Here is a 56,222-nt window from a genome sequence, read left to right as displayed (position 1 = left end):
CTGGGCTACATGACGGTGGCGCTGGGCGCATCGGCTTACTCGGTCGCGGTGTTCCACCTGATGACGCACGCCTTCTTCAAGGCCTTGCTGTTCCTTGGCGCCGGCTCGGTGATCATGGGCATGCACCACAACCAGGACATCCGCTGGATGGGCGGCGTGCGCAAGTACATGCCCATCACCTGGATCACCTCGCTGCTGGGCTCGCTGGCGCTGATCGGCACGCCGCTGTTCTCGGGCTTTTACTCCAAGGACAGCATCATCATCGCCACGCACGCCAGCCACCTGCCCGCGGCGGGCTTCGCGCAGTTCGCCGTCATGGCCGGCGTGTTCGTCACGGCGTTCTACTCGTTCCGCATGTACTTCCTGGTCTTCCACGGCAAGGAGCGCTACGACCAGAACCCCGACGCGCACCACCACGACGACCACCATGGCCACGACGACCACGGCCATGGCCACGATCCGCACGAGTCGCCCTGGGTCGTGACCGCGCCGTTGATCCTGCTGGCCATCCCCTCGGTCATCATCGGCTACCTGACCATCGGCCCGATGCTGTTCGGTGACTTCTTCAAGGACGCCATCTTCGTCAACGGCCAGATCCACCATGCCATGGCCGAGCTGGCCGAGGAGTACCACGGCCCCGTGGCGATGGCCCTGCACGGCCTGCAGACCGCACCGTTCTGGCTGGCGTTGGCCGGTGTGGCCCTGTCCTACTACATGTACATGGTCAACCCGGCGCTGCCGGCGGCCATCAAGCGTGCCTGCGGCCCGATCTACCGCCTGCTCGAGAACAAGTACTACATGGACTGGATCAACGAGAACATCCTGGCGCGCGGCGCCCGTGCCCTGGGCTACGGCCTGTGGAAGGGTGGCGACCAGGCCGTCATCGACGGCGCCGTGGTGAACGGTTCGTGGAAGCTCGTGGGCTGGGTGGCCGGCGTCGTGCGCCGCGTGCAGACCGGCTTCATCTACCACTACGCGCTGGTCATGATCCTCGGCATCTTCGTGCTGATGACGTACTTCGTCTGGTTCAACAAATAAGGCTGAGGGAGAAGAACAAAAATGGGTTTGTTGAGCCTTGCGATCTGGACGCCGATCTTCTTCGGCGCCGTGCTGCTGGCCCTCGGGAGGGATGAGTACGCGCGCGCCGTGCGCTGGGTGGCGCTGATCGGCGCCATCGTCAGCCTGCTGGTGACCTTGCCGCTGTACAGCGGCTTCGACAACACGACGGCTGCCATGCAGTTCGTCGAGAAGGCCCCCTGGATCGAACGCTTCAATGTGTTCTACCACCTGGGCGTGGACGGCATCTCGTTCTGGTTCGTGCTGCTGACGGCCTTCATCACGGTCATCGTCGTGATCGCCGGCTGGGAAGCCATCACCTCGCGCGTGAACCAGTACATGGGCGCCTTCCTGATCCTGTCGGGCCTGATGATCGGCGTGTTCTCCGCGTTGGACGGCCTGCTGTTCTACGTGTTCTTCGAAGCCACGCTGATCCCGATGTACCTGATCATCGGCATCTGGGGCGGGCCCAACAAGATCTACGCGGCGTTCAAGTTCTTCCTGTACACGCTGCTCGGTTCGCTGCTGCTGCTGATCGCGCTGATCTACCTGTACGTGCACTCGGGTGGCAGCTTCGACATCCAGACCTGGCACGACCTGCCGCTGCCGCGCACCGCGCAGACGCTGCTGTTCTTCGGTTTCTTCGCGGCGTTTGCCGTCAAGGTGCCGATGTGGCCGGTGCACACCTGGCTGCCCGACGTGCACGTGGAAGCGCCCACCGGCGGTTCCGCCGTGCTGGCGGCCATCATGCTGAAGCTCGGTGCCTACGGTTTCCTGCGCTTCTCGATGCCGATCGCACCAGACGCCGCGCACGAATGGGCTTGGCTGATGGTCGCGCTGTCGCTGATCGCCGTGGTCTACGTGGGCCTGGTTGCCATGGTCCAGCAGGACATGAAGAAGCTGGTGGCCTACTCCTCGGTCGCCCACATGGGCTTCGTCACGCTGGGCTTCTTCATCTTCAACGACCTGGGCGTCTCCGGCGGCCTGGTGCAGATGATCGCGCACGGCTTCGTCTCGGGTGCCATGTTCCTGTGCATCGGCGTGCTGTACGACCGCGTGCATTCGCGCGAGATCGCGGCCTACGGCGGCGTGGTCAACACCATGCCCAAGTTCGCGGCCTTCGCGCTGCTGTTCGCCATGGCCAACTGCGGCCTGCCGGGCACGGCCGGATTCGTCGGCGAGTGGATGGTGATCCTGGGCGCCGTGAAGGCCAACTTCTGGATCGGCCTGCTGGCCGCCACGGCGCTGATCTTCGGCGCGGCCTACACGCTGTGGATGTTCAAGCGCGTCTACCTGGGCCCCGTGGCCAACGACCACGTCAAGGAACTCGAAGACATCAACGCCCGCGAATTCCTGATGCTGGCGCTGCTGGCGATCGCGGTGCTGGCGATGGGCATCTATCCCAAGCCCTTCACCGATGTGATGGACGTGTCGGTGGCCGAGCTGCTCAAGCACGTCGCGGTGTCCAAGCTGAACTGAGCGGGCGAGAGAAGAAAAGATATGGACAAAATCAGCTGGATCACCGTTTATCCGGAAATCGTGCTGCTCGTCATGGCCTGCGTGATCGCGCTGGTCGACCTCGCGGTCAAGAGCCCGCGCCGCACCGCCACCTACGTGCTCACGCTGCTGAGCCTGGCCATCGTGGCCGTGCTGCACGGCACCTATGCCTCGGGCAACACCACCCTGTACGGCTTCGGCGGCATGGTCGTCAGCGACCCCATGGGCAACTGGCTCAAGTGCTTCGCCACCATCGCCGTGATGGTCACGCTGGTCTACAGCCGGCCATACTCGGCCGACCGCGGCATGCTGCGCGGCGGTGAGCTGTTCACGCTGTCGATGTTCGCGCTGCTGGGCATGTCGGTCATGATCTCGGGCGGCAACTTCCTGGTCATCTACATGGGCCTGGAACTGCTCACGCTGTCGAGCTACGCGCTCGTGGCGCTGCGCCGCGACAACGCGGTCGCCAGCGAAGCCGCGATGAAGTACTTCGTGCTGGGCGCGCTGGCGTCGGGCTTCCTGCTCTATGGCCTGTCGATGATGTATGGCGCCACCGGGTCGCTGGACCTCAACGAGGTCTTCAAGGCCGTGGCTTCGGGCCAGGTGCAGCACCAGGTGCTGGTGTTCGGTCTGGTGTTCATCGTCGCGGGCCTGGCCTTCAAGCTCGGCGTGGTGCCGTTCCACATGTGGGTGCCCGACGTCTACCACGGCGCGCCCACGGCCATCACGCTGATGATCGCCGGCGCGCCCAAGCTGGCCGCCTTCGCCATCGTGATCCGCCTGCTCGTGGAAGGCCTCTTGCCGCTGGCCATCGACTGGCAGCAGATGCTGGTCGTGCTGGCCGTGGCCTCGCTGCTGATCGGCAACCTGGCGGCGGTGATGCAGAGCAACCTGAAGCGCATGCTGGCCTACTCGACGATCTCGCAGATGGGCTTCGTGCTGCTGGGCCTGCTGGCCGGCGTCGTCAATGGCAACACCTTGTCGGCCGCCAACGCCTACAGCTCGGCCATGTTCTATGTCGTCACCTATGTGCTGACCACGCTGGCGAGCTTTGGCGTGCTGCTGTTGCTGGCACGTGAAGGCTTCGAGAGCGACGAGGTCGCCGACCTCGCCGGCCTGAACCAGCGCAGCCCGCTGTACGCGGCCGTCATGGCGATCTGCATGTTCTCGCTGGCCGGCATCCCGCCCATGGTGGGTTTCTATGCCAAGCTGTCGGTGCTGCAGACCCTGGTGGCTTCGGGCGAGGGCTCCCTGATCGGCCTGGCGATCTTCGCGGTCATCATGTCGCTGATCGGCGCCTTCTACTACCTGCGCGTGGTGAAGGTCATGTACTTCGATGCGCCGATCACGGCCACCACGGTCGCCGCACCGCTGGACGTGCGTGCCGTGCTGTCGGTCAACGGCGCGCTCGTGCTGCTGCTGGGCGTGGTCCCGGGCGGGCTGATGGCGCTGTGCGTGCAGGCCATCACCCTGACGCTGGGCACCTGAGTTGGCGCCCGATGCGGCGGTCTGGCTCGTGATCCTGGCGGCCGTGGTGGCCGCCAATCTGCCGTTCCTCACGCAGCGCCTGTTCCTGGCGCTGCGGCTCGCACAGGGCAAGGGCCTGGCCTGGCGGCTGTTGGAGCTGCTGGTCTACTACCTGCTGGTAGGCATTCTGGGCCTGCTGCTCGAACGCAACGTGGGCCGCATCGCGCCCCAGGGCTGGGAGTTCTACGCCGTGACCGCCGCGCTGTTCGTGACGCTGGCCTTTCCGGGCTTCGTCTGGCGCTACCTTCTGAAGCACCGGCACTGAGAACGTGTGAACGAACCGCTCACATCCACGCGAGGCCCCCAATGAGCTCCTGTTTCCATCATGATCGTCGCGCCCGGGGCCTCGCCCTTCGGGCCGGGGGCGCGCCAGGCCGCATGCGGGCGTTGCAGTCCTTGCCCGGGCACGAGCCCGGGCTGCGGCCTGCGCCTACGCCTGCGGCCCGCCGCACCCCGTCGTGGGCGCGATCGGTTCATTCACACGTTCTGAGATGACCACCGGCGACGACCACCTCATCGAGGAGACCGTGCAGCGCGAGGAACTGCTGCGCGGCCGTTTCCTGCAGGTTCTGCGCGACACCGTGCGCCTGCCTGATGGCGGCAGCGACACGCGCGAGTTCATCGTGCACCCGGGCGCCGTGATGGTCGTTCCGCTGCTCGACGATGGCCGCATCGTGCTGGAGCGCCAGTACCGCCACCCCATGGGGCGCGTGATGGTGGAGTTCCCGGCCGGCAAGCTCGATGCCGGCGAGGACACCTGGACCTGCGGTCGCCGCGAACTGCTGGAAGAGACCGGCTACACGGCGCGCGAGTGGGCCAAGGCCGGCGTGCTGCATCCGGTCATTTCCTATTCCACGGAGTTCATCGAGATCTGGTTCGCGCGCGGCCTCGCGCTGCAGGAGCGCCACCTCGACGCGGGCGAGTTCCTCGAGGTCTTCAGCGCCAGCGTGGACGAACTGCTGGCCTGGTGCCGCGACGGCACGGTCACCGACGCCAAGACCCTGAGCGCCGCGCTGTGGCTGCAGAATTGGCGTGCGGGCGCCTGGGACTTGCAGTGGCAGGCCAACCCGGACCTGGGCGCGGCCGGATAATCTTGCCCATGAAAGTCCTGGATCTCCAGTGTCCCCATGGCCACGGGTTCGAAGGCTGGTTCGGCTCGGAAGACGATTTCCAGTCGCAGCTGGCGCGTGGCCTCGTGGAATGCCCGGTCTGCGGCGACACGTCGGTCACCAAGAAACTGTCCGCGCCGCGCCTGAACCTGGGCGCGAGCGTGCCTGCGGAAAGCAAGCCGCGCGAAGTGGCGGCCGTCGATCCGCAACTGCAGGCCGCCTGGATGAAGATGGTGCGCCACGTGCTGGCCAACACCGAGGATGTGGGCGGGCGCTTTGCCGAAGAGGCGCGCCGCATCCACTACGGCGAGGCCGCGGAGCGCAACATCCGCGGCCAGGCCTCGCGCGAGGAAACCGAGTCCTTGCTGGAGGAGGGCATCCCGGTGATGCCCCTGCCGATCCCCAAGGCCCTCAAAGAGCCTTTGCAGTAGGCCAGGGCTGGGAACCTGTGCCCGTGGGGCACAGGGTGTGACCGCCTTCGGGCGGCCGGGCGGCGGTCAGGGATACAGCCCGCGCAGCTCGCGCGACTGCAGGATGCGCTGGCAGGCCACGATGAAGGTGGCCGTGCGCAGGCTGACCTTGTGTTGCTGCGCCACTTGCCAGACGCCCGCGAAGGCGTGCTGCATCACGCGCACGAGGCGCTTGTTGATCTCGTCCTCGTCCCAGAAGAAGCTCGAGAAGTCCTGCACCCATTCGAAGTAGCTGACCGTCACGCCGCCGGCGTTGGCGATCACGTCGGGCACCACGAGCACATTGCGGTCGTGCAGGATGTCGTCGGCGTCCGGCGTGGTCGGGCCGTTCGCGCCCTCGATGACCATGCGGGCCTGGATGCGGTGCGCGTTGTCCTTGGTGATCTGCTGCTCGAGCGCGGCCGGGATCAGGATGTCGCAGGGCACGTCCCAGAACTTCTCGACCGCGAGCTTCTCGGCCGCCTCGAAGCCGGCCACCGTGCCCTTGTCGGCCACGTGCTTGAGCAGCGCGGGCACGTCCAGGCCGGCCTCGCGGTAGATGGCGCCGCCATGGTCCTGCACCGCCACGATGCGCGAGCCCGCCTCGGCGAACAGCTTGGCCGCGATGCCGCCCACGTTGCCGAAGCCCTGCACGGCGATGCGCGCGGTGCTGACGTCCAGGCCGATGTTCTTGGCGGCCTCCGCGCCCACCGTGAACACGCCGCGGCCCGTGGCCTCGCGCCGGCCCAGCGAGCCGCCCAGGTCCACGGGCTTGCCGGTCACCACGCCCGTCGCCGTGGCACCCTGGTTCATGGAGTAGGTGTCCATCATCCAGGCCATGATCTGCTCGTTGGTGTTGACGTCCGGAGCCGGGATGTCCTTGGAGGGGCCGATGATGATGCCGATCTCGCTGGTGTAGCGGCGCGTCATGCGCTCGAGCTCGCCGCGCGAGAGGGTCTTGGGATCCACGCGGATGCCGCCCTTGGCACCGCCGTAGGGCACGTTGACGGCGGCGTTCTTGATCGACATCCAGGCCGACAGCGCCATGACCTCGGACAGCGTCACGTCCTGGTGGAAGCGCACGCCGCCCTTGCCCGGGCCGCGCGAGGTGTTGTGCTGCACGCGGTAGCCCTCGAAGTGGGCCACGCGGCCGTCGTCCATGTGGATGGGCACGTCCACCACCAGGATGCGCTTGGGCCGCTTGAGCGTCTCCACCCAGCGTGCCAGGTTGCCGAGGTAGGGTTCGACGCGGTCGACCTGCTGCAGGAAGATGCCCCAGGGGCCGAGGTGGTCGGCTTGCAAGTAGGAGGGCAGGGCGTGCGCGCCGGGCGCCGGCTTAGAGGAAGAGGTTGCCATGGACTGGCTCCTGTTGTTGTCGAGGAGCGCAAGCTTAGGCTTGGGCTGCCGGGCTTGTCCAAGCCCGGCAGCGGCTGCTTCGTGCCTTATGCATATCATGCATAGGCTGCCGGCGAAGGCGGGTGGCTACTGCGTGAACTGCAGCGCTGCCAGGCGCGCGTAGGTGCCGCCGGCCGCCACGAGCGCCGCGTGCGTGCCCTGTTCGACGATGCGGCCCTGCTCGAGCACGACGATGCGGTCGGCCTGCTGCACGGTGGCCAGCCGGTGCGCGATGACCAGCGTGGTGCGGCCCTGCATGGCCGACTCCAGCGCGGCCTGCACCATGCGCTCGCTCTCGGCATCGAGCGCGCTGGTGGCCTCGTCGAGCAGCAGCAGCGGGGCGTTCTTGAGCATGGCGCGGGCGATCGCGATGCGCTGGCGCTGGCCGCCCGACAGACGCACGCCGCGTTCGCCCAGGAAGCTGTCGTAGCCCTGCGGCAAGGCGGCGATGAAATCGTGCGCGAAGGCCGCGCGCGCCGCCGCCTCGACCTCGGCGTCGCTGGCGTCGGGCCGGCCGTAGCGGATGTTCTCGCGCGCGCTGGTGGAGAACAGCACCGGATCCTGCGGCACGATGCCGATGCGCCCGCGCAATTCGTCCAGCGCCATCTCGCGCGTGGGCACGCCGTCCAGCGCGATCGTGCCGCGCTCCTGGTCGTAAAAGCGCAGCAGCAGCTGGAACACCGTGCTCTTGCCGGCGCCGCTGGCGCCCACCAGGGCCACGGTTTCACCGGGTGCCACGGCCAGGCTGAAGTCGCTCAGCGCGGCCTGGGCCGGGCGCGACGGGTAGTGGAACGTCACGTCGGACAGTTCCACGCGGCTGCCGCCGTTGCGGGGGGGCGCCGCGGCCGGTTTGTCCGGCGAGGCGATCGGCGAGCGCATGTGCAGCAGCTCCATGAGCCGCTCGGTCGCACCGGCCGCCCGCAGCAGGTCGCCGTAGACCTCGCTCAGCGCGCCGAAGGCGCCGGCCAGGATGATGACGTAGACCACCGTCTGGCCCAGGTGGCCGGCCGAGATGTCGCCGCGCATGACGGCCTGCGTGCCCTGGTACAGGCCCCACAGCAGCGCGGCCGAGGTGGCCGTGATGATGAAGGCCACGAGCACGGCGCGCGCGCGCGTGCGCCGCACCGCGGTCTGGAAGGCGTTCTGTGTGGACTGCGTGAAGCGCGCGGCCTCGCGCGCCTCGGCCGTGTAGCTCTGCACCACGGGAATCGCGTTCAAGACCTCGGCCGCGATCGCGCTGGAATCGGCCACGCGGTCCTGGCTCGCGCGCGAGAGCTTGCGCACGCGCCGGCCGAACCACATGGTCGGCACCACCACGAGCACGAGGATGGCCAGCACCTGGGTCATCACATAGGGGTTGGACCAGACCAGCATCGCCAGCGCGCCCACGCCCATCACGGCATTGCGCAGGCCCACCGACAGCGAGGAGCCGACCACCGTCTGCACGAGCGTGGTGTCACCGGTCAGGCGCGACAGGACCTCGCCGGTCTGCGTGGTCTCGAAGAACTCGGGGCTCTGGCGCACCACGTGGCCATAGACCGCGTTGCGCAAGTCCGACGTCACGCGCTCGCCGAGCCAGCTGACCACGTAGTAGCGGCCGGCCGAGAACAGGCCCAGCGCGGCCGCCACGGCGAACAGCTCGAAGAAGTGCGTGCGCAGCGCGAGCAGGCGCGCGCCCGTGTCCGCCAGCGTGCTGCCGCCGCTGACCAGGCCGTTGTCGATCAGGCTGCGCAGCGCGAGCGGGAACACCAGCGTGGCGCCGGCAGCCAGCACCAGGAACAGCGCGGCCAGTGCGATCTGGCCCCGGTAGGGGGTCAGGAAGGGCAGCAGGCCACGCAGCGACCGCGGCGAGCCCTTGGCCGGCTCGGCCGCCGAATGTGCAGAAGAAGGCATGGGGCGTGAGTGTATCCAGCCGGGACTGCGGAAATTGTCATGACAAAAACAGCCTTGACAATAATTGCCTAGGCAATTAAATTCGCGCCCATGGACGAACGACCCTCGCACAAGCCCGTGCCCACCGCCGCTGGCCGCCCGCCGCCGGCCGATTTCTACGCGCCCACGACCTACAACCCGAGCGACAGCGTGGGCTACCTGATGCGCCGCATCATGTCCCTGGTGGCGCTGGCGGTGGAACGCGAACTGGAATCCACCGGCCTCACGCATGCACAGTGGATTCCGCTGTTCAAGCTGGCCGTGCATCCGGGTGGTGCCACCGTGGCCGAGCTCGCGCGGCTGTGCGAACTCGACGCGGGCGCCATGACGCGCCTGCTCGACCGGCTCGAGGCCAAGGGCCTGTGCCAGCGCGAGCGCTCCTCGGAAGACCGCCGTGTGGTGCGCCTGGCGCTGACCGAGCAGGGCAAGGCCGTGGCCGAACAAATCCCCGTGGCACTAAGCCGCGTGCAGAACGCCTACCTCGCCGGCTTCTCGCGCGAGGAATGGCTGCTGCTCAAGAGCTTCCTCTCCCGCATCCTGGACAACGCGCAGCAGGGCTGCGCCGGAAAGAAGAACCCATGACATCCGCTCCAAGCCTGCGCCTGACGCTGGCGGCCGCTCTGGCGCTGGCCCTGGCGGCCTGCGCCAACCCCTCGGGCATCGCGCCACGGGCGCAGCTGCGCGACGCCTCCACGGTCGGCGTGCCCGCGCCCACCGCGGCCACCGCGCCTGCCGTCGAGGCCGCATGGTGGCGCGCCTATGGCGATCCCGCGCTCGACCGGCTCGTCGACCAGGCCCTGGCCGGCAGTCCCAGCCTGGGGCTGGCGCAGGCACGGCTGGCCCGCGCCCTGGCCGTGGCCGAGGTGGCCGATGCTGCCTTGTTGCCGCAAGTCGGCCTGGGTGCGGACATCACGCGCCAGCGCTATACCGAAAACGGCGCCGTGCCCGCGCCGCTGGCCGGCTCCGTGCGCAACAACGGCCTGCTGCAACTGTCCAGCAGCTGGGAGCTCGATTTCTTCGGCAAGAACCGCGCCGCGCTCGACGCGGCCCTGGGTGGGGCCCGCGCGGCCGCAGCCGACGCCCAGGCCGCGCGTGCGCTGCTGGCCCAGCAGGTCGTGCGCGGCTGGCTGCAGCTGGCCCGTGCGCAGGACCAGTTGGCCGTGGCGGAGCGCACGCTGGCCCAGCGCGGCGAGCAATTGGCCCTGGTGAAGGACCGGCTCGACGCCGGCCTGGACACGCGGCTGGAACTGCGCCAGGCCGAGGGTGGCCTGCCCGAGGCGCGCCAGCAGATCGAAGCGCTGCGCGAGCAGATCCAGCTCGCGCGCCACGCATTGGCCGCGCTCGCGGCGCTGCCGCCGGCCGCTTTGCAGGACGCCGCGCCCTCGCTGGCGCGCCTGCAGGTGCCCAGCCTGCCGACGGCCCTTCCGGCCGACCTGCTGGGCCGCCGCGCTGACGTGCAGGCCGCGCGCTGGCGCGTCGAGGCCGCCACGCGCGACGTGGATTCCGCGCGCGCCCAGTTCTATCCCAACATCAGCCTGACCGGCTTCGCGGGCCTGTCCAGCATCGGCCTGTCCAACCTGCTCGAGGCCGGCAGCCTGCAATGGGGCATCGGCCCGGCGCTGCGCCTGCCGCTCTTCGACGCGGGCCGGCTGCGCGCCAACCTGCGCGGCAAGGCTGCCGATGTCGACGCCGCCGTGGAAAGCTACAACGGCGCCATCGTCGGCGCCGTGCGCGAGGTGGCCGACCAGCTCGTCTCGGCGCGCTCGGTGGCCGTGCAGCAGCAGGAGCAGCGCGCCGCGCAGGAGGCCGCCGAGGGCGCCTACGCCATCGCCAAACAGCGCTACGGCGCGGGCCTGGGCAACTACCTGCAGGTGCTGACCGCCGAATCCAACGTGCTGGCCCAGCGCCGCCAGCAGGTCGAACTGGCCGCCCGCGCGCTCGACGTGCAGGCCCAGCTGGCCCACGCATTGGGCGGCGGCGTCACGGTCGATGCCGCACCCGCCACGCCACTGGCCCAGAACACGCGCTGAGCCGCCTTTTCCTTCCGGACCCGATCACCATGAACACCACCACAACACCCGCCGCTGCTTCCGAACCCGCTGCCCCGAACAAGCGCAAGAAGGCCTTGACCGCCATCGCCGCGGTCGTCGTCGTCGCCGGCCTGGGCCTGGCCGCCTACGAATGGCTGGTCGCCAGCCACTACGAGGAGACCGACAACGCCTACGTGCAGGGCAACCTCGTGCAGATCACGCCGCAGATCGGCGGCACCGTGATGGCCATCCTGGCCGACGACACCGACCGCGTGCAGGCCGGCCAGCCGCTGGTGCAGCTGGACCCGGCCGACGGCCGCGTCGCGCTGGAGCAGGCCGAGGCCCAGCTCGCCCAGACCGTGCGCCAGGTGCGCACGCTGTACGCCAACAACGGCGCGCTCGGCGCCCAGGTTTCGCTGCGCGATGCCGACGTGGTGCGGGCACGCACCGAGATCGGCCGCGCCCAGAGCGAGGTGGCGCGCGCCAACGACGACCTGAACCGGCGCCAGGCGCTGTCCGGCAACGGCGCGGTCTCGCGCGAAGAACTGCACCATGCCCAGACCACGCTGGCCAGCGCCAAGAGCGCGCTGGCGGCGGCCGAGGCCGGCGTGCAGTCGGCCCAGGCCGCGGCCGCGGCCGCGCGCGAACAGCTGGCCAGCAACCAGTCCATGACCGAAGGCACGAGCGTGGAGCAGCACCCCAGCGTGCTGGCCGCCGCGGCCAAGGTGCGCGAAGCCTGGCTGGCCACGCAGCGCGCGGCGCTGCCGGCGCCGGTCTCGGGTTATGTCGCCAAGCGCAGCGTGCAGCTGGGCCAGCGCGTGGCCGCGGGCACGCCGCTGATGTCGGTGGTGCCGCTGGACCAGCTCTGGGTGGACGCCAATTTCAAGGAAGTGCAGTTGCGCAACATCCGCCTCGGCCAGCCCGTCAAGCTGACGGCGGACGTGTACGGCAAGAAGGTCGAGTACAAGGGCACCGTCCAGGGCCTGGGCGTGGGCACGGGGGCCGCCTTCGCACTGCTGCCGGCGCAGAACGCCACCGGCAACTGGATCAAGGTGGTGCAGCGCGTGCCCGTGCGCATTGCGCTCGACCCGCAGCAACTGGCGGCCAACCCGCTGCGCGTGGGCCTGTCCATGGACGTGACCGTGGACATCACGCACAAGGACGGCCCCACGCTGGCCGAAGCCCCGCGCAGCGCGCCGCTGGCCGCCACGGCCGTGTACGCGGCCGACGCACGCGGCGCCGACGAGCAGGTGCGCCGCGTGATTGCGGCCAACGTCGGGCCCGCCGCGCGCGCCCAGGCGCCGGTGGCGCGCGCGCCCGCCCGTGCCACGTCCCTGCAGACGGCCCAGGCCGCCCACTGAGGACGGCAGGCCCGCTGCGCCATGAGCACCGCTTCCTTCGTCCGCCCGCCACCACTGCAGGGCAGCGCCCGCATGTGGGGCACGGTCGCGCTGTCGGCCGCGACCTTCATGAACGTGCTGGACACGTCCATCGCCAACGTCTCGCTGCCGGCCATCGCCGGCGACCTGGGCGTGAGTCCCAACCAGGGCACCTGGGTCATCACCAGCTTCGCCGTCGCCAACGCGATCGCCGTGCCGCTCACGGGCTGGCTGTCGCAGCGCTTCGGCCAGGTGCGCCTGTTCGTGGCCAGCGTGTTGCTGTTCGTGCTGGCCTCCTGGGCCTGCGGCCTGGCGCCCACCATGCCCATGCTGATCGCGCTGCGGGCGGTGCAGGGCTTCGTCGCCGGGCCCATGATCCCGCTGTCGCAGTCGTTGCTGCTGGCGAGCTACCCACCCGCGCTCGCCGGAACCGCGATGGCCATGTGGGCCATGACCACACTGGTCGCGCCCGTGATGGGGCCGTTGCTGGGCGGCTGGATCACGGACAACATGTCCTGGCCCTGGATCTTCTACATCAACGTGCCGGTGGGCCTGCTCGCGGCGTTCGGGGCCTGGCGCATCTACACCAGCCGCGAAAGCCAGACGCGCAAGCTGCCGATCGATGCCACCGGCCTGGCGCTGCTCGTGGTCTGGATCGCTTCGCTGCAGATGATGCTGGACCTGGGCAAGGAGTACGACTGGTTCCACTCCGACCTCATCGTGGGCCTGGGCGTGGTGTTCCTGATCGCCTTCGCGGTGTTCCTGGTCTGGGAGCTCACGGCCGACCATCCCGTGGTGGACCTGCGGCTGTTCGCGCGGCGCAACTTCTGGGGCGGTACGCTGGCCACCTCGGTCGCCTACGGGCTGTTCTTCGGCAACGTGGTGCTGCTGCCGCTGTGGCTGCAGCAGTACATGGGCTACACCGCCACCGATGCCGGTCTGGTTACCGCGCCCGTGGGCCTGATGGCCATCATCCTCTCGCCCATCGTCGGCAGGACGGTGGCCAAGGTCGACCCGCGCCGCTACGTGACCTTCGCCTTCCTGACCTTCGGCCTCGTGCTGTGGATGCGTTCGCGCTTCTCCACGCAGGCCGACATGTTCACCATCCTCGTGCCCACCGTGATCCAGGGCGTCGCGATGGCCTTCTTCTTCATTCCGCTGACCACGATCACGCTGTCGGGCATCACGCCGGACCGCATTCCCGCGGCATCCGGTTTGTCGAACTTCGCGCGCATCACGGCGGGCGCCATCGGCACCTCGGTCGCCACCACGGTCTGGGAGAACCGCGCGGCCCTGCACCATGCGCAACTGGTCGAGTACGTGCAGCGCGGCAGCGAGGCCACGCAGCAGGCGCTGCAGGTCTACCGCAACGCGGGCATGAACGCCGACCAGGCGCTCGCGCAGCTCAACCGCGTGGTCGACCAGCAGGCCTTCATGCTCGCGGCCAACGACGTGTTCTATGCCTCGGCGGCCTTGTTCATGCTGCTGATTCCGCTGGTCTGGCTCACCCGTCCGCAACGCGGTGGCGCCGGCGGCGCGGAGGCCGCTGCAGGCGCGCACTGAGCGCGTTCTGTCAGCTTCGCGTCAAGCTTGCCGGCCGGGCGACAAAGCCCGGCCGCTTTGCCTAATCTCTGGGCAATATCGCAGTGCAGCATTGGCGTTTGTCCTAGTGCTTTGCACAGATGTCGCCGCATACAGTGCGCCGCAGTGCAAGGCCGGCAACGGCCGTGCGAACGAACCAACGCGGCAACGGCGGAAGGCTAGGCGAAATTGGCGGACATCATTCTGCAAACCAGGGACCTCACGAAAGAGTTCAAGGGCTTCACTGCCGTCAGCAAGGTCAACCTCGCGGTCCAACGCGGCAGCATCCATGCGCTGATCGGTCCCAACGGTGCCGGCAAGACCACCTGCTTCAACCTGCTCACCAAGTTCCTCGAACCGACCACGGGGACCATCACCTTCAACGGCCACGACATCACGCGTGAGCAGCCGGCGCAGATCGCGCGGCGCGGCGTGATCCGCTCGTTCCAGATCTCGGCCGTGTTCCCGCACCTCACACTGCTGGAGAACGTGCGCCTGGGCCTGCAGCGCAAGCTGGGCTGGTCGTTCCACTTCTGGAAGAGCGAGAAGCAGCTGGACCGTCTCAACGGCCAGGCCGTGGCCCTGCTCGACCAGGTCGGCCTGGCCGACATGGCGAACGAGGTCACCGTGAACCTGCCCTACGGCCGCAAGCGCGCGCTGGAGATCGCCACGACGCTGGCGATGGAGCCCGAACTCATGCTGCTGGACGAACCCACGCAGGGCATGGGCCACGAGGACGTGGACCGCGTCGCGCAGCTCATCAAGAAAGTCAGCCAGGGCCGCACCATCCTCATGGTCGAACACAACATGGGCGTGGTCTCCACCATCGCCGACACCATCACGGTGCTGCAGCGCGGTGCCGTGCTGGCCGAGGGGCCCTACGCCGAGGTCTCGCGCAACCGCCAGGTCATGGAGGCCTACATGGGCACCGTCGACGGCGAACTGCAAGGGGCGCATTGATGTCCGTACCGGCACTGGAAATCAAGGGACTGCAGGCCTGGTACGGCGAATCGCATGTGCTGCATGGCGTGGACATGGTGGTGCACCCCGGCGAGGTCGTCACGCTGCTGGGCCGCAACGGTGCGGGCCGCACCTCCACCATGCGTGCCGTGCTGGGCCTGACGGGCCGGCGCGAGGGCTCGGTGCGCATCCACGGCACCGAAACCATCGGCTTGGCCACGCACCGCATCGCGCACCTCGGCGTGGGCTACTGCCCCGAAGAGCGCGGCATCTTCGCCAGCCTCTCGTGTGAGGAGAACCTGCTGCTGCCGCCCGCGCTCAAGGGCATGGGCGCCGGCATGTCGCTGGACGAGATCTACACCATGTTCCCCAACCTGGCCGAGCGCCGCAACAGCCAGGGAACCCGGCTGTCGGGCGGCGAGCAGCAGATGCTGGCCGTGGCGCGCATCCTGCGCACGGGCGCCAAGCTGCTGCTGCTCGACGAGATTTCCGAGGGCCTGGCGCCCGTGATCGTGCAGGCGCTTGCGCGCATGATCACCACGCTGCGCACCAAGGGCTACACGGTGGTCATGGTCGAGCAGAACTTCCGCTTCGCCGCGCCCCTGGCCGACCGTTTCTACGTGATGGAGCACGGCCGCATGGTGGAGCATTTCGCCGCGGCCGAGCTCGAACAGAAGATGCCCGTGCTGCACGAGTTGCTGGGCGTTTGACGCCGGCACCGATCACCATTTCCAAGGAGACTGCCATGAACCGTACCCTGACCACGCTGTGCCTGGCGCTTGCTGCCGCGGGCTTTGCCACCGGTGCCGCCGCCCAGGTCAAGATCGGCCTGATCACCGACATGTCCAGCCTGTACTCCGACGTGGAGGGCAAGAACGGCGCGACGGCGATCCAGATGGCCATCGACGACTTCGGCGGCAAGGTGCTGGGCCAGCCCATCGAGCTCATGACGGCCGACCACCAGAACAAGGCCGACATCGCCGCCAGCAAGGCGCGCGAGTGGATCGACACGGCCGGCCTGACCATGGTCTTCGGCGGCACCAACTCGGGCACGGCGCTGGCCATGGCCAAGGTGGCGCAGGAGAAGAAGCGCGTCTACTTCAACAACGGCGCGGCCACCTCGGCGCTGACCAACGAGCAGTGCAGCCCCTACACCGTGCACTACGCCTACGACACCGTGGCGCTGGCCAAGGGCACGGGTGCGGCGGTGGTCGATGCCGGCGGCAAGAGCTGGTTCTTCCTGACGGCCGACTACGCCTTCGGCCACGCGCTGGAGGCCGACACCACGCGCGTCGTCAAGGAGAAGGGCGGCACCGTGGTGGGCGCCGTGCGCACGCCGCTGAACGCGTCCGACTTTTCGTCCTTCCTGCTGCAGGCGCAGAACTCCAAGGCGCAGATCCTGGGCCTGGCCAATGCGGGCGGCGACACGATCAACTCGATCAAGGCGGCACGCGAATTCGGCATCAACAAGACCATGAAGACCGCCGGCCTGCTGGTGTTCCTGTCGGACATCCACAGCCTGGGCCTGCGCAACACCGAGGGCCTGCTGCACACCACCAGCTGGTACTGGGACCTCAACGACCAGACGCGCGCCTTCGCCAAGAAGTTCTTCGACAAGACCAAGCGCATGCCCACCGACATCCAGGCCGCCGACTACTCCGCCACCACGACCTACCTCAAGGCCGTGCAGGCGGCCGGCAGCGTGGATGCCGACAAGGTCATGGAGCAGCTCAAGAAGACCCCCGTCAACGACTTCTTCGGCAAGGGCCAGATCCGCGCCGACGGCCGCTTCGTGCACGACATGTACCTGGTCGAGGTCAAGTCGACCAAGGAATCCAGCAAGCCCTGGGACTACCTCAAGGTCATCAAGACCCTGCCGGGCGAGCAGGTGTTCACGACCAAGGCCGAGACCAAGTGCGCGCTCTGGAAGTGAGCGCCGTTCCCTGTTCCATTCTTCGATTCCGAGATTGCATATGACTGCCAAGTTCCCGCTCTCCGCCCTGGTGTTGGCGACCTTGTTCGCCACCGGCGCGGCACAGGCCCAGGACAAGGTCCGCATCGGCTTCGTCACCGACATGTCCAGCCTGTACGCCGACGTGGACGGCAAGGGCGGCGCCACGGCGATCCAGATGGCGATCGACGACTTCGGCGGCAAGGTCAACGGCCTGCCCATCGAGCTGCTGACCGCCGACCACCAGAACAAGGCCGACATCGCCGCCAGCAAGGCGCGCGAGTGGATGGACACGCAGAACCTGTCCATGCTGGTCGGCGGCACGACCTCGTCGGCCGGCCTGGCCATGGCCAAGGTCGCGCAGGAGAAAAAGCGCGTCTACATCGTCAACGGTGCGGGCAGCTCGGCGCTGACCAACGAGCAGTGCAGCCCCTACACCGTGCACTACGCCTACGACACCGTGGCGCTGGCCAAGGGCACGGGCAGCGCGGTCATCGCGCGCGGCGACAAGAACTGGTTCTTCCTGACCGCGGACTACGCCTTCGGCGCTGCGCTGGAAGCCGACGCATCCCGGGTCGTCAAGGAAAAGGGCGGCACGGTGCTGGGCAGCGTCAAGCACCCGCTGAACGCGTCGGACTTCTCCTCCTTCCTGCTGCAGGCGCAGAACTCCAAGGCCCAGGTGCTGGCGCTGGCCAATGCCGGCGGCGACACGCAGAACGCGCTCAAGGCGGCCAAGGAGTTCGGCATCGACAAGACCATGAAGATGGTCGGCCTGCTGGTCTTCGTGACCGACGTGCACAGCCTGGGCCTGAAGAGCACCTCCGGCCTGCTGCTGACCACCAGCTGGGACTGGAACCTGGACGACAAGACGCGCGCCTTCGGCAAGAAGTTCTTCGAGAAGACCAAGCGCATGCCGACCGACATCCAGGCCGCCAACTACTCGGCCACGACGACCTACCTGAAGGCCGTGCAGGCGACCAAGACGCTGGATGCCGACAAGATCATGGAGTACATCAAGAAGACGCCGATCGACGACTTCTACGCCAAGGGCGTGGTGCGCCCGGATGGACGCTTCGTGCACGACATGTACCTCATGCAGGTCAAGACGCCGGCCGAGTCCACCCAGCCTTGGGACTACTACAAGGTCGTCACCAAGCTCAAGGGCGACGAGGTCTTCACGACCAAGGCCGAGTCCAAGTGCGCGCTCTGGAAGTGATCTGACCGTTTCATGACGATTTCTCTGCCCGCCCTGCTGAGCCAGCTGCTGCTGGGCCTGGTCAACGGCTCGTTCTACGCGATCCTGAGCCTGGGCCTGGCGGTGATCTTCGGCCTGCTCAACGTCATCAACTTCGCGCACGGCGCGCTGTTCATGATGGGCGCCATCGTGACCTGGATGGCGATGAACTACTTCGAGATCAGCTACTGGGTCATGCTCGTCGCCGCGCCGCTCATCGTGGGCGTGTTCGGCGTGCTGATCGAGCGGCTGCTGCTGCGCTGGATCTACAAGCTCGACCATCTCTACGGCCTCTTGCTCACGCTGGGCCTCACGCTGCTGATCGAGGGCGCGTTCCGCTCGGTCTACGGCGTCTCGGGCCTGTCCTACGACACGCCGGACGCGCTGACCGGCGCGACCGACCTGGGCTTCATGATGCTGCCCAACTACCGCGCCTGGGTGGTCGTGGCTTCGCTCGTGGTGTGCCTGGCAACCTGGTTCCTGATCGAGAAGACGCGCATCGGCGCCTACCTGCGCGCCGGCACCGAGAACCCGCGCCTGGTCGAAGCCTTCGGCGTCAACGTGCCGCTCATGATCACGCTGACCTACGGCTTCGGCGTCGCGCTCGCGGCGCTGGCCGGCGTGCTGGCCGCGCCCGTGATCCAGGTCTCGCCGCTGATGGGGCAGAACCTCATCATCGTGGTCTTCGCCGTGGTCGTGATCGGCGGCATGGGCTCCATCATGGGCTCCATCCTCACGGGGCTGGGCCTGGGCGTCATCGAAGGGCTGACCAAGGTGTTCTATCCGGAGGCTTCGTCGACGGTGGTCTTCATCATCATGGCCATCGTGCTGCTGATCCGTCCCGCGGGTCTGTTCGGGAAAGAGAAATGAGCAAGAGCTCCATCGGCTACGGCCTGTTGCTGCTGGCGCTGGTCGCCGCCCCCTTCGTGGGCGCCTACCCGGTCTTCATGATGAAGCTGCTGTGCTTCGCGCTGTTCGCCTCGGCCTTCAACCTGCTGCTGGGTTACACAGGCCTGCTGTCGTTCGGCCACGCCGCCTTCCTGGGCGGCTCGGCCTACATCGCCGGCCACGCCATGAAGGTCTGGGGCCTGACACCCGAGATCGGCCTGGTGCTGGGCACGGCCACGGGCGCACTGCTGGGCTTGCTGTTCGGCCTTCTGGCGATCCGGCGCCAGGGCATCTACTTCTCGATGATCACGCTGGCGCTCGCGCAGATGGTGTTCTTCGTCGCGCTGCAGGCCAAGTTCACGGGCGGCGAGGACGGCCTGCAGGGCGTGCCGCGCGGCAAGCTGTTCGGCGTGCTGTCCTTGCAGAGCGACCTGGCCATGTACTTCGTGACGCTGGTGATCGTGGTGGCGGCCTTCGCGCTGATCGTGCGCACCATCCACTCGCCGTTCGGCCAGGTCTTGAAAGGCATCAAGGAGAACGAGCCGCGGGCGGTTTCGCTGGGCTACGACACGCACCGCTTCAAGCTGCTGGCCTTCGTGCTGTCGGCCGCGCTGGCCGGGCTGGCCGGCTCGCTGAAGACGCTGGTGCTGGGCTTCGCCACACTGACCGACGTGCACTGGACGGCCTCGGGCGGCGTGATCCTGATGACGCTGGTGGGTGGCCTGGGCACGCTGTCGGGCCCGCTGGTCGGCGCAGCCGTCGTGATCCTGCTGGAGAACAAGATCGGCGAGATGGGCCATGGCCTGGCTTCGCTGACCGGCATCGAGTGGTTCACCACGCTGGGCGAGTCCGTGACCATGGTCACGGGCCTGATCTTCGTCGTCTGCGTGCTGGCCTTCCGCCGCGGCATCATGGGCGAGATCATCGCGCTGCTGCAGCGCGCCAAGAAGACCTGAGGGCGGGGGCTACAGCCGCAGCCGCTGCGCGTAGCCCGTCATCTCGAGGTAGCCGCGGCCGACCAGGCGGCCCTGCGCGTCGAGCAGATCCGACAGACCCTCCCAGTAGATCGCGCCGGTGGAGCCGCGGCTGTCGAGCTCCTGCGCATCGAGCAGCGCGCGCACGGTGAAGACACCGGCCGGCGTGTCCACCTGCCACTCGACCGGATAGCGCGCCTGGCTGCTCGCGCTGCTCCACCACCGCCGCGGCGTGAAGCGCACCTCGGCCTGGCCGAAGATGCGCGCGGGCTGGCCCGCTGCGCGGAACGAGCCGCCGTCCCACAGGCCCGAGCCATCGGCACGGCGCAGGTGGAAGGCCGTCAGCGCCCCGCCGTCGAACAGGTTCATGCCGATCCAGTCCCAGCCCACGGCCTCGGGATGCATGAGCGCCTCGCTCCATTCATGGTCCAGCCAGGCGCGGCTGCGCAGGCTGGGTTCGGCCGGCTGCGCATCGATGGCGAAGCGCCGGCCCTGCAGCACCAGCGTGCCATCGACGGCCAGCTGCGGCACGCTGTAGTAGTAGCTGGCCTGTGCAGGGTCGGGCCCCTTGCGCGACAGGCCGGCCCGGCCCTGCAGCAGCAAGGGCTGGGTTTCGGAGAAGCGCAGGTGCAGGCCGAAGTCCTGCGCCGGCAGTTCGGTCGTGAGCGTGCCGTCGGGTGCGCGCAGCAGCTGCCAGTCCTGCAGCTTCACGCCGGTATCGGTTTCGCTGGCCTCTGCGATGCCGAAGCCGGCGCGCGCGATGCGCTGGTCGTGCCAGAGCTTCTTGCCTTCCAGGTCGGTGATGGCGGCATGCGCGAACAGCAACTGCCGGGCCGCGAAACGCGAACGCAGCGCTTGCGCGGCGTCCACGCGCGAGCGGAAGAAGGTCAGCTGGAAACCGAACAGGCGGCCGGCGCTGCTGGCCTGGCCCGTGATGTACCACCACTCGGTGCGCAGGTCGGGGTGGCTGCCCAGGTCGCGCGGGAACTGCAGCGTCAGCGGCGGCAGGGCGTGGGCACGGTGGGCTGCGGCCAGGGCGGCAAGCAGGAGGGTGCGGCGGTGCATCACCGCACGATACACAAGTGGGCTATCCGCCCCACAGCAGCCGGCCGGCGACCCAGCCGCGTTGCCCGCCTTCGCGCTGCACCTGCACCCAGTCGCCGCGGCGCGCGAGGCGCTGCACGATCTCGCCACGCTCGATCTTTCCAAGCAGCTTGCCACCCGTGCGCGGCTGCGCGCGCAGGTTGGCGACGGAGGCGCGCACGACCTTGTGCGTGGCTTTGCCCGTGAGGCTGCGGTGCACCCAGCCCGTGTCGCGCTCGAAGTCGCGCACCTGCAGCCATTCGCCGCGGCGGGCCACCACCTGCAGGGGGTAGCCGCGGCTCAGCGACCATTGCACGGCGTGCTGGGTGCCGGGGCCCGAGCGCATGTTGGCCTCGCGCGCCGTGATGCTCACGTACTGCTGCGCCCAGGCGCCGAAGGATTGCAGCGCGAGGACTGCGACGAAGATGCGGAGAACAATGGGGAATGCAAAGGACATGGCACAGGGGGAGGACCTGTGCACACCAAAGTTCCCGGTTGTTACATCTTCGCCGGGCCGCCGGAGCGCCGCTGCCGCACCGCCTCCGCCAGCTGCCGCAGCACCGGCTCGGTCTGCGCCCAGCCGATGCAGGCGTCCGTGACCGACACGCCGTAGCGCAGCGGCTCGCCGGGCTTCAAGTCCTGCCGGCCTTCCTCCAGGTGGCTCTCGATCATGAGGCCCGTGATGCGGCGCTCGCCGGCCGCGATGCGGCGCGCCACGTCCTCGGCCACGACGATCTGGCGTGCGTGCTGTTTGGACGAGTTGGCGTGCGAGCAGTCCACCATGAGCTGCTCGCGCAGGCCGGCCTTCTTGAGCACGGCGCAGGCCGCATCCACATGCTCGGCCTCGTAGTTGGGCCCCTTGTTGCCGCCGCGCAGGATCACGTGGCAGTCCGGGTTGCCGCGCGTCTCGAAGATGGCGGCCTGGCCCATCTTGGTCATGCCCATGAAGGCATGCGGCGCGCGCGCCGCGACCATGGCGTCGGCGGCGATCTGCACGCCGCCGTCGGTGCCGTTCTTGAAGCCGATCGGGCAGCTCGAGCCCGAGGCCAGCTGGCGGTGGCTCTGGCTCTCGGTGGTGCGCGCGCCGATGGCACCCCAGGCGATCAGGTCGGCGATGTACTGCGGGCTCAGCAGGTCCAGGAACTCGTTGCCGGTGGGCAGGCCCAGGGCACCGATCTCCAGCAGCAGCTCGCGCGCCTTGCGCAGGCCCTCGTTGATGCGGAAGCTGCCATCGAGCCGCGGGTCGTTGATGTAACCCTTCCAGCCCACCGTGGTGCGCGGCTTCTCGAAGTACACGCGCATGACCAGCAGCAGCTCCTTCTCGACCTTGGGCTGCAGCGCTTTCAGATGCTGGGCGTAGGCCATGGCCTGGCCATGGTCGTGGATGGAGCAGGGGCCGGTGACCACCACCAGCCGGTCGTCGCGGCCGTGCAGGATGTCGGCGATCGCCAGCCGGCTCTGCTCGACCAGGGTCTGCACGGCCGGTGGCACGGGCAGCTCGTCGAGCAGCAGTGCTGGCGAGATCAGCGGGCGCACGGCCGAGATGCGCACGTCGTCGATGCGCGTGGTGTCCTGCGTGCTGTCGCGCGCGCCGGCTTCCTGGTCGTGGGTGGGGTCGTCGATACGGGTCATGGGGCGGGCCTGTCGTGTTGCGGTGGCGGGAGGGCAGCGCCGCTCAGAGCCGGAAATTGGCAACCTGCTGAACCAGGCGGCCGGCCTGGTCGCGCAGGCTTTCGGCCGCGGCGGTGCTTTGCTCCACAAGGGCCGCATTTTGCTGTGTGCTCTGGTCCAGCTGCGCCACGGCCTGGTTGATCTGTTGCACGCCCTGCGCCTGCTGGCGCGCGGCCGCGGCGATCTCGGTGATCAGGCCGGACACGCGGCCCACGCTGTCCAGGATCTCGCCCATGGCGCGTCCCGCTTCCTCGGCGCGGGCCGCGCCATCCTGCACCTGTTGCCCGCTGGAGGTGATCAAGGCCTTGATCTGCTTGGCGGCCTCGGCACTGCGCTGCGCCAGCTGCCGCACTTCGCTGGCCACCACGGCGAAGCCCCGACCCTGCTCGCCGGCGCGTGCGGCCTCGACCGCGGCGTTCAGCGCGAGGATGTTGGTCTGGAAGGCGATGGAGTCGATGGTGTTGGTGATTTCGCCGATGGCGCCGCTGGCCTCGCGGATCTGCGCCATCGTGCCCACGACCTGCTGCACCGTGCGGTGCCCTTGCTGCACGGACTGGTTGGACGCCTGCACCAGCTGGCTGCCCTGGGCCGCGGCGTCTGCCGTCTGGTTCATCGACGACGTGAGCTGCTCCAGCGCGCTGGCGGTTTCCTCCAGCTGGCTGGCCGACTGCTCGGTGCGCTGTGCCAGGTCGCGGCTGCCTGCGCTGACCTCGGCGCTGGCCGTGTCCACGCCCTCGCTGACGGCGCGCACTTCGGTGATGGTGTGCGCCAGCTGCTGGCGCATGCTGTCCACGCCCTCGGCCAGCAGGCCCAGGTCGTCGCGCCGGGTGCTGGACGCGGCCCGCGACAGGTCACCGCCCGCGATGGCGGCCAGCTGCGCATTGAGCTGCAGCAAGGGCTGGCCGACCATGCGGCGCAGCAGCAGCGTGACGCCCAGGCCCGTCAGCACCACGGCCGCCAGCATCAGCCCCCAGAGCCAGGCCAGCGTGGCGTTGTGGGCGGCCAGGGCCTGCGCCCGCGAAGCCTCGGCCACCACCCACCAGCCGGTGGCCTGGCTGCGCGCCGCGACGGCGATGGGGTCGGTGCGGGCCGGGTCCTGCACCGCCGGCTGCCCCTGCAGTACACCCTGGGGTGCCGCAGGCAGGGCGGTCAGCAGTGCCTCGGCCCGGGCCGGGGGCAGCAGTTCGGCCAGCTTGCGGCCCTTGGCGCTGGGATGTGCCAGCAGCAGCGCATCGGCCGGCGTGCGGCCGGGGTCGAGCAGGTACATGCCACCGTCCCCCAGAAAGCGCTTTTCTTCGCTGAGCGCGACCAGTTCCTGGCGCAGGCCCTGCATGTTGAAGCCGATGAACAGGATGCCCACCACCTGGCCCGCGGCGTCGCGCACGGGCTGGTAGCGCGACATGTAGGGCACGCCGAACAACTGGGCCATGCCCACGTAGCTCTCGCCGGCCAGCATGCGCGCGTAGGCCGGATGCTGCAGGCCCAGCAGCGTGTCGACAGCGCGCGTGCCGTCCTGTTTGGTCAGCGAGGTGGCCACGCGCAGGAAATCGTCGCCTTTGCGCGCGAAGATCGTCGCCACGCCGCCGGTGGTGCGCGCGAAGCGGTCGACCCGCTCGAAGTCGCCCGCCAGCGGCTTGCCGTCCAGCATCAACTGGCCCGGCCCGGGCAACGTGAACGCGCCGCGGTACTCCGTGCCGAACACCTCGTACAGCTTCTGGGCCGAATCGCGCGCGGTGCGGTCCAGCGCGTCGGCGATGCGGGCGACCGCACCGGCCTCGCTGGCCATGTAGTCCAGCGTGCGCTGGTAGGCCTGCTGGGTCAGCACCCAGGACAGCACGCCGCAGATGGCGACCAGCATGGCCGCGACGGCACTGCTGGCCAGCAGGGAGACGCGGCGCGCAATCGTGGTGCGGGAAGATGTCGTCGACATGGCTGCCCCTTGGTTGTAGCCCGCGCGGGACCGGGCCCGGATCGGAGCCGCGAGTGTAGGAGCCTTGCCTGGCCGCGGCCGCGGCGCAAACCCGTACGGCGGCCAGGTACTCGGCTCGGCGCCCTCAGGTGCTGGCGCGCACCACCAGTTCGAAGCCCAGGTCCACGGTGTGGCTGGGCGGGCGGCCGCCCTGCATCAGCGTCAGCAGCATGTCGGCGCCGGCGCTACCGATCTCCGCGCGCGGCGTGCGCACGGAAGTCAGCGGCGGCAGCATCTGATCGTTGCCGGTCAGGTCATTGAACCCGGCAATGGCCACCTTGCGCGGCACCGCGATGCGCAGCCGCATGGCGGCCAGCAGCGCGCCCTGGGCCAGGTCGTCGTTGCAGAAGAACACCGCGTCCACCGCGGGCCGGTGCGCCGCGATCTGCTCGAACAGCAGGGCGCCCAGCGCCAGCGAGGAGGGCGCGGGGTTGCGCCACTCCAGCACCGGGTCGTACAGGCCGGCCTGCGTCAGCGCCGCGCGCCAGCCCGACAGGCGCTGCAGCGTGCGCGCGTCCAGTTGCGCCGCCGCGAACGCGATGCGCCGGCGGCCGCGTTCGAGCAGATGGCGCGTCATCGCAGCGGCGGCATCGGCCTGGCCGAAGCCCACGCTGTGGACCCCAGGATCGGTCGAGGTCTCCATCAGGTGCACGCAGGGCACGCCGCTGTTGGCGATCAGCGCGCGCGTGGCGGGCGTGCGTTCCAGCCCCGTCACCAACAGGCCGGCGGGGCGGTGCAGCAAATGCTCGCGCAGCAATTGCTCCTCCTCGTTGGCGTCGTAGTGGGTGATGCCGATCAGCGTCTGGTAGCCGGCCGGGCGCAGCCGCCGCTGGATCGCCTCGACCATGTCCACGAACAGGGCGTTGGACAGCATGGGGATCAGCACCGCCACGTGGGTGCTGCGGCGCGAGGCCAGCGCGCGGGCTGCGGGGTCGGGCACGTAGCCGAGCTTGAGCGCGGCGGCGCGCACGCGCTCGACTAGTTCGGGCGCCACCGCGCGCTCGCCGCGCAGCGCGCGCGACACGGTGATCGGGCTCACGCCCGCCGCATGGGCGACATCGTCCAGGGTCACCCGACCTGTGGAGCGCGCGCGGGGGACGGAACTGGCCATGGGCCGCGGAGCATACGCGAACGCCGACCCAGGGTTATCCCTTGGATGGCATTGCCAGTTTCTTCATTAGGATAGCGCTGTCCAAAGACTTGGAGACGCTTTGTCGCTTGCGTGACAGCGGAGTTGTTTTCTGGGTCTTTCTTTTTGGTTTTTTGGGATAGCGCTGTCCAAATGATTGACGGATTGGTGGTGATGGGGGTGGCCGGTTGCGGCAAGTCCAGCCTGGGGGCGCTGGTCGCGCAGTCCGAGGGGGCGGTGCTGATCGAGGGCGACAGCTTCCACAGCGAGGCCAGCCGCCACAAGATGAGCCAGGGCATCGCGCTGACCGATGCGGACCGCCAGGGCTGGCTGGCCACGCTGGGCGAGCAACTGGCCGCCCATGCCGGGCGCGGCGTGGTGCTGACCTGCTCGGCCTTGCGGCGGGCCTACCGCGAGCGGTTGCGCCAGGCCCTGCCGGGCCTGCGCTTCGCCTACCTGGACATCGCGCGCGACGACGCGCTGGCCCGCGTGCAGGCGCGCGCCGCCACGCATTTCTTTTCCTCCTCGCTGGTAGACAGCCAGTTCGCCACGCTGGAGGTGCCGACCGGCGAGCCCGGCGTGCTGCGGCTGGACGCCATGGCGCCGCTCGCACAACTTCAACAAGAGATCCATGCATGGCTGAGCCAACCCCTGACGCACTGACCGCCGACGCTCCGGCGAGCGGCATCGAGCGCTTTTTCTACCGTGTGATGGCGGCCTGCCTGGGCGTGATGGCCGTGGTGGTGTTCCTGAACGTGGTGCTGCGCTACGGTTTCGGCGGCGGCGTGGCCGCCAGCGAGGAGCTCTCGCGCCTGCTGTTCATCTGGGTGGTGTTCATCGGCGCCACGCTGGCCTACCGCAGCGGCGAGCACATGGCCTTCACGGGCCTGGTGGGCCTGCTGCGCGGCCGGCCGCTGGCATTCCGCGCCGCCACCGTCGTGATCCGCCTGCTGGTGCTGCTGGCCTGCGTGCTGCTCGCCCGCGGCGCCTGGCAGCAGGTGCTGGTGGGGCTGGACAGCCATTCCGTCGTGCTCGGCTACTCCACGGCCTTGCAGCCGCTGCCGGCACTGCTGTGCGCGGTCGCCATCGGCGCCATGGCCTGCACCGAACTGCTGCGCGGCACCCCGTTGCAGCTGGGCCATGGCGGAGACATCGAATGAGCCCGGAAGCACTGGCCTTCGTGGTCTTCACCGTCGGCATGCTCGTGCTGATGGGCATCGGCATGAACATGGGCCTGGCCCTGGTGCTGACCGGCGCCGGCATGGCCTGGGCGCTGGACTTCTGGGATACGCAGCTGCTGGCGCAGAACCTGGTGGCCGGCGTGGACAGCTTCCCGCTGCTGGCCGTGCCCTTCTTCATCCTGGCCGGCGAGCTCATGAACGCGGGCGGCATCAGCCGGCGCATCATCGACATGGCCCAGGCCTGGGTCGGCCACATCCGCGGCGGGCTGGGCTTCGTCGCGATCGGCGCGGCCGTGCTGATGGCCAGCATGAGCGGCTCGGCGCTGGCCGACACCGCGGCGCTTGCCACCATCCTGCTGCCCATGATGCGCCTGCAGGGCTATCCGATGAACACCTCGGCCGGGCTGATCGCCTCGGGCGGCATCATCGCCCCCATCATCCCGCCGTCGATGCCACTGATCATCTACGGCGTCACGACCAACACCTCGATCTCCGCGCTGTTCCTGGCCGGCATCGTGCCGGGCCTGATCATGGGCCTGGGCCTGATCGTCGCGTGGAAGCTCGTGCTGCGCCGGCTCGACCTGCCCGCCGGTGCCGCGCTGCCGCTGCGCGAGCGGCTGCGCACCACGGGCCGCGCCTTCTGGGCGCTGCTGATGCCGGTGATCATCATCGGCGGCATGAAGACCGGCGTGTTCACGCCGACCGAGGCCGCCGTGGTGGCCGCGTTCTATGCGCTGTTCGTCGCGCTCGTGGTGCACCGCGAGATGCGCCTGCGCGAGATCGAGGGCGTGCTCGTGCGCGCCGCCAAGACCACCGCCATCGTGATGTTCCTGTGCGCGGGCGCCCAGGTGGCCAGCTACATGATCACGCTGGCCGACCTGCCCGGCGTGCTGGGCAACTGGCTCGGCCCGCTGGTGGAGCAGCCGCGCCTGCTGATGCTCGTGATGATGCTGGTGCTGATCCTGATCGGCACGGCGCTGGACCTCACGCCCACCATCCTGATCCTGGCGCCTGTGATGCTGCCGATCGCCGTCAAGGCCGGCATCGACCCCGTGTATTTCGGCCTGATGTTCGTGCTGAACGGCACCATCGGCCTGATCACGCCGCCGGTGGGCACCGTGCTCAACGTGGTGGCCGGCGTGGGGCGCATGTCGCTCGTCGACGTGATCCGCGGCGTCAACCCCTTCCTCATCACGTACACGCTGATCCTGTTCACGTTCGTGCTGTTCCCCCAGCTCGTCATCGCGCCCATCGCGTGGTTCCGCTGACCAGCTTCCTGTTCGCTTCCGAAGGAGACTTCCCCATGCCATTCCTGCGCCGTTCCCTCGTTCTCGCCTGCGCCGCCGCCACGCTGGCCGCGTCCGGCATCGCCGCCGCCCAGGACATCAAGCCGCGCATCATCCGCTTCGGTTACGGCCTGAACGAGGACAGCAACCAGGGCCGCGCCGCCAAGGTCTTCGCCGAGGCGGTGCAAAAGGCCTCGGGCGGCAAGATGCGCGTGCGCGCCATCGGCGCCGCCGCGCTTGGCCCGGACACCCAGATGCAGCAGGCCCTGGTCGGCGGCGCGCAGGAGATGATGGTCGGCTCCACCGCCACGCTGGTCGGCATCACCAAGGAAATGGCGCTGTGGGACACGCCTTTCCTGTTCAACAACACCCGCGAGGCCGACGCCGTGCTGGACGGCCCGATCGGCCAGAAGGTGATGGACCAGTTGCAGGCCAAGGGACTGGTCGGCCTGGCCTACTGGGAGAACGGGTTCCGCAACCTGACCAACAGCACGCGGCCGGTCGCCAGGCTGGAAGACCTCGGCGGCATCAAGCTGCGTGTGATGCAGAACAACGTCTACCTGGACAGCTTCAAGCAGCTCGGTGCCAACGCCGTGCCGCTGCCCTTCTCCGAGCTGTTCAGCGCGCTGGAGACCAGGACCGTCGATGGCCAGGAAAACCCCTTCAACACCATCCTGTCCAGCAAGTTCTACGAGGTGCAGAAGTACCTCAGCGTGACCAACCACGTGTACAGCCCCTGGATCGTGCTGGTCAGCAAGAAGTGGTGGGACCAGCTCTCCAAGGACGAGCAGAAGGTGCTGCGTGACGCGGCGCTCGCCAGCCGCGACTTCGAGCGCAAGGACACGCGCGCCGAAGGCGCCAGGGCGCTGGCCGACCTCAAGGCCAAGGGCATGCAGATCAACGAGTTGCCGGCCAGCGAGGCCGCGCGCATGCGCGACAAGCTCACGCAGGTGAACGCAGGCATCGCCACCACGGTGGGCATGGACCTGTGGAACGAAACCCAGGCGGCCCTGGGCGCGCTGCGCAAGAAGTGACGCGATGCGGGGGCGCTGCGCGCAACGCCCCCTGTGCTCAGCCCAGCCGCGCGCGGTGCCGGGCGATCTGGGCCTGGACCTGGCTTGGCGCGGTGCCGCCCAGCGTGCTGCGCGCCTGCAGCGAACCGCGCAGGCTCATCACGTCGAACACGTCCTTCTCGATGGCCGGGTGGAAGCCCTGCAGCACCGTGAGCGGCAGCTCCGACAGGTCGCAGTTGTGCGAGGTGGCAGCCTTGACGGCATGTGCCACCGTCTCGTGCGCATCGCGGAAGGGCAGGCCCTTCTTGACCAGGTAGTCCGCCAGGTCGGTTGCCGTGGCGTAGCCGCGTGCAGCGGCCTGTTCCATGGCCTGTGGCATGACCGTGATGCCGCCCACCATCTCGGCGAAGATGCGCAGCGTGTCCTTCAAGGTGTCCACCGTGTCGAACAGCGGCTCCTTGTCTTCCTGGTTGTCCTTGTTGTAGGCCAGCGGCTGCCCCTTCATGAGCGTGATCAGGCCCATCAGGTGGCCGACCACGCGGCCCGTCTTGCCGCGCGCCAACTCCGGCACGTCCGGGTTCTTCTTCTGCGGCATGATGGAACTGCCGGTCGTGAAGCGGTCGGCGATCCGGATGAAGCCGAAGTTCTGGCTCATCCACAGGATCAGCTCCTCGCTGAAGCGGCTGATGTGCACCATGGCCAGGCTGGCAGCGGCCGTGAACTCGATCGCGAAGTCGCGGTCGCTCACCGCGTCCAGGCTGTTCTGGCAGACCGCGGGGTACCCGTCGATGTCCACCATGCCCAGCGTCCGGGCCACGCGCTCGCGGTCCAGCGGGTAGCTGGTGCCGGCCAGCGCGGCCGCGCCCAAGGGCAGGCGGTTGGTCCGGCGGCGCACGTCGGCCATGCGCTCGGCATCGCGCGCGAACATCTCCACGTAGGCCAGCATGTGGTGGCCGAAGCTCACGGGCTGGGCCACCTGCAGGTGCGTGAAGCCGGGCAGGATCACGTCTACGTTGCGCTCGGCGATGTCGAGCAGGGCCTTCTGCAGGTCCGTCAGCAGGCCCGAGATGAGGTCGATCTCGCCCCGCAGCCACAGGCGCACGTCGGTGGCGACCTGGTCGTTGCGGCTGCGGCCCGTGTGCAGGCGCTTGCCGGCGTCGCCCACCAGCTGCGTGAGCCGGGCCTCGATGTTCAGGTGCACGTCTTCCAGGTCGAGCTTCCACGCGAACTGGCCGGACTCGATCTCGGCCGTGATCTGCGCCATGCCCTTCTGAATGGCGGCCAGGTCGTCCGCGCCGATGACCTTCTGCGCCGCCAGCATCTCGGCATGGGCCAGGCTGCCGGCGATGTCGGCTTGCCACAGGCGCTTGTCGAAGAACACGCTGGAGGTGTAGCGCTTGACCAGATCGCTCATGGGCTCGGAGAACAGCGCGGACCACGCCTGGGATTTCTGGTCGAGTTGGTTGTGGGACATGGGATGCCGTGGGCTCAAGAGATGGGGGCGGGCGCCGGCGCGGCGTCGGGCGCGGAGTGGTGCACCATAATCGAACGCTCCCCGCAGCCTGCGCATGAAGGAGCCGCAAATTTTATCGACCTTCCAGGAGCCCGCCGCGCCGACCCCGCGCCGCCGTGCGCGCGGGCGCGCGAATGCGGTCCTGGTGTTCGATGCCTGCCAGCCCGGCGTGGTGTTGCGCGCCGTGTTGTTCGTGGAAACCGTGATGGCCGTGGGCGCCATGTTCGGCAGCAACAACCTGTGGCAATGGGCCGAGCGCCTGGCCCTGCTGACGGCCGGCGCCATGCCCGCCACCTTGCTGTGGCTGCTGGTGGCCTGCAGCCTCAAGCACCGGCTCGGCCGGCTCGGCCGCCAGGCGCATTACCCGGTGGGCGTGGTGCTGGGCGCGCTGGCAGGGCTGGTGGCCTGCGCGGTGCTGGCGGGCCTGGGGGTGGCGGCCGACCCGCCCTGGCTGGCCAGCGCGGTGACGGGGCTGCTGCTGTCGGTGCTGCTCGTGATCGGCCTGGGGCTGCGCGCGCGCGCGCGCACGCCGGCGGCCACGGCGGCGCGGCTGGCGGAACTGCAGGCGCGCATCCGCCCCCACTTCCTGTTCAACACGCTCAACAGTGCCATCGCCCTGGTGCGCGAGGAGCCGGCCAAGGCCGAGGCCTTGCTCGAAGACCTCTCGGACCTGTTCCACCACGTGCTCAAGGATCCCGGCGAATCGGTCACGCTGGGCGAGGAGATCGCGCTGGCCGAGCGCTACCTGGCCATCGAGCAGGTGCGCTTCGGCAGCCGGCTGCGCGTGCAGTGGTCCCTGGATCCCGCGGCCGACCAGGTGCGGCTGCCGCCGCTGCTGCTGCAGCCGCTGGTGGAGAACGCCGTCAAGCACGGCGTGGAACCCAGCGACAGGGGCGCGGACATCCGCATCGCCAGCGAGCGCCGCGGTGACACCGTGCGCATCACGGTCGTCAACACGGTGCCGGCCGGGCAGGGCGCCAGCGGCCATGGCGTGGCGCTGGACAATGTGCGCACCCGGCTCGGGCTGTTGCACGATGTGCGCGGCAGCTTCCGGGCCGGGCTGCGCTACGGGGTGTTCCGCGTGCGCATCGAGGTGCCGGCATGAACAACAACGAGGAACGGAGCAAGCCATGGCCTTGCGTGTGTTGATCGTCGACGACGAACCCCTGGCGCGCACGCGGCTGCGCACGCTGCTGGGCGACTGCCATGCGCCGGCGGCACTGGTCTGCGGCGAGGCCGGAAATGCCAGCGAGGCCATGGTGCTGCTGCAGCGCGAGCGCTTCGACCTCGCGCTGCTGGACATCCACATGCCCGGCAGCGACGGCCTGGTCCTGGCCAATACGCTGCGCGCGCTGCCCGCACCACCTGCCGTGGTGTTCGTGACGGCCTATGCCCAGCACGCGCTGCAGGCCTTCGACGTGGAAGCCATCGACTACCTGACCAAGCCGGTGCGGCTGCAGCGGCTGCAGCATGCGCTGCAGAAGGTCGAGCGCCTGCGCGGCCTGGCCGGCCAACCGGCAGAGGCGGACGCCGAAGCCTTCATCCTGATCCAGGACCGCGGCCGCACCGAACGCGTGCCGTTGGCGCAGATCCTGTACCTCAAGGCCGAGCTCAAGTACGTGACGGTGCGCACGCTGGCGCGCAGCTACATTCTGGACGGTGCGCTCAACGAGCTGGAGACGCGCCACCGCCAGCATTTCGTACGCGTGCACCGCAACGCGCTGGTGGCGCGCAAGGCCTTGCGCGCGCTGGAGAAGCACCACGACCCCGAGGAGGGCGAGGGCTGGGCGGTGCGCCTGCACGGCCTGGACGAGCCGCTGGCCGTCTCGCGCCGGCAACTGGCCGCCGTGCGAGAGGTGCTGGCCGGCTGATCCGGCACGATGGAAGGCGCTGTTTCGAGCGCCTTCGCCCCTAAACTCCGTGTGGATTAGCGCGCAAGACGCGCAAATTGGGCGCGGACGAGGGAATACGACATGAAGTGGAACGACATCGGAGTGGGACGCCGGCTGTGGCTGGTGGTGCTTGGGCTGCTGGTCGCCATGCTGGCGATCGCGGCCTGGGCCCAGGTCAATTCAGCCAACGTGATGGACAACGCGCTGCGCTCGGTCCTGGCCTACGAGGGCCGCATCTCCGACGCCATCCGCTGGCGCGGCATGACGGAGACCGCCACGACCATGGTCGAAGGCAACGCGTTGACCGCCGATCCGGCGATCGCCAAGCTCTACGACGGCCGGGTGAAGGGCTTGATCGCGCAGATCTCGGCGGTGCAGGAGCGCATCACCAAGGCGTCCACCACCGACGAGAGCAAGGCCGCGCTGCAGGCCATTGCCGACCAGCGCACGCGTGTACTGGCCTTGACCGCGCGCGTGGCCGAGGTGCGCAACAGCGGTGCCGATGTGCAGGCCTTCGTCGAACGCGACTTCCGCCCGGCCATCGACCTGTACCTCAAGGCGCTGGACAACTTCGTGACCGTGCAGGAAGGCCTGCGCGACCAGGCCCGCGCGGCGGCCGAGGACGCACGCCGCACGGGTTCGTTCACGGGCCTGGCCGCGATCGTCCTGGTGTTCCTGATCGGCATCGGCCTGACCGTGGCGCTGGTGCGTTCCATCGTGCGGCCGCTGGAGCGCGCACTGAAGGCGGCCGACGCCATCGCCAGCGGCGACCTCACGCAGCGCCTGGACGACCCGCGGCGCGACGAGTTCGGCCAACTCTTGCGCGCGTTGTCGGCCATGACCGAGCGGCTGCGTGGCCTGGTCAGCGAAGTGCGCAACGGCGTGGAGTCGGTGTCCACGGCCTCGACCGAAATCGCCAGCGGCAACCACGATCTGTCCGCGCGCACCGAGCAGACTGCGTCGAACCTGCAGCAGACGGCGGCCAGCATGGAAGAGCTGACCAGCACGGTGACGCAGTCGGCCGACACCGCGCGCCAGGCCAACCAGCTGGCCAGCACGGCCGCCCAGGCCGCGACCCAGGGCGGCGAGGTGGTGGGCCAGGTGGTGCGCAGCATGCAGGACATCAGCGAGGCCTCGCGCAAGATCGCCGACATCATCGGCACCATCGACGCCATCGCCTTCCAGACCAACATCCTGGCGCTCAACGCCGCGGTGGAAGCCGCCCGCGCCGGCGAACAGGGGCGCGGCTTCGCGGTCGTCGCCTCCGAGGTGCGCGCGCTGGCCGGGCGCTCGGCCGAGGCGGCCAAGGAGATCAAGGCCCTCATCAACGCCTCGGTGCAGACCGTGGAGACGGGCTCCGCCCAGGTCGAGCATGCCGGTGCCTCGATGCAGGAGATCGTCGCCAGCGTGCGCCGCGTGAGCGACCTGATCGGCGAGATCAGCGCCTCGTCCACCGAGCAGCGCGACGGCATCGCCCAGGTCAACCAGGCGGTCACGCAGCTGGACCAGATGACGCAGCAGAACGCCGCGCTCGTGGAGGAGTCGGCGGCCGCGGCATCGGGCCTGAAGGACCAGGCACAGCGGCTGTCCGAGGTGGTGGCCGTGTTCAACGTCGGCAGCGGCGCGGTGCAGACGCTGGCACCGCGTTCGGCGGTCGTGGCGGCCCCGGCCCCGGCCCCCGCGCCTGCGAAGCGGCCGGCGCCAGCGGTGGCGGCGCCCGCTGCCAAGCGCCTGGCGCCTGCACCCGCCGCCGTCCGCGCCCCGGCAGCGGCTGCGCCCAAGGCCGCACCCAAACCGGCGGCCAGGCCGGCCGCGCCCAAGACCCTGGCCGCCCCCGCGCGCACGCCGGCGCCCGCCAGGCCCAAGGCCGCTTCGGCCGAAGAGGGCGAGTGGGAGAGCTTCTGAGCCTGGCTCAGCCGGCCATGCCTTCCACGAGGAAGCGCACGCGCCGCTGACCCTGCCACTCGTCGGCATCGAGCCGGAAGGCCAGCACCGCCCGGTTGGGCAGCGGTTCCACGCGGCCGAACCAGATGCCGTCCACGGGTTGGCCCTGGTGGCGCAGCTTGAGCGCCAGGTGGCGCTCGCCGACCAGGCGCTGCGAGACGATCTCCACTTCCTCGCTGAAGGTCGGCGCGGCGAAGCCCTGGCCCCAGACCTCGCGGTGCAGGGTGTCGACCATGTCGGCGCGCCGGTACTCGGGCGCCAGCGGGCCGTCGGTGTCCAGCCGGCGCGTCAGCGCTGCTTCGTCCAGCCACTCGCGCGCGATGACGCGCAGCCCGGCCTCGAACTCGGGCCAGCGCGCGGCCGCCACCGTGCAGCCGGCCGCCATGGCGTGGCCGCCGAAGCGCAGCAGCACGCCGGGGTGGCGCTTGGCCAGCAGGTCCAGCGCGTCGCGCAGGTGAAAGCCCGCGATGGAGCGGCCCGAGCCCTTGATCTCGCCTTCGTGGCCCGGCGCGCGCGAAGCCGCGAACACGAAGCAGGGCCGGTGCAGCCGGTCCTTCAGGCGCGAGGCCACGATGCCGACCACGCCTTCGTGGAAGGCCGGGTCGTAGACGCAGATGGCCGGCGGCGGCTCCTCACCGTCGCCGAACAGGGATTCGGCGACCAGCTCGGCCTGCTCGCGCATGTCGGTCTCGATGCTGCGGCGCTCGCGGTTGATCGCGTCCAGCGTGCGGGCCAGCTCGGTGGCGCGGGCGGCGTCGTCGGTCAGCAGGCATTCGATGCCCAGCGTCATGTCGGCCAGGCGGCCGGCGGCGTTGATGCGCGGGCCCAGCGCGAAGCCGAAGTCGAAGCCCGTGGCTTGGGCGCTCTTGCGGCCTGCGGCGTCGAACAGCGCGGCCAGGCCGGCCGGCATCTGGCCGGCGCGTATGCGGCGCAGGCCCTGGGCCACGAGGCGGCGGTTGTTGGCGTCCAGCCTGACCACGTCGGCCACGGTGCCGAGCGCGACCAGGGGCAGCAGCGCGTCCAGCTTGGGCTGGGGCCGGTCGGCGTAGGCGCCGCGCGTGCGCAGTTCGGCGCGCAGGGCCAGCAGCACGTAGAACATCACGCCGACCCCGGCCATGCACTTGCTCGAAAAGCTGCAGTCCGGCTGGTTCGGGTTGACGATCACGTCGGCCGCGGGCAGCGCGGGGGCCGGCAGGTGGTGGTCGGTCACGAGCACGGCCAGGCCCAGCGCGCGGGCATGGGCCACGCCCTCGATGCTGGCGATGCCGTTGTCCACGGTCACGAGCAGGTCGGCGCCGCGGGCGTGCACGCGCTCGGCGATGGCGGCGGTCAGGCCGTAGCCGTCGACCACGCGGTCGGGCACCAGGTAGTCGACATGGCGCGCGCCCAGCAGGCGCAGCCCGCGCACGGCGACGGCGCAGGCGGTGGCGCCGTCGCAGTCGTAATCGGCCACGATGCAGATGCGGGCATCGCGCGCGATCGCATCGGCCAGCAGCCGCGCCGCGGCATCGGCGCCGCGCAGGCCCTGCGGGCCGGTGGGGGGCAGCAGCCGGGCCAGGCCGTCGTCGAGTTCGTCCGCGGCCTGCACGCCGCGCGCGGCGTACAGCCGCGCCAGCAGCGGATGCACGCCGGCCTGCTCCAGCGCCCAGGCCGCGCGCGGCGGCACGTCACGGGTGCGGATCTTCACAGGCCCTCCAGCAGCTGGGCCGGCTGCGGCCTGCGCCAGCGGGCGAGCCAGCGCGCCAGCGCGCCGCGCGGCCGGCCGTCGAAGCGGCGGCTGCCCTGCGGGCCGCAGAGCGTCAGCGCCACGGGCTCGCCGGCGCGCAGGCGCTGCAGCAGCGCCGCGCAGTGCGTGCTGTCGATCTGCTGCCAGGTGGCGGCCCAGGCGGCCCAATCGCCCTGGCGCGCGCTGGCGCGCAGAGCGTCCACGACCTGCACGGCCTGCGGCCGGGGCGGCGTGGCCGGCCAGCTGCCGCAGCCGCTGATCCACAGCGCGTTGACGGTCACCAGGCGCCGGGCCTCGCGCGCGTCGTTGACGGGGTGGGTGTAGAGCAGCATCTGCATTTCGTTCTGCAGGCGCCGCAGCAAGGGGTTGGCGGGCAGCCAGGCGTTGAGGTTCTCCTCGGCCAGCACGCGCTCGGGCGAGGCCGTGGCCAGGCCGGCGAAGGGCGCGCCGTGGGCGAGCCAGCGGCCGTCCTGCCAGCGCTCGACGACGATCCCGTCCTCGGCCAGGTAGGGCGCCATGCTGGCCATCAAGGCCTCGGCCTCGTCGTCCGGCAAGGCCAGCGCGGCCGGGTCGGTCAGGCGCACCTGATTCATGCCGACCTCGAGATGGCAGGGCGTGAGGAAGGCCCAGTCCTGCCCGGGCGGCAGGCCGGCCGCCGCAGCCGCGGCGGCAGCCCAGGGCAGGCGGCCATCGTCGCCGGCCAGGCCCCGGGCCTGGGCCAGTGCGCGCTCGGCCGGCGTATCCAACGCAGCATCGGGCAGGCGCTCCAGGGGCGAGGGGGTCAGTTCGGCCAGCAGGGCGGACAGGGAGGGCAGAGGCAGCGCGGCCAGCGCGCTGCGGCAGGCGGGCGCTTCGCTGGCGGCGTCGAGGATCAGCAGCTGGGCCGGCGGGGAGTTGGGAGACATTGAGGGGATTGTCCGGGATGCCACAATCCCCGATTTTTGCGGGCCCGGCCTGCGCGCAATGCACCTTCCCTACGAACTGGCCGTCGGCTGGCGCTACACCCGCGCCGGGCGCGCGACGCGCCGCAACGGCTTCATCTCCTTCATCTCCGGCGTCTCCATGCTGGGCATCGCGCTCGGTGTGGCCGCGCTCATCATCGTGCTGTCGGTCATGAACGGCTTCCAGAAGGAGGTGCGCGACCGCATGCTGGGCGTGGTCTCGCACATCGAGATCTATGCGCCGCAGGGCCAGGCCATCCCCGATCCGAACAAGACCATGGAGGAAGCCAAACGCAACCCCGCGGTCATCGGCGCCGCCCCCTTCATCGCCAGCCAGGCGCTGATCGCGCGCGGCGAGGACATGAAGGGCGCGCTGGTGCGTGGCATCGACCCGGCGACCGAGAGCCAGGTGACCGATGTGGCCGGCGGCGCAGGGGCCGAGGCCATCGCGCGCCTGGTGCCGGGCCAGTTCGGCATTGTGCTGGGCACGGACCTGGCGCGCAGCCTGGGCGTGCGCGAAGGGGATCCCGTCACGCTGGTCGCGCCCTCGGGCCAGGTCACGCCGGCCGGCGTGGTGCCGCGGCTCAAGCAGATGACGGTGGTGGGCCTGTTCAGTTCCGGCCACTACGAGTACGACTCGGCGCTGGCCATGGTGCACATCGAGGACGCGCAGCGGCTGTTCCGTCTGGAGGGCCCCAGCGGCGTGCGGCTCAAGCTGCGCGATCTGCACCAGGCGCGCGAGGTGGCCTTCGAACTGGCCCGCAGCCTGTCGGGCGATCTGCTGATCCGCGACTGGACGCGCCAGAACCAGACCTGGTTCGCCGCCGTGCAGCTGGAAAAACGCATGATGTTCATCATCCTCACGCTGATCGTGGCCGTGGCCGCGTTCAACCTGGTCAGCACCCTGGTCATGACCGTGACCGACAAGCGCGCCGACATCGCCATCCTGCGCACGCTGGGCGCGAGCCCGCGCAGCATCATGACCATCTTCATGGTGCAGGGCGCCATGGTCGGCGTGATCGGCACCCTGGCCGGCTTGGCATTGGGCCTGGGTGTGGCCTACAACGTCGACGTGATCGTGCCCGCGCTGGAGAAGCTGTTCCATGCGAGCTTCCTGCCGCGCGAGGTGTATTTGATCAACCGCATGCCCAGCGACCCGCAGCAGGGCGACATCCTGCCGATCGCCGTCATCTCGCTGATCCTGGCCTTCCTGGCCACCATCTACCCGAGCTGGCGGGCGAGCCGCGTGAACCCCGCCGAGGCGCTGCGCTATGAGTGATGCGATCAAATCTTCTGCCGACGGCCTGCCCGTGCTGCAGGCGCAAGGCTTGTCCAAGCGCTTCCACGAGGGCCGCATCGACCTGACCGTGCTGCAGGGCGTGGACCTCACCGTGCATGCCGGCGAGACCGTGGCCATCGTCGGCGCCTCGGGGTCGGGCAAGAGCACGCTGCTGCACCTGCTGGGCGGGCTGGACGCGCCGACCGCCGGGCGCGTGCAGCTGGCCGGCCAGGATCTGGCGGGCCTGGGTCCGGCCGCCCAGGGCGAGTTGCGCAACCGCGAGCTCGGTTTCGTCTACCAGTTCCACCACCTGCTGCCCGAGTTCAGTGCCCAGGACAACGTGGCCATGCCGTTGTGGATCCGGCGCCAGCCGCGCGAGGCCGCGGCCCAGGCGGCAGCCGCCATCCTGGCCGAGGTCGGCCTGGCCGAGCGCATGGCGCACCGGCCGGCCGAGCTGTCGGGCGGCGAGCGCCAGCGCGTGGCGATCGCGCGGGCCCTGGTCGGCGCGCCGCGCTGCGTGCTGGCCGACGAGCCCACCGGCAACCTGGACCGCGCAACCGCCGAGGCCGTGTTCGGCATGATGCTGCGGCTGGCGCGCGAGCACGGCACGGCCTTCATCGTCGTCACGCACGACGAGTCGCTGGCCGCGCGCTGCGGCCGGCTGCTGCGGCTCAACCGCGGCGTGCTGGGTACTTAGTCGCTGCCGCGGCGCTGGCGACCCGGGCTCTGCGCCCCCGAGCCGCTGCCGAACAAGGCCTCGCGGGCGGCCGCGCTGAGCACCGGCGCACGCAGCTCGCGGCCCAGGGCCAGGCCGCGCTGCACGCCAGGGCGCGCCAGCACCGTCTCGTACCAGCGGCCGATGTGGGCGAAGGCCGACAGGTCGATGCGCTGCGCGTTGTGCATGCGGATCCAGGGCAGGATGGCGATGTCGGCGATGGAAAACTCCGGCCCGGCCACGTGGCTGCCGGTCTGGCCGAGCTGGTGGTCCAGTACGCCGTACAGCCGGCGCAACTCGTTGCCGTAGCGCGTGATCGCGTAAGGCACCTTCTCGCTGGCGTACTGCAGGAAGTGGCTGTTCTGCCCGGTCATGGGGCCGAGCCCGCTGACCTGCCACATCAGCCACTGCAGCACCTGCAGCCGTGCCAGGCCGTCGGTGGGCAGAAAGCGCCCGGTCTTGCCGGCCAGGTAGACCAGGATGGCGCCGGCCTCGCTGACCTGCATCGGTGCGCCACCGCCCAGTGGCTCCGGGTCGATGATGGCCGGCATCTTGTGGTGCGGGTTGATCAAGGCCACGAATTCGGGCGTGAACTGTTCGCCGCGCCCGATGTTGACCGGCACCATGCGGTAAGGCAGGCCGCACTCTTCCAACATGATGGAGCAAGTCCATCCGTTGGGCGTGGGCCAGTAGTGCAATTCGATCATCGGAACCTTCATCGGTGTGTACGACAGGACACCCCGGCACGGGCCCCGCTTGAGGGATACAAGTATTCCATGTTTGGTTCCGTGGCCGTAGGACGGCAGGCCGATGCACCTGCGAGCGCGGCCACGCAACGCCCTGCTGCACAATGCCGGCCCATGTTCTCCGCTCTTCTCACCACCGCGGGGACCACCCCGCTGGTTCTCGATTCGCCGCACAGCGGCACGGCCTATCCGGCCGATTTCGACCACGCTTGCGACCCCCTGGTGCTGCGCCGCGCCGAAGACACCCACGTCGAGAAACTCTACGACTTCGCGCCGGCCCTGGGCGTGGCCTGGGTCGAGGCGCTGTTTCCGCGCAGCTACCTGGATGCCAACCGCGACCTGACCGAGATCGACCAGGCGCTGCTCGATGCGCCCTGGCCCGGGCCCGTGGCCACCGATGCGCGCGTGCTGTCCAAGGTGCGCCTGGGCAAGGGGCTGATCTGGCGCACCACCGACGAGGGCACGCCGCTGTACGCGCGCAAGCTCACGGTGGCCGAAGTGCAGGCGCGCATCGCGCGCTGCTGGCAGCCGTACCACGCAGCGGTCAAGGCCGCCATCGACGCCGCGCATGCGCGGCACGGCTACAGCCTGCACCTGAACTGCCACTCCATGCCGGCCGTGGCCTCGCGCTTCGCCACCGACTTCCCGGGCCTGGCCCATGCCGACTTCGTGGTCGGCGACCGCGACGGCAGCACGGCCGCTGCCGCGCTGTCTGCCCGCATCGTCGAGCACCTGCGCGGCCTGGGCTACGACGTGGCCTACAACCATCCCTACAAGGGCGTCGAACTCGTGCGCCGCTATGGCGACCCGGCACAGCAGCGCCACAGCGTACAACTCGAAATCAACCGCAAGCTCTACATGGACGAGGACACGCTGGCCCTGCACGCGGGCGCCGAAGGCCTGAAGGCCCACCTGCGCTCGCTGGTCGAGCTGCTGCTGGCCACCGACCCGCGGAGTCTGTGATGGACCGGGTCGATTGCGTCGTCATCGGCGCCGGTGTCGTGGGCCTGGCCGTGGCCCGTGCGCTGGCGCTGTCGCCGGCCTTCGCCCGGCGCGAGTGCATGGTGCTGGAGGCCGCCGATGCCATCGGCACCGGCACCAGTTCGCGCAACAGCGAGGTCATCCACGCCGGCATCTACTACGCTGCCGGCTCGCTCAAGGCGCAACTGTGCGTGCGCGGCAAGGCCCTGCTGTACGCCTACTGCGCCGAGCGCGGCATTGCCCACCGCCGCTGCGGCAAGCTCATCGTGGCCACCGACCAAGCCCAGGTCGCGCAGCTGCAAGGCATCGTCGCCAAGGCCGCGGCCAACGGCGTGGACGACCTGGTGCTGCTGTCTGCCGACGAAGCCCGCGCCATGGAGCCGCAGCTGCGCTGCACGGCGGCCATCCATTCGCCGTCCACCGGCATCGTCGACAGCCATGGCCTGATGCTGGCGCTGCAGGGCGATTTCGAGAACGCCGGCGGCCTCGTGGCGCTGAACACGGCGCTGGCGCAGGCGCGCTGCACGGCGCAGGGCATGGTGCTGACCATGGCGGACGGCACCGAGCTGCTGGCCGGCACCGTGGTCAATGCGGCCGGCCTGTCGGCCCAGGCGCTGGCGCTGCGCTTCGAGGGGCTGGACCCGGCGCATGTGCCGCCCAGCCATTTCGCCAAGGGCAACTACTTCACGCTGGCCGGGCGTGCGCCGTTCACGCGGCTGATCTATCCGGCGCCCGAGGCGGCCGGCCTGGGCGTGCACCTCACGCTGGACCTGGGCGGCCAGGCCAAGTTCGGCCCCGACGTGCAATGGGTGGAGGATCCCGAGGACCTGGTCGTCGATCCGCGCCGTGGCGACGGCTTCTATGCCGAGGTGCGCAAGTACTGGCCGGGCCTGCCCGATGGCGCGCTGCAGCCGGGCTACGCCGGCATGCGGCCCAAAATCCAGGCGCCGCACGAGCCGGCGCGCGACTTCGTGCTGCAAGGCCCCGCCGTGCATGGCGTGCCGGGGCTGGTCAACCTGTTCGGCATCGAATCACCGGGTCTCACGAGCTCGCTGGCCATCGGCGAGCAGGTGGTGCGGCTGCTGCAGCCGGTCTGAGAAGCTGTGAACGAATCCCTCACGGCCACGCGAGGCCCCGTGAAAGCCGGCTTCCATGGTCAGCGTCGCGCCCTGGGGCCTCGCCCTTCGGGCCGGGGCACGCCAAGCCACAGGCGGGCGTTGCAGTCCTTGCCCGGGCACGAGCCCGGGCGGCGGCCTGCGCCTACGCCTGTGGCCCGGCGTACCCCGTCGTGACCCTGATCGATTCATTCACAGCTTCTGAGCGCCAGGGGCCGCTACGGCCCCATCGGCTGGGTGGCGGGGAAGTCCGAGGCTGCGCGCTGGCGCGCCATGGCTGCCAAGCCTGCGCGCCGTGCACGCAGGCGCTGCAATTCCAGCGTCACCTCGGGGCCGAAGCCACGGCGGTTGCCGCGGCGGTCGGTCTGCAGTTCGTCCAGGTAGGCGATGCAGCGCTGCGGCAGGCCCCACAGTGCGGCGATCTGGTTCACCACCCGCGGATGGCGGCGTGCGCATTGCTGCGGCCGCAGCGGCTCGGGCAGGCTCTTCATCCACAGCACGGTGAGGCGCTGCAGCGCGTCGTCCAGCGCACCGTGACCGCTGCGCTGGTAGCGCGGCACGACGAGCGCTCTGGGCGGCGACGCAGTGGGGCGGGCAAGGTGCTGCATGGGTCGGTCGCTGTGGTGGCGTGGCCGCCAGTCTAGGCCGCCGCGCCGCCCGGCGCTGCGGCCTGAAGACGGACGGCAGCCGGGCGGCGACGGCCGCTGTGCTCAGGCGCGGCGGATGCGCAGCAGGCTGAACAGGCCGGCCCCGGCGGCCAGCGCGGCAGCCAGGCCCAGCGCCAGCGTGGCGCCGCCGGCATGGCCGGCCCGAGGCGGCGCGAGGCTGAACAGCACGGCCAGCAGCACCGCGCCGATGCTCTGCCCGGTCAGCCGCGCCGTGCCCAGCATGCCGCTGGCGCCACCGGCGCGGTGCGGCGGCGCCGAGGTCACGATCAGGTAGTTGTTGGGCGACTGGAACAGCGCGAAGCCGATGCCGCACAGCGCCATGCGCCAGGCGATGTCGGCGTTGTGCGGCTGCGCGGGCAGCAGGGCCAGCAGCGCCAGGCCGCTGGCCATGGTCCACATGCCGGCGCAGCCCAGCAGGCCGGGCTGCACGCGGCCGATCAGCCGCCCGGCGATCGGCGCCGTGACGATGCTGCCGAGCGGCCAGGCCGTGATCAAGAGGCCCGTGTCCACATGCGAGCGGCCGTAGCCGTCCAGCAGCAGAAAGGGCAGGGCGATGTTGGACAGCATCTGCGCGGCGAAGGCCGTGACCGAGCTGCACATGGACAGCGCGAACACGCGGATGCGCAGCAGGTCCACCGGGAACAGCGGCACGGCCTGGCCGAGCTGGCGCCGTACGTAGACGACGCCCACCACCAGGCCCACAGCGATCAGCAGCACCGACTGCAGTGCCACGCCGCTCTGGCCGGCGCGCGTGCCGAGCTGGTCCACGCCCAGGAACAGCAGCGCGAACATGGCGGCGTTGAGCCCCACGTCGAGCAGCGACAGCCCGCCCTTGGCCAGCGGCAGCGGGTTGGCTGGCAGCGCACGCAGACCCAGCAGCAGCAACGCGGCCGCGACGGGCAGGTTGATCGCGAACAGCCAGGGCCAGCTGGCGACCGAGAGCACGGCAGCGGCCACGCTGGGCCCGGCCACCGAGGCCACGGCCACGGTCATGGAATTGAGGGCGATGCCGCGGCCCAGCAGCGCGCGTGGATAGGTCAGCCGCACCAGCGCCGAATTGACGCCCATGACGCCGGCCGCGCCCACCCCCTGCAGGGCGCGGGCCGCCACCAGCATGGGAAGGTCGCGCGCGAGCACGCAGCCCAGCGAGCCCAGCAGCAGCACGGCCACGCCGGCCAGGTAGACGCGTCGGTAGCCCAGCAGATCGCCCAGCTTGGCGCAGGGCAACAGCAGCACCAGCACGCCGAGCTGGTAGGCGTTGACGATCCAGATCGCGTCCGAAGCCGGCCGGTTCAGGTCGCGCGCGATGCCGGGCAGCGCGAGGTTGACGATGGTCGCGTCCAGCACCGAGATGCCGATGCCGAGCAGGATCACCGCCATCGACCAGTGGCGGGCCGGCGTGGGCAGGCCGTCCGTGGGCTCCGCGGCGGGAGAGGGCATCAGGCCTTGCGGTCGCGGATCGCCTGAGCCGCCTCGCGCACCAGCGCCGGGCCCTGGTAGATCAGGCCGGTGTAGATCTGCACGAGGTCGGCGCCGGCTTCGATCTTGGTCAGCGCGTCGCGCGCGCTCAGCACGCCGCCCACGCCGATGATGGGGAAGTCCGGGCCCAGGGCCTGGCGCAGCTGCGCGATCACGCGGTTGCTGGCGGCCAGCAGCGGGGCGCCGGACAGGCCGCCGGTCTCTTCGGCATGCGGCAGGCCCTGCACGCGGTCGCGCGCCAAGGTGGTGTTGGTGGCGATCAGGCCCCAGCCGAGCTGGTCGGCCGCGTGGTCGGCGTCCGCATAGCGCTTGAGCGTGGCGGCGATCACGGCGACCTGGCCCTCGTCCAGATCGGGCGCGATCTTCACGAACAGTGGCACGCGGCGCAGCTGGGTGCGGCCGTCGGCGCTGGTGCTGGCGTGTTCGCGCGCGAGCACCGCGCGGCGCTCGGCCAGCGCGCCGAGCAGCGCGTCGAGCGCGGCGTCGGCCTGCAGCGTGCGCAGGTTCTGCGTGTTCGGGCTCGAAATGTTGATCGTGACGTAGTCGGCGTGCGGGTAGACGCCGGACAGGCCGGCGAGGTAGTCGTCGGTCGCGCGTTCGGTCGGCGTGGCCGCGTTCTTGCCGATGTTCAGGCCCAGCAGCATGGGGCTGCCGGCCTGCTGGCGGAACCTGGCGCGCTGCACGTTGGCGATGAAGGCCGCGAGGCCGTCGTTGTTGAAGCCCAGCCGGTTGATCAGTGCCTGCGCCTGCGGCAGCCGGAACATGCGCGGCTTTGGGTTGCCGGGCTGGCCCAGCGGCGTGACCGTGCCGACCTCGACGAAGCCGAAGCCCAGCGCGCCCAGCGCATCGATGCAACGCGCGTTCTTGTCCAGGCCGGCGGCCAGGCCCACGCGGTTGGGAAAGTGCAGTCCGGCCACGGTGACGGGGTCTTCGACACGGCGGTCGCACCAGGCCCAGGCCAGCGGTGTGCCGTGGCTGCGGGCCAGGGCGGACATGGTGGCGTCATGGGCAGCTTCGGCGTCCAGGCCGAAGAGCAGGGGCCGGGCCAGGGCATAGGTGAGCCGGGTCGGCAGCAAGGGCATCGGATAATTCTCGGCCAGTTCTCAACAAACGCCGGATTCTCCCAGATGACTTCCAACGCTCCGCTGTCGCAAGACCAACTCAAGGCCCTGGTGGGCCGTGCCGCCCTGGCCTACGTGGTGCCGGGCGAGATCCTGGGCGTGGGCACGGGCTCCACGGTCAACTGCTTCATCGACGCGCTGGCCGAGATCAAGGACCGGATCCCGGGCGCGGTGTCGAGTTCGGAAGCGAGCACGGCGCGCCTGAAGGCGCTGGGCATCCCGGTGTTCGACGCCAACGCGGTGGGCGAGCTCGCCGTCTACGTGGACGGCGCCGACGAGATCGATGGCGCCGGCCACATGGTCAAGGGCGGCGGCGCTGCTCTCACGCGCGAGAAGATCGTCGCGGCCCAGTCGCGCCGTTTCGTCTGCATCGCCGATGCGTCCAAGAAGGTGCCGGTGCTGGGCCGCTTCCCGATCCCGGTGGAGGTGGTGCCGATGGCGGCGCAGCAACTGGTGCGCCGTTTCGCCGCCATGGGCGGACAGGCGACGCTGCGCCAGGCCAAGGACGGCAGCGGCCCGCTCGTGACCGACAACGGTCAGCACATCCTGGACGTGGCCGGCCTGGCCATTGCCGATCCGCTGGGCTTCGAGACCCAGGTCAGCCAGTGGCCCGGCGTGGTCACCGTGGGCGTGTTCGCGCACCAGCGCGCCCAGGTCTGCCTGCTCGGCACGCCCGAGGGCGTGCAGACGCTGACGTTCTAGAAGACGATGCCCGCCGGATTGGACGGGGCCGGCGCTGGCGCGGGTGCCGCAGGCGCGGCCGCACGGGGTGCGGGCGCTGGCGCGGGCTCGGCCGCGCGCACGGCCACCAGCGGTTGCGCGGGCGGCGCCCGGTAGCCGGGCGGCAGCTGCGAGCTGCGCGGGTAGCCCGCGCTGTCCAGGTACTGCGTCCACTCCGCAGGCGCGAAGCCCTGGAGCCGCTGGCCGCCGATGGTGACCACGGGCAGGCTGTTGTCGCCCGCCAGGCGGCGCAGCGCCTCGATGTCCTCGTTGCTCTGCACCGTGCGCTCACTGAACGGCACGCCGCGCGCCACCAGCAGCTGGCGCGCGCTGTCGCAGGGCGCGCAGTCGCTGCCGGTGTACAGCGTCACCGGAAAGCGGTCCACGGTCTGGCGCAGTTCGTAGGGCAGCACGCGCGGGGCGGGCGGAATGCCGCCGCGGCTGGCGGTCGTCGCGGCCCGGGCATCGCTCGTGATGGGGCGGTCGGAGAAGGTGACGCGGCCGTCCGGTCCCACGCTGCGGTACACGGCCTGGGCCGGACACAGGCCCGCGGCCAGCAGCAGCGCGGCGGCCACCGCGTGCTTGCCGGCGGGCGCAGCGCCCCGCATCAGGCCATGCCCTGGTGGCGCAGCAGCGCGTCCAGCGTGGGTTCGCGGCCGCGGAAGGCCTTGAACGATTCCATGGCGGGCCGGCTGCCGCCCGCTTCGAGGATGGCCTCGCGGTAGCGCCGGCCGGTCTCGATGCTGGGCAGGCCGTCGGCGCCCGCGGTTTCCTCGAAGGCCGCGTAGGCATCGGCGCTGAGCACCTCGGCCCACTTGTAGCTGTAGTAACCGGCCGCGTAGCCGCCCGCGAAGATGTGGCTGAAGGTATTGGGCGTGCGGCTGAATTGGGGCGAGGGCAGCACGGCGACTTCCTCGCGCACGCTGGCCAGCAGGGCCATGAAGTCGGCCTGGGGCGCGTGCTCGGTGTGCAGCAGCATGTCGAACAGCGCGAACTCGATCTGGCGCAGCGTCTGCATGCCGCTCTGGTAGTTCTTGGCGGCCAGCATCTTGTCGTACAGCGCGCGCGGCAGCGGCTCGCCGGTGTCCACGTGGGCCGTCATGTGGCGCAGCACGTCCCATTCCCAGCAGAAGTTCTCCATGAACTGGCTGGGCAGCTCCACGGCGTCCCATTCCACGCCGCTGATGCCGGACACGTCGCGCTCGTCGACCTGCGTGAGCATGTGGTGCAGGCCATGGCCGAACTCGTGGAACAGCGTGGTCACGTCGTCGTGCGTGAGCAGTGGCGGCTTGCCGTCCACGCCGGCCGCGAAGTTGCAGACCAGCTGGGCGACCGGCGTCTGCAGGCGCCCGTCGTCGGGGCGCAGCCAGCGCGCGCGCACGTCGTCCATCCAGGCGCCACCGCGCTTGCCGCTGCGCGCCGAGGGGTCGAGGTAGAACTGGCCGACCAGCTGCGGTGCGCCACCGGCCTGGGCTGCCGCGCGCTCGATGCGGTAGAACTCCACGGTGGGGTGCCACACGGGCGCGGTGTCGCGCCGGATGGAGACCTCGAACAGCGTCTCGACGATCTTGAACAGCCCGGCCAGCACCTTGGGCGCCGTGAAGTACTGCTTGACCTCCTGTTCGCTGAAGGCGTAGCGCGCCTCCTTGAGCTGCTCGCCGATGTAGCTCCAGTCCCAGGGCTGCGGGTCGGTCAGGGCCAGCTTCTCGGCCGCGAAGGCGCGCAGGTCGGCCACGTCCTTCTCGGCATAGGGCCGTGCACGCCGGGCCAGGTCGCGCAGGAAGCCGATCACCTGGGCCGGCGAATCGGCCATCTTGGGCACGACCGAGACCTCGCCGAAGTTGGCGTAGCCCAGCAGCCGCGCTTCTTCCTGGCGCAGGGCCAGGATTTCGCGGATCAGCGCGGTGTTGTCGAATTTGGTCGCGTCGCCCTCGGCCTGGTCGGAGGCGCGCGTGGCGTAGGCACGGTACAGCCGTTCGCGCAGCGCGCTGCTCCTGGCGAACTGCATCACGGGCAGGTAGCAGGGCAGCTTGAGCGTGAGCTTGAAGCCGGCCTTGCCCTCGGCTTCGGCGGCAGCGCGCGCGGCCTGGCGCACGTCCTCGGGCACGCCGTCGAGTTCGTCGGCGCTGGCGTAGTACGCGTAGGCGTCGGTCGCGTCCAGCGCGTTCTCGCTGAACTTCTGCGAGAGCTCGGCCTGGCGTTCCTGGATCGCGGCGAAGCGCTCCTTGGCCGCGCCCGTCAGCTCGGCGCCGCTCAGCACGAAGTTGCGGATGGCGTTGCGCAGGGCCTGCTGCTGGGCCGGCGTCAGCGCCTTGGCGTCGATGGCCTTGTACTTGGCGTACAGGCGTTCGTCGGCGCCCAGGCGCGTCCAGAACTCGGTGACGCGCGGCAGCGCCTCGTTGTACGCGGCACGCAGTTCGGGCGTGTCGGCCACGGCGTTCAAATGGCTCACGGCACCCCAGGCGCGGCTCAGGCGCTCGGTCGCGGTGTCCAGCACGCGCGACATGGCGCTCCAATCGGCCGGGAAGTCCGGCGCCGTGGCCTGCTCCAGCGCGGTACTGGCCTCCCCCAGCAGCTGGTCGATGGCGGGCGCCACGTGTTCGGGCCGGATCTGGTCGAACAGCGGCAGGTCGGAAAACGAGAGGAGGGGGTTGGACTGCATGTAGGGCATTTTGCGCCAGCCCCGCCAATCACAAGCCCCCGCGCGGGCTATCGCCGCCTTAGCCGGCAGCGCGTTCGGCCGCTTCCAGCGTGTTGACGAGCAGCATGGCGCGCGTCATGGGGCCCACACCGCCCGGCACGGGGGTGATCCAGCCGGCCACTTCCTTGACACCGGCGAAGTCCACGTCGCCGCAGAGCTTGCCTTCGGCATTGCGGTTCATGCCCACGTCGATGACCACGGCGCCGGGCTTGACCATGTCGGCCGTGACCAGGTTCTGCTTGCCGACCGCGGCGACGATGACGTCCGCCTGGCGCGTGAAGGCCGCAAGATCCGGCGTGGCGCTGTGGCAGATGGTGACCGTGGCGCTCTGCGCCAGCAGCATCATGGCCATGGGCTTGCCGACGATGTTGCTGCGGCCGATCACCACGGCATGCTTGCCGCGCAGGCCATAGCCGATGGACTCCAGCATGCGCAGGCAGCCGTGCGGCGTGCAGGGCCAAAAGCCTGGCTGGCCGACCATCAGCGCGCCGGCGCTGGCGACATGGAAGCCGTCCACGTCCTTGGCCGGCGAGATCGCCTCGATGACCTTGTTCGCGTCCATGTGCTTGGGCAGCGGCAGCTGCACGAGGATGCCGTGCACGGCCGGATCGGCGTTGAGCGCATGGATGCGTGCGAGCAGGTCGGCCTCGGCCATGTCGGCCGGGTGGCGTTCCAGCGTGGCCTCAAGGCCGGTCTCGCTGCTGTCGTTGACCTTGTGCTTGACGTAGACCTGGCTGGCCGGGTCGTCGCCGACCAGCACGATGGCCAAATGCGGCTGGATGCCGCGGGCCTTGAGCGCGGCCGTGCGGCCGGCCACGTCGGCGCGGATCTGGCGGGCCAGCGCGTTGCCGTCGATGAGTTGGGCAGTCATGGGGAGTCTCCAAGAACAACGCCCGCCAACCGGACGGTGGACGGGCGCTGCGGTGTGGGGGATGTGGTGGTCAGGCTTTGGCGGTCTGGCCCAGGGCGATCTTGAGCAGGTCGGCCACGGTGTTGGCGTTCAGCTTTTCCATGATGTTGGCGCGGTGCGCCTCCACGGTCTTGATGCTGATGCCCAGGTCATCGGCGATCTGCTTGTTGAGCCGGCCTGCGACGATGCGTTCGAGCACCTGCGATTCGCGCGAGGTCAGCTTGGACAGCAGGGCGCCGCGGCTGGCGGCCTGCTGGTGGTCGGTGAAGGCGTCCTTGGCATGGTCCAGCATGCGCTCGACCAGGGTCACGAGCTCGTCTTCCTTGAAGGGCTTCTGGATGAAGTCCATCGCGCCCTTCTTCATGGTGTCCACGGCCATGGGCACGTCGCCATGGCCGGTGATGAAGACGATGGGCAGCGGCGACTTGCGCTCGATGAGCTTGTCCTGCAGTTCCAGGCCGGTCATGCCGCCCATGCGGATGTCCACCAGCAGGCAGGCGACCTCGCGGGCGTCGTAACGCGAGAGGAAGGCCTCGGCCGATTCGAAGCAGCGGACGCGGTAGTCCTTGCCCTCTAGCAGCCATTGGAGCGAATCGCGCACGGCTTCGTCGTCGTCGACAACATAGACCGTGCCCTTCTTGGGTATCAGACTCATGCGGGTACTCCGGGAGTTTTAGCTGCGTTGGCTGGATTTGGCAGGGCGTTGGCAGCTTTTGCCAACGGAATCCAGAAGGAAAACCGGCATCCCATGCACTCGGAGCCATTGTAGATGTTCTCCGCCTGCATCCTGCCCATGTGCGATTCGACGATGGAACGGCACAGGTTCAGCCCGATGCCCATGCCATGGGCCTTGGTCGAGAAGAACGCTTCGAACAGATGTTCCATGACCTCGGGTGCCAGGCCCGTGCCGGTGTCGGTGACGGCGAACTCGATGCCGGGCACATCGGCCTCCTGGCGCGGCAGCACGCGCAGCTCGATGTTGCGGCGCTGCGGCGGGCGCTGGGCGGAGTCGATGGCTTCGGCCGCGTTGCGCAGCAGGTTGACCAGCACCTGTTCGATCAGGATCGGGTCGACCATGAGCGGGGGCAGGCGCGCCGCCACGTAGTGGCTCAGGCGCACGTTGCGTCGGCGCAGCTCGATGCCGGCCAGTTCCACGGACTCCTGCACGATGTCCTGCACGTTCGACAGGCTGCGCTTGGGCTCGCTGCGTTTCACGAAGGACTGGATGCGGTGGATGATCTGGCCCGCGCGCTGCGCCTGGCGGGAGGTCTTCTCGAGCGCCGCCAGCAGGTCCTCGTGCGCGATGCCATTGCCGTTGAGGCGCGAGACCATGCCATTGCAGTAGTTGGTGATGGCGGCCAGCGGCTGGTTCAGCTCGTGCGCGACGCTGGAGGCCATCTCGCCCATGGTGATGAGGCGGCTGGAGGTCTGGGCCCGCTCGGCGTGGTGGGCGGCCTGCTCCTCGGCCAGCCGGCGCGGCGTGATGTCGGTGGCGATCACCATCTGCACCAGGCGGCCGTCGACCCAGCTTAGGTAGCGCGCCCGCACCTCCAGCCACTTGCCGAGTTCGGCCACGTGGATCTCGGCGCTTTCGGCGTCGCTCGTGGTCAGCGAATCAGTGGGCAGGCCGGCGTAGGCGTCCACATCGTCCAGGTGCTCGTCGTTGGGCGGCATGGACGGCATGCCAGCACGCGCCACCAGGCTCTCGTGGCCGTGGGTCTGCGAGCCGAACCATTGGCGGTAGAGCTTGTTGGCGAACAGCAGCTCGGGACTGCCCAGCGGCGCCACTGACACGGCGGCGTCCAGCGCCTCGAGCACCGTGGTGAAGCGCTCGTACGAGGCCGACAGCTGCTCGCGGATGCGGTTGGGCTCGGTGATGTCGGTGATCGATGCCATCCAGCCGGTTTGCTTGCCCACGGCGTCGATCAGCGGCGAGATGTACAGCCGCGCATCGAAGATGGAGCCGTCGCGGCGCTTGATGCGCAGCTGGAAGCCCGAGGGTGTGCTGCGACCGTTGAGCTCGTCCTCCAGCCGCGCGATCAGGTACTCCAGGTCTTCCTCGGGCCAGTAGGGGAAGGGCGCGGTGCGGCCCACCAGCTCGCCTTCGCTCCAGCCCGTCATCTGGCAGAAGGCCGCGTTCACGTAGGTGATGCGGCCCTGCAGGTCCATGGCACGCATGCCGGTCAGCATGGAGTTCTCCATGGCGCGGCGGAAGTTGGTCTCGGCCATCAGCGCCTGCTGGGCCTGCTGGCGCTTGCGCGTGTGGCTCCAACTACCGATCAGCATCCAGGCCGTCAGCACCGACAGTGCACCGACCAGCCAGAACAGCCCGCTGCCCACCACGCCCTGCGAGGTGCGGTAGGCCTGGGCGCGCAGCACCAGGCCGTTGCCCACCGGTGACACCGGGATCTCGTAGGGCTCGGCCTGGCTGGACCAGGGCAGCAGGCGCGAGCCCGAGGTCGACGGTGGCATGACGGTGCCGGCCAGCATGCGCCCGTCGCTGGCCACCAGCGCCACGGCGTACTTGTTGAGGACTTCGGCCGGCACGCCGTGGCGCAGCAGCGCGTCGGTGCCGTACTCGGCCAGCACCACGCCGGCGAAGCGTCCGCGGTCGGTCAGCGGGATGTGCAGCTGCAAGAGCGGCGTCGGGTCGCCGGCCGTGCCCAGGGGCTGGCCGTAGACGGGCTGGTGCAAGTCGCGCGCCAGGCTGAAGTTGGTCTCGGTTTCGCCGGGGCGCAGCACGTCGTCCACCATGCGCATGAGCGGCGTGTGCAGACTGGGCGCGGCGTAGCTGGTCTTGATGCGGCGGCGCTCGTCGATCCAGCTGACGGCCTGCAGCTCCGGGTACTGGGAGATCAGCGATTGCGCGCGGCTCACGAACTCCTCGACGTCGATTTCCTCGTTGGCCGCATCGCGTGCCACGCGCATGAGCTGTTCCTGGCGCTCCAGCAGGCGCAGGCGGATCTGCTGCTGCGCGTACTCGACATCGCGCTTGACGGCTTCCTGCTCGCGGTCGATCTCCTCCAGCCGCAGATAGAGAAAGGACGACGCGATCGCCGCCAGGAACAGCACCACCGCCACCAGCGGCGCCAGCGCCGCGAAGCGGTCCTGCCGGTGGGGTGCCTGGCGCCGCCACCAGGCGCGCCAGGGCTTGCGCACTTCGGCGGCGGCAAGCCCTTGGCCGGGCGTCTGGTGGGAGGGGGGGACGGACATGGGCGGCAGTGTATGTGAGGGTTTGCAGCAGTTGCCCATGAGCGGGCTTGGTGTGTCGAATGACTCGGCCTTTGAACCTCTTCATTTTTCACATTACAGAATTGTAAATTGCTATTTGAAAATTAGAGGGCGTGTGCGACACTTCGCCGCGCCCGGCCGGTATCGGCCAAGCGTCCGTTTGTCTATTTCGAGGAGACCGCATGTCAGCCCAACCCCAGAACTTGCCTGGCGCAGCCAATGACCCCCAGGACACCGACAGCCAGGAGACCCGTGAGTGGATGGACGCGCTGTCAGCGGTCATCGCCAGCGACGGGCCCAAGCGCGCCCATTACCTGCTGGAACAACTGCTGGAGCACGCGCGCCAGAACACGGTGGACATGCCGTTCTCGGCCAACACCGGCTATGTGAACACCATCGAGCCCAGCGAAGAGGCGCGCAGCCCGGGCAATCTGGAAATCGAGCAGCGCCTGCGCGCCTACATGCGCTGGAACGCCATGGCCATGGTGGTCAAGGCCAACCGCCACCACCCGCCCGAAGGCGGTGACCTGGGCGGCCACATCGGCTCCTTCGCCTCGCTGGCCAGCATGTTCGGTGCCGGCTTCAACCATTTCTGGCATGCCGAGAGCGAAAAGCACGGCGGCGATTGCATCTACATCCAGGGCCACGTCTCGCCGGGCGTCTACGCGCGCGCCTACCTCGAGGGCCGCCTGACCGAAGAGCAACTGCTGAACTTCCGCCAGGAAGTGGACGGCAAGGGTCTGTCGAGCTACCCGCACCCCAAGCTCATGCCCGAGTTCTGGCAGTTCCCGACCGTCTCCATGGGCCTGGGTCCGCTGATGGCGATCTACCAGGCGCGCTTCCTCAAGTACCTGCATGCCCGCGGCATCGCCGACACGTCCAACCGCAAGGTCTGGGTGTTCTGCGGCGACGGCGAGATGGACGAGGTCGAATCGCTGGGCGCGATCGGCCTGGCCGCGCGCGAGAACCTGGACAACCTGATCTTCGTGATCAACTGCAACCTGCAGCGCCTGGACGGCCCGGTGCGCGGCAACGGCAAGATCATCCAGGAGCTGGAAGGCGAGTTCCGGGGCTCGGGCTGGAACGTCATCAAGCTGATCTGGGGCAAGGGCTGGGATGCCCTGCTGGCCAAGGACCATGACGGCGCGCTGCGCGAGCTCATGATGAAGACCAACGACGGCGACTACCAGGCCATGAAGGCCAACGACGGTGCCTACGTGCGCAAGCACTTCTTCGGCCGCGATCCGCGCACGGCCAAGATGGTCGAGAACATGACGGACGACGAGATCTGGAACCTGCAGCGCGGCGGCCACGATTCGCAGAAGGTCTACGCCGCCTTCCATGCCGCGCAGAACCACAGCGGCCAGCCCACCGTGCTGCTCGTGAAGACCGTCAAGGGCTTCGGCATGGGCAAGATCGGCGAGGGCAAGAACACCGTCCACCAGACCAAGAAACTCAGCGACGAGGACATCAAGTCCTTCCGCGACCGCTTCAACATCCCGATCCCCGACAGCCAGATCGCCGAGCTGCCGTTCTACAAGCCGGCCGACGACACGCCGGAGATGAAGTACCTGCACGAGCGCCGCAAGGCCCTGGGCGGCTACTTGCCGCACCGCCGCACCAAGGCCGACGAGAGCTTCACCGTGCCCGCGCTGGAGACCTTCAAGTCGGTCATCGAGCCGACGGCCGAAGGCCGCGAGATCTCGACCACGCAGGCCTATGTGCGCTTCCTGACGCAGCTGCTGCGCGACCAGGCCCTGGGCCCGCGCGTGGTGCCCATCCTCGTGGACGAGGCCCGCACCTTCGGCATGGAAGGCCTGTTCCGCCAGGTCGGCATCTACAACCCGCATGGCCAGCAGTACACCCCGGTCGACAAGGACCAGGTCATGTACTACAAGGAAGACAAGGCCGGCCAGATCCTGCAGGAAGGCATCAACGAGGCCGGCGGCATGGCCAGCTGGATCGCGGCCGCGACGAGCTACAGCACGAGCAACCGCATCATGGTGCCGTTCTACGTGTACTACTCGATGTTCGGCTTCCAGCGCATCGGTGACCTGGCCTGGGCCGCCGGCGACATGCAGGCGCGCGGCTTCCTGTTGGGCGGCACCTCGGGCCGCACCACGCTGAACGGCGAAGGCCTGCAGCACGAGGACGGCCACAGCCACATCCTGGCCGGCACGATCCCGAACTGCGTGAGCTACGACCCGACCTTCGCGCACGAGGTCGGCGTGATCCTGCACCATGGCTTGAAGCGCATGGTCGAGCGCCAGGACAACGTCTACTACTACATCACGCTGCTCAACGAGAACTACCCCATGCCCGGCCTGCAGCCCGGCACGGAGGAGCAGATCATCAAGGGCATGTACCTGGCCAAGCAGGCGCCCGCACTGGCCGCCGGTGCGCCCACGGTGCAACTGCTGGGCAGCGGCACCATCCTGCGCGAGAGCTTCTTCGCCCAGGAACTGCTGGAGAAGGACTGGGGCGTGGCCGCCGGCGTCTGGAGCTGCCCGAGCTTCAACGAGCTGGGCCGCGACGGCCAGGACGCCGACCGCTGGAACCTGCTGCACCCGACCGAGACGCCGCGCCAGAGCTTCGTGGCGCAGCAGCTCTCCAGCTCTGTGGGCCCGGTCATCGCCTCGACCGACTACATGAAGTCCTACGCCGAGCAGATCCGCCCGTTCGTGCCGGCCGGCCGCAACTACAAGGTGCTGGGCACCGACGGCTTCGGCCGCAGCGACTTCCGCAGCAAGCTGCGCGAACATTTCGAGATCAACCGCCACTACATCGTCGTGGCCGCGCTGAAGGCCTTGAGCGAAGATGGCACCGTGCCGGTCGCCAAGGTGGCCGAAGCGATCGCCAAGTACGGCATCAAGACCGACAAGGTCAACCCGCTGTACGCCTGATCCCACCCACCCACACACAAGCGAGACGAACAACATGGCATTGGTGGAAGTGAAGGTCCCCGACATCGGGGACTTCGATGAAGTGAGCGTGATCGAGGTCATGGTCAAGCCGGGCGACACGGTCAAGGCCGAGCAGTCGCTGATCACGGTGGAATCGGACAAGGCTTCGATGGAGATCCCGTCCAGCGCCGCCGGCGTGGTCAAGGAGATCAAGGTCGCGGTGGGCGACAAGGTCAAGGAAGGCTCGCTGGTGCTGGTGCTCGAAGGCGCTGGCGAGGCGGCGGCGGCCGCGCCTGCCCCGGCTGCCGCGCCGCCCGCGCCCGCCGCGGCGGCTCCGGCCCCC

At 69.5% G+C, this 56,222-nt stretch carries 48 protein-coding genes and 1 pseudogene (1 of these 49 cut by a window edge); 30 read left to right on the top strand and 19 right to left on the bottom strand.

Annotation, left to right across the window (positions count from 1 at the left end; all coding sequences use genetic code 11):
* The 6 genes from nuoL to IE209_RS04960 all read left to right on the top strand — a co-directional run.
* A protein-coding gene (nuoL, locus tag IE209_RS04985; RefSeq protein ID WP_189685849.1) for an NADH-quinone oxidoreductase subunit L crosses the window boundary here: on the top strand, positions 1-1,038 show its 3' portion. It extends 990 nt beyond the left edge of the window; the window shows 1,038 of its 2,028 coding nt (coding positions 991-2,028); its start codon lies off the left edge, out of view; it ends in the stop codon at positions 1,036-1,038.
* A 21-nt stretch (positions 1,039-1,059) separates the two neighbouring features.
* The gene (locus tag IE209_RS04980) at positions 1,060-2,535 is read left to right on the top strand and encodes an NADH-quinone oxidoreductase subunit M (RefSeq protein WP_189685848.1); all 1,476 of its coding nucleotides are present in this window, start codon (positions 1,060-1,062) and stop codon (positions 2,533-2,535) included.
* A gap of 21 nt (positions 2,536-2,556) precedes the next feature.
* Positions 2,557-4,041, top strand: coding sequence for an NADH-quinone oxidoreductase subunit NuoN (gene nuoN / locus IE209_RS04975; protein ID WP_189685847.1), 1,485 nt, complete (start codon positions 2,557-2,559; stop codon positions 4,039-4,041).
* Position 4,042: 1 nt separating this feature from the next.
* A complete protein-coding gene (locus IE209_RS04970) occupies positions 4,043-4,345 on the top strand; it encodes a DUF2818 family protein (protein ID WP_189685846.1) in 303 nt (100 codons plus the stop codon).
* Positions 4,346-4,571: 226 nt separating this feature from the next.
* Entirely contained in the window at positions 4,572-5,171 is a 600-nt protein-coding gene (locus IE209_RS04965) for an NUDIX domain-containing protein (protein WP_189685845.1), read from the top strand.
* Between the two features lie 8 nt (positions 5,172-5,179).
* Entirely contained in the window at positions 5,180-5,620 is a 441-nt protein-coding gene (locus tag IE209_RS04960; RefSeq protein ID WP_189685844.1) for a DUF1178 family protein, read from the top strand.
* A gap of 66 nt (positions 5,621-5,686) precedes the next feature.
* Here IE209_RS04960 and IE209_RS04955 read toward each other — a convergent pair whose 3' ends face one another.
* Positions 5,687-6,994: a Glu/Leu/Phe/Val family dehydrogenase gene (locus tag IE209_RS04955; RefSeq protein WP_145545349.1), complete on the bottom strand. Its 1,308-nt coding sequence runs from the start codon at positions 6,992-6,994 to the stop codon at positions 5,687-5,689.
* A 126-nt stretch (positions 6,995-7,120) separates the two neighbouring features.
* A complete protein-coding gene (locus tag IE209_RS04950; protein WP_189685843.1) occupies positions 7,121-8,926 on the bottom strand; it encodes an ABC transporter transmembrane domain-containing protein in 1,806 nt (601 codons plus the stop codon).
* Positions 8,927-9,016: 90 nt separating this feature from the next.
* On the opposite strand from IE209_RS04950, the gene IE209_RS04945 reads away from it, so the two are divergent.
* The 10 genes from IE209_RS04945 (at position 9,017) to IE209_RS04900 (ending at position 19,944) form a co-directional block, all read left to right on the top strand.
* Positions 9,017-9,547 carry a MarR family winged helix-turn-helix transcriptional regulator gene (locus tag IE209_RS04945; RefSeq protein WP_189685842.1) on the top strand — a complete coding sequence of 177 codons (531 nt, stop codon included), beginning with the start codon at positions 9,017-9,019 and terminating at the stop codon, positions 9,545-9,547.
* On the top strand, positions 9,544-10,995 hold the full coding sequence (locus IE209_RS04940; RefSeq protein WP_189685841.1) for an efflux transporter outer membrane subunit: 1,452 nt from the start codon (positions 9,544-9,546) through the stop codon (positions 10,993-10,995). Before IE209_RS04945 ends, IE209_RS04940 begins: the two co-directional genes overlap by 4 nt.
* A 29-nt stretch (positions 10,996-11,024) precedes the next feature.
* Complete coding sequence (locus tag IE209_RS04935) at positions 11,025-12,356, top strand: HlyD family secretion protein (protein WP_189685840.1); 1,332 nt, start codon at positions 11,025-11,027, stop codon at positions 12,354-12,356.
* Positions 12,357-12,377: 21 nt separating this feature from the next.
* Entirely contained in the window at positions 12,378-13,937 is a 1,560-nt protein-coding gene (locus tag IE209_RS04930; protein WP_189685839.1) for a DHA2 family efflux MFS transporter permease subunit, read from the top strand.
* Positions 13,938-14,144: 207 nt separating this feature from the next.
* Positions 14,145-14,915: an ABC transporter ATP-binding protein gene (locus IE209_RS04925; RefSeq protein ID WP_189685838.1), complete on the top strand. Its 771-nt coding sequence runs from the start codon at positions 14,145-14,147 to the stop codon at positions 14,913-14,915.
* On the top strand, positions 14,915-15,625 hold the full coding sequence (locus IE209_RS04920; RefSeq protein WP_189685837.1) for an ABC transporter ATP-binding protein: 711 nt from the start codon (positions 14,915-14,917) through the stop codon (positions 15,623-15,625). The genes IE209_RS04925 and IE209_RS04920 overlap by 1 nt, the downstream gene beginning before the upstream one ends.
* A gap of 35 nt (positions 15,626-15,660) precedes the next feature.
* Positions 15,661-16,848, top strand: a complete 1,188-nt coding sequence (locus IE209_RS04915; protein ID WP_189685836.1) for an ABC transporter substrate-binding protein — start codon at positions 15,661-15,663, stop codon at positions 16,846-16,848.
* Between the two features lie 40 nt (positions 16,849-16,888).
* Entirely contained in the window at positions 16,889-18,082 is a 1,194-nt protein-coding gene (locus IE209_RS04910) for an ABC transporter substrate-binding protein (protein WP_189685835.1), read from the top strand.
* Positions 18,083-18,094: 12 nt separating this feature from the next.
* Positions 18,095-18,970 carry a branched-chain amino acid ABC transporter permease gene (locus IE209_RS04905; protein ID WP_189685834.1) on the top strand — a complete coding sequence of 292 codons (876 nt, stop codon included), beginning with the start codon at positions 18,095-18,097 and terminating at the stop codon, positions 18,968-18,970.
* A complete protein-coding gene (locus tag IE209_RS04900) occupies positions 18,967-19,944 on the top strand; it encodes a branched-chain amino acid ABC transporter permease (protein WP_189685833.1) in 978 nt (325 codons plus the stop codon). Before IE209_RS04905 ends, IE209_RS04900 begins: the two co-directional genes overlap by 4 nt.
* Positions 19,945-19,953: 9 nt before the next feature.
* On the opposite strand, the gene IE209_RS04895 is transcribed toward IE209_RS04900, so the two are convergent.
* The 5 genes from IE209_RS04895 to gntR all read right to left on the bottom strand — a co-directional run bounded on the left by IE209_RS04895 (position 19,954) and on the right by gntR (position 25,796).
* Positions 19,954-21,027 carry a lipocalin-like domain-containing protein gene (locus tag IE209_RS04895; RefSeq protein ID WP_189685832.1) on the bottom strand — a complete coding sequence of 358 codons (1,074 nt, stop codon included), beginning with the start codon at positions 21,025-21,027 and terminating at the stop codon, positions 19,954-19,956.
* Between the two features lie 22 nt (positions 21,028-21,049).
* Complete coding sequence (locus tag IE209_RS04890) at positions 21,050-21,502, bottom strand: SH3 domain-containing protein (RefSeq protein ID WP_189685831.1); 453 nt, start codon at positions 21,500-21,502, stop codon at positions 21,050-21,052.
* Positions 21,503-21,543: 41 nt separating this feature from the next.
* Entirely contained in the window at positions 21,544-22,677 is a 1,134-nt protein-coding gene (locus IE209_RS04885) for a 3-deoxy-7-phosphoheptulonate synthase (RefSeq protein WP_189685830.1), read from the bottom strand.
* A gap of 43 nt (positions 22,678-22,720) precedes the next feature.
* A complete protein-coding gene (locus IE209_RS04880; protein WP_189685829.1) occupies positions 22,721-24,646 on the bottom strand; it encodes a methyl-accepting chemotaxis protein in 1,926 nt (641 codons plus the stop codon).
* A gap of 124 nt (positions 24,647-24,770) precedes the next feature.
* The gene (gene gntR, locus IE209_RS04875; protein WP_189685828.1) at positions 24,771-25,796 is read right to left on the bottom strand and encodes an HTH-type transcriptional regulator GntR; all 1,026 of its coding nucleotides are present in this window, start codon (positions 25,794-25,796) and stop codon (positions 24,771-24,773) included.
* Positions 25,797-25,967: 171 nt separating this feature from the next.
* On the opposite strand from gntR, the gene IE209_RS04870 reads away from it, so the two are divergent.
* Genes IE209_RS04870 through IE209_RS04855 form a run of 4 tightly spaced genes read left to right on the top strand, consistent with a single transcriptional unit; the run spans position 25,968 to position 29,315 of the window.
* The gene (locus tag IE209_RS04870; protein WP_229882691.1) at positions 25,968-26,477 is read left to right on the top strand and encodes a gluconokinase; all 510 of its coding nucleotides are present in this window, start codon (positions 25,968-25,970) and stop codon (positions 26,475-26,477) included.
* On the top strand, positions 26,450-26,974 hold the full coding sequence (locus IE209_RS04865; protein WP_189685827.1) for a TRAP transporter small permease: 525 nt from the start codon (positions 26,450-26,452) through the stop codon (positions 26,972-26,974). Before IE209_RS04870 ends, IE209_RS04865 begins: the two co-directional genes overlap by 28 nt.
* On the top strand, positions 26,971-28,263 hold the full coding sequence (locus tag IE209_RS04860; protein ID WP_189685826.1) for a TRAP transporter large permease: 1,293 nt from the start codon (positions 26,971-26,973) through the stop codon (positions 28,261-28,263). Before IE209_RS04865 ends, IE209_RS04860 begins: the two co-directional genes overlap by 4 nt.
* A 35-nt stretch (positions 28,264-28,298) precedes the next feature.
* Complete coding sequence (locus tag IE209_RS04855) at positions 28,299-29,315, top strand: TRAP transporter substrate-binding protein (protein ID WP_189685825.1); 1,017 nt, start codon at positions 28,299-28,301, stop codon at positions 29,313-29,315.
* 37 nt (positions 29,316-29,352) lie between these two features.
* On the opposite strand, the gene argH is transcribed toward IE209_RS04855, so the two are convergent.
* Positions 29,353-30,768 carry an argininosuccinate lyase gene (gene argH / locus IE209_RS04850; RefSeq protein ID WP_189685824.1) on the bottom strand — a complete coding sequence of 472 codons (1,416 nt, stop codon included), beginning with the start codon at positions 30,766-30,768 and terminating at the stop codon, positions 29,353-29,355.
* A 94-nt stretch (positions 30,769-30,862) separates the two neighbouring features.
* Here argH and IE209_RS04845 point away from each other — a divergent pair, with 94 nt between their 5' ends.
* From IE209_RS04845 to IE209_RS04835, 3 genes are all read left to right on the top strand, one after another.
* Positions 30,863-31,912, top strand: coding sequence for a sensor histidine kinase (locus tag IE209_RS04845; RefSeq protein WP_189685823.1), 1,050 nt, complete (start codon positions 30,863-30,865; stop codon positions 31,910-31,912).
* A 25-nt stretch (positions 31,913-31,937) separates the two neighbouring features.
* Entirely contained in the window at positions 31,938-32,678 is a 741-nt protein-coding gene (locus IE209_RS04840) for a LytR/AlgR family response regulator transcription factor (protein WP_189685822.1), read from the top strand.
* A gap of 102 nt (positions 32,679-32,780) precedes the next feature.
* The gene (locus tag IE209_RS04835) at positions 32,781-34,604 is read left to right on the top strand and encodes a methyl-accepting chemotaxis protein (RefSeq protein ID WP_189685821.1); all 1,824 of its coding nucleotides are present in this window, start codon (positions 32,781-32,783) and stop codon (positions 34,602-34,604) included.
* 7 nt (positions 34,605-34,611) lie between these two features.
* On the opposite strand, the gene recJ is transcribed toward IE209_RS04835, so the two are convergent.
* Entirely contained in the window at positions 34,612-36,330 is a 1,719-nt protein-coding gene (gene recJ / locus IE209_RS04830) for a single-stranded-DNA-specific exonuclease RecJ (RefSeq protein WP_189685820.1), read from the bottom strand.
* On the bottom strand, positions 36,327-37,274 hold the full coding sequence (locus IE209_RS04825) for a phosphoglycerate mutase (protein WP_189685819.1): 948 nt from the start codon (positions 37,272-37,274) through the stop codon (positions 36,327-36,329). The genes recJ and IE209_RS04825 overlap by 4 nt, the downstream gene beginning before the upstream one ends.
* Before the next feature lie 58 nt (positions 37,275-37,332).
* Here IE209_RS04825 and IE209_RS04820 point away from each other — a divergent pair, with 58 nt between their 5' ends.
* Both IE209_RS04820 and IE209_RS04815 read left to right on the top strand, forming a co-directional pair.
* On the top strand, positions 37,333-38,589 hold the full coding sequence (locus IE209_RS04820; protein WP_189685818.1) for a lipoprotein-releasing ABC transporter permease subunit: 1,257 nt from the start codon (positions 37,333-37,335) through the stop codon (positions 38,587-38,589).
* A complete protein-coding gene (locus IE209_RS04815; protein ID WP_189685817.1) occupies positions 38,582-39,286 on the top strand; it encodes an ABC transporter ATP-binding protein in 705 nt (234 codons plus the stop codon). The genes IE209_RS04820 and IE209_RS04815 overlap by 8 nt, the downstream gene beginning before the upstream one ends.
* Here the strand turns inward: IE209_RS04815 and IE209_RS04810 are convergent.
* A complete protein-coding gene (locus IE209_RS04810; RefSeq protein WP_189685816.1) occupies positions 39,283-40,011 on the bottom strand; it encodes a glutathione binding-like protein in 729 nt (242 codons plus the stop codon). The genes IE209_RS04815 and IE209_RS04810 overlap by 4 nt on opposite strands.
* A gap of 153 nt (positions 40,012-40,164) precedes the next feature.
* Here IE209_RS04810 and IE209_RS04805 point away from each other — a divergent pair, with 153 nt between their 5' ends.
* Positions 40,165-41,013, top strand: coding sequence for an N-formylglutamate amidohydrolase (locus tag IE209_RS04805; RefSeq protein WP_189685815.1), 849 nt, complete (start codon positions 40,165-40,167; stop codon positions 41,011-41,013).
* Positions 41,013-42,128, top strand: coding sequence for an NAD(P)/FAD-dependent oxidoreductase (locus tag IE209_RS04800; protein ID WP_189685814.1), 1,116 nt, complete (start codon positions 41,013-41,015; stop codon positions 42,126-42,128). The genes IE209_RS04805 and IE209_RS04800 overlap by 1 nt, the downstream gene beginning before the upstream one ends.
* A 236-nt stretch (positions 42,129-42,364) precedes the next feature.
* On the opposite strand, the gene IE209_RS04795 is transcribed toward IE209_RS04800, so the two are convergent.
* The 3 genes from IE209_RS04795 to IE209_RS04785 all read right to left on the bottom strand — a co-directional run bounded on the left by IE209_RS04795 (position 42,365) and on the right by IE209_RS04785 (position 45,375).
* Positions 42,365-42,754 (bottom strand): hypothetical protein, encoded by a 390-nt coding sequence (locus tag IE209_RS04795; protein ID WP_189685813.1) that lies wholly within the window; start codon positions 42,752-42,754, stop codon positions 42,365-42,367.
* A gap of 102 nt (positions 42,755-42,856) precedes the next feature.
* Positions 42,857-44,254 carry an MFS transporter gene (locus IE209_RS04790; protein WP_189685812.1) on the bottom strand — a complete coding sequence of 466 codons (1,398 nt, stop codon included), beginning with the start codon at positions 44,252-44,254 and terminating at the stop codon, positions 42,857-42,859.
* The gene (locus tag IE209_RS04785; RefSeq protein ID WP_189685811.1) at positions 44,254-45,375 is read right to left on the bottom strand and encodes a quinone-dependent dihydroorotate dehydrogenase; all 1,122 of its coding nucleotides are present in this window, start codon (positions 45,373-45,375) and stop codon (positions 44,254-44,256) included. The genes IE209_RS04790 and IE209_RS04785 overlap by 1 nt, the downstream gene beginning before the upstream one ends.
* Positions 45,376-45,420: 45 nt before the next feature.
* Here IE209_RS04785 and rpiA point away from each other — a divergent pair, with 45 nt between their 5' ends.
* On the top strand, positions 45,421-46,116 hold the full coding sequence (rpiA, locus tag IE209_RS04780; RefSeq protein WP_189685810.1) for a ribose-5-phosphate isomerase RpiA: 696 nt from the start codon (positions 45,421-45,423) through the stop codon (positions 46,114-46,116).
* Here rpiA and IE209_RS04775 read toward each other — a convergent pair.
* From IE209_RS04775 to IE209_RS04755, 5 genes are all read right to left on the bottom strand, one after another.
* Positions 46,113-46,742 (bottom strand): glutaredoxin domain-containing protein, encoded by a 630-nt coding sequence (locus tag IE209_RS04775; protein ID WP_189685809.1) that lies wholly within the window; start codon positions 46,740-46,742, stop codon positions 46,113-46,115. The genes rpiA and IE209_RS04775 overlap by 4 nt on opposite strands.
* On the bottom strand, positions 46,742-48,796 hold the full coding sequence (locus IE209_RS04770) for a M3 family metallopeptidase (protein WP_189685808.1): 2,055 nt from the start codon (positions 48,794-48,796) through the stop codon (positions 46,742-46,744). Before IE209_RS04770 ends, IE209_RS04775 begins: the two co-directional genes overlap by 1 nt.
* Before the next feature lie 58 nt (positions 48,797-48,854).
* Entirely contained in the window at positions 48,855-49,706 is an 852-nt protein-coding gene (gene folD / locus IE209_RS04765; RefSeq protein WP_189685807.1) for a bifunctional methylenetetrahydrofolate dehydrogenase/methenyltetrahydrofolate cyclohydrolase FolD, read from the bottom strand.
* Positions 49,707-49,776: 70 nt separating this feature from the next.
* Positions 49,777-50,400, bottom strand: coding sequence for a response regulator transcription factor (locus IE209_RS04760; protein WP_145545382.1), 624 nt, complete (start codon positions 50,398-50,400; stop codon positions 49,777-49,779).
* Entirely contained in the window at positions 50,397-52,958 is a 2,562-nt protein-coding gene (locus IE209_RS04755) for a PAS domain S-box protein (protein ID WP_189685806.1), read from the bottom strand. Before IE209_RS04755 ends, IE209_RS04760 begins: the two co-directional genes overlap by 4 nt.
* 200 nt (positions 52,959-53,158) lie before the next feature.
* Between IE209_RS04755 and aceE the strand changes: the two genes are divergently transcribed.
* The gene (gene aceE / locus IE209_RS04750) at positions 53,159-55,879 is read left to right on the top strand and encodes a pyruvate dehydrogenase (acetyl-transferring), homodimeric type (protein WP_189685805.1); all 2,721 of its coding nucleotides are present in this window, start codon (positions 53,159-53,161) and stop codon (positions 55,877-55,879) included.
* Positions 55,880-55,913: 34 nt separating this feature from the next.
* Positions 55,914-56,222, top strand: a pseudogene (locus IE209_RS33740) (biotin/lipoyl-containing protein); the annotation flags it as partial.

It is taken from the genome of Pseudorhodoferax aquiterrae, from assembly GCF_014652235.1.
GTDB classification, from domain to species: Bacteria; Pseudomonadota; Gammaproteobacteria; order Burkholderiales; family Burkholderiaceae_C; genus Pseudorhodoferax; species Pseudorhodoferax aquiterrae.
Note: the sequence above shows the minus strand (reverse complement) of the source record. Positions and strands in the feature narration are given on the sequence as shown.

What these genes read in the sequence shown, in the direction of transcription:
- IE209_RS04980 (WP_189685848.1), top strand. Translation starts at nt 1,060, where the DNA reads ATGGGTTTGTTGAGCCTTGCGATCTGGACGCCGATCTTCTTCGGCGCC.
- nuoN (WP_189685847.1), top strand. Translation starts at nt 2,557, where the DNA reads ATGGACAAAATCAGCTGGATCACCGTTTATCCGGAAATCGTGCTGCTC.
- IE209_RS04965 (WP_189685845.1), top strand. Translation starts at nt 4,572, where the DNA reads ATGACCACCGGCGACGACCACCTCATCGAGGAGACCGTGCAGCGCGAG.
- IE209_RS04960 (WP_189685844.1), top strand. Translation starts at nt 5,180, where the DNA reads ATGAAAGTCCTGGATCTCCAGTGTCCCCATGGCCACGGGTTCGAAGGC.
- IE209_RS04955 (WP_145545349.1), bottom strand. Translation starts at nt 6,994, where the DNA reads ATGGCAACCTCTTCCTCTAAGCCGGCGCCCGGCGCGCACGCCCTGCCC.
- IE209_RS04950 (WP_189685843.1), bottom strand. Translation starts at nt 8,926, where the DNA reads ATGCCTTCTTCTGCACATTCGGCGGCCGAGCCGGCCAAGGGCTCGCCG.
- IE209_RS04945 (WP_189685842.1), top strand. Translation starts at nt 9,017, where the DNA reads ATGGACGAACGACCCTCGCACAAGCCCGTGCCCACCGCCGCTGGCCGC.
- IE209_RS04940 (WP_189685841.1), top strand. Translation starts at nt 9,544, where the DNA reads ATGACATCCGCTCCAAGCCTGCGCCTGACGCTGGCGGCCGCTCTGGCG.
- IE209_RS04935 (WP_189685840.1), top strand. Translation starts at nt 11,025, where the DNA reads ATGAACACCACCACAACACCCGCCGCTGCTTCCGAACCCGCTGCCCCG.
- IE209_RS04930 (WP_189685839.1), top strand. Translation starts at nt 12,378, where the DNA reads ATGAGCACCGCTTCCTTCGTCCGCCCGCCACCACTGCAGGGCAGCGCC.
- IE209_RS04920 (WP_189685837.1), top strand. Translation starts at nt 14,915, where the DNA reads ATGTCCGTACCGGCACTGGAAATCAAGGGACTGCAGGCCTGGTACGGC.
- IE209_RS04915 (WP_189685836.1), top strand. Translation starts at nt 15,661, where the DNA reads ATGAACCGTACCCTGACCACGCTGTGCCTGGCGCTTGCTGCCGCGGGC.
- IE209_RS04910 (WP_189685835.1), top strand. Translation starts at nt 16,889, where the DNA reads ATGACTGCCAAGTTCCCGCTCTCCGCCCTGGTGTTGGCGACCTTGTTC.
- IE209_RS04905 (WP_189685834.1), top strand. Translation starts at nt 18,095, where the DNA reads ATGACGATTTCTCTGCCCGCCCTGCTGAGCCAGCTGCTGCTGGGCCTG.
- IE209_RS04900 (WP_189685833.1), top strand. Translation starts at nt 18,967, where the DNA reads ATGAGCAAGAGCTCCATCGGCTACGGCCTGTTGCTGCTGGCGCTGGTC.
- IE209_RS04895 (WP_189685832.1), bottom strand. Translation starts at nt 21,027, where the DNA reads ATGCACCGCCGCACCCTCCTGCTTGCCGCCCTGGCCGCAGCCCACCGT.
- IE209_RS04890 (WP_189685831.1), bottom strand. Translation starts at nt 21,502, where the DNA reads ATGTCCTTTGCATTCCCCATTGTTCTCCGCATCTTCGTCGCAGTCCTC.
- IE209_RS04885 (WP_189685830.1), bottom strand. Translation starts at nt 22,677, where the DNA reads ATGACCCGTATCGACGACCCCACCCACGACCAGGAAGCCGGCGCGCGC.
- IE209_RS04880 (WP_189685829.1), bottom strand. Translation starts at nt 24,646, where the DNA reads ATGTCGACGACATCTTCCCGCACCACGATTGCGCGCCGCGTCTCCCTG.
- gntR (WP_189685828.1), bottom strand. Translation starts at nt 25,796, where the DNA reads ATGGCCAGTTCCGTCCCCCGCGCGCGCTCCACAGGTCGGGTGACCCTG.
- IE209_RS04870 (WP_229882691.1), top strand. Translation starts at nt 25,968, where the DNA reads ATGATTGACGGATTGGTGGTGATGGGGGTGGCCGGTTGCGGCAAGTCC.
- IE209_RS04865 (WP_189685827.1), top strand. Translation starts at nt 26,450, where the DNA reads ATGGCTGAGCCAACCCCTGACGCACTGACCGCCGACGCTCCGGCGAGC.
- IE209_RS04860 (WP_189685826.1), top strand. Translation starts at nt 26,971, where the DNA reads ATGAGCCCGGAAGCACTGGCCTTCGTGGTCTTCACCGTCGGCATGCTC.
- IE209_RS04855 (WP_189685825.1), top strand. Translation starts at nt 28,299, where the DNA reads ATGCCATTCCTGCGCCGTTCCCTCGTTCTCGCCTGCGCCGCCGCCACG.
- argH (WP_189685824.1), bottom strand. Translation starts at nt 30,768, where the DNA reads ATGTCCCACAACCAACTCGACCAGAAATCCCAGGCGTGGTCCGCGCTG.
- IE209_RS04845 (WP_189685823.1), top strand. Translation starts at nt 30,863, where the DNA reads ATGAAGGAGCCGCAAATTTTATCGACCTTCCAGGAGCCCGCCGCGCCG.
- IE209_RS04840 (WP_189685822.1), top strand. Translation starts at nt 31,938, where the DNA reads ATGGCCTTGCGTGTGTTGATCGTCGACGACGAACCCCTGGCGCGCACG.
- IE209_RS04835 (WP_189685821.1), top strand. Translation starts at nt 32,781, where the DNA reads ATGAAGTGGAACGACATCGGAGTGGGACGCCGGCTGTGGCTGGTGGTG.
- IE209_RS04825 (WP_189685819.1), bottom strand. Translation starts at nt 37,274, where the DNA reads ATGTCTCCCAACTCCCCGCCGGCCCAGCTGCTGATCCTCGACGCCGCC.
- IE209_RS04820 (WP_189685818.1), top strand. Translation starts at nt 37,333, where the DNA reads ATGCACCTTCCCTACGAACTGGCCGTCGGCTGGCGCTACACCCGCGCC.
- IE209_RS04815 (WP_189685817.1), top strand. Translation starts at nt 38,582, where the DNA reads ATGAGTGATGCGATCAAATCTTCTGCCGACGGCCTGCCCGTGCTGCAG.
- IE209_RS04810 (WP_189685816.1), bottom strand. Translation starts at nt 40,011, where the DNA reads ATGATCGAATTGCACTACTGGCCCACGCCCAACGGATGGACTTGCTCC.
- IE209_RS04805 (WP_189685815.1), top strand. Translation starts at nt 40,165, where the DNA reads ATGTTCTCCGCTCTTCTCACCACCGCGGGGACCACCCCGCTGGTTCTC.
- IE209_RS04800 (WP_189685814.1), top strand. Translation starts at nt 41,013, where the DNA reads ATGGACCGGGTCGATTGCGTCGTCATCGGCGCCGGTGTCGTGGGCCTG.
- IE209_RS04795 (WP_189685813.1), bottom strand. Translation starts at nt 42,754, where the DNA reads ATGCAGCACCTTGCCCGCCCCACTGCGTCGCCGCCCAGAGCGCTCGTC.
- IE209_RS04790 (WP_189685812.1), bottom strand. Translation starts at nt 44,254, where the DNA reads ATGCCCTCTCCCGCCGCGGAGCCCACGGACGGCCTGCCCACGCCGGCC.
- IE209_RS04785 (WP_189685811.1), bottom strand. Translation starts at nt 45,375, where the DNA reads ATGCCCTTGCTGCCGACCCGGCTCACCTATGCCCTGGCCCGGCCCCTG.
- rpiA (WP_189685810.1), top strand. Translation starts at nt 45,421, where the DNA reads ATGACTTCCAACGCTCCGCTGTCGCAAGACCAACTCAAGGCCCTGGTG.
- IE209_RS04775 (WP_189685809.1), bottom strand. Translation starts at nt 46,742, where the DNA reads ATGCGGGGCGCTGCGCCCGCCGGCAAGCACGCGGTGGCCGCCGCGCTG.
- IE209_RS04770 (WP_189685808.1), bottom strand. Translation starts at nt 48,796, where the DNA reads ATGCAGTCCAACCCCCTCCTCTCGTTTTCCGACCTGCCGCTGTTCGAC.
- folD (WP_189685807.1), bottom strand. Translation starts at nt 49,706, where the DNA reads ATGACTGCCCAACTCATCGACGGCAACGCGCTGGCCCGCCAGATCCGC.
- IE209_RS04760 (WP_145545382.1), bottom strand. Translation starts at nt 50,400, where the DNA reads ATGAGTCTGATACCCAAGAAGGGCACGGTCTATGTTGTCGACGACGAC.
- IE209_RS04755 (WP_189685806.1), bottom strand. Translation starts at nt 52,958, where the DNA reads ATGTCCGTCCCCCCCTCCCACCAGACGCCCGGCCAAGGGCTTGCCGCC.
- aceE (WP_189685805.1), top strand. Translation starts at nt 53,159, where the DNA reads ATGTCAGCCCAACCCCAGAACTTGCCTGGCGCAGCCAATGACCCCCAG.